This window comes from Mycobacterium sp. GA-1285 (assembly GCF_001499905.1).
Taxonomy (GTDB): Bacteria; Actinomycetota; Actinomycetes; order Mycobacteriales; family Mycobacteriaceae; genus Mycobacterium.
The window spans coordinates 1-56282 of the sequence record NZ_LQIS01000009.1; the positions used below are offsets into that span (position 1 = coordinate 1).

57 protein-coding genes and 2 pseudogenes are annotated in these 56282 nt (G+C 67.4%); 19 read left to right on the top strand and 40 right to left on the bottom strand.

Annotation, left to right across the window (positions count from 1 at the left end; genetic code table 11):
• Nucleotides 1-143: 143 nt before the first annotated feature.
• Genes AU193_RS06955 through AU193_RS06965 form a run of 3 tightly spaced genes read right to left on the bottom strand, consistent with a single transcriptional unit; the run spans nt 144 to nt 2094 of the window.
• Nucleotides 144-1154, bottom strand: coding sequence for an NAD-dependent epimerase/dehydratase family protein (locus tag AU193_RS06955; RefSeq protein ID WP_064421641.1), 1011 nt, complete (start codon nt 1152-1154; stop codon nt 144-146).
• Nucleotides 1151-1657, bottom strand: a complete 507-nt coding sequence (locus AU193_RS06960) for a nuclear transport factor 2 family protein (protein WP_064421642.1) — start codon at nt 1655-1657, stop codon at nt 1151-1153. The genes AU193_RS06955 and AU193_RS06960 overlap by 4 nt, the downstream gene beginning before the upstream one ends.
• Nucleotides 1658-1695: 38 nt before the next feature.
• On the bottom strand, nt 1696-2094 hold the full coding sequence (locus tag AU193_RS06965) for a hypothetical protein (RefSeq protein WP_064421643.1): 399 nt from the start codon (nt 2092-2094) through the stop codon (nt 1696-1698).
• Between the two features lie 59 nt (nt 2095-2153).
• Here AU193_RS06965 and msrB point away from each other — a divergent pair, with 59 nt between their 5' ends.
• Nucleotides 2154-2615, top strand: a complete 462-nt coding sequence (gene msrB / locus AU193_RS06970; RefSeq protein WP_064421644.1) for a peptide-methionine (R)-S-oxide reductase MsrB — start codon at nt 2154-2156, stop codon at nt 2613-2615.
• The gene (msrA, locus tag AU193_RS06975; protein WP_064421645.1) at nt 2612-3124 is read left to right on the top strand and encodes a peptide-methionine (S)-S-oxide reductase MsrA; all 513 of its coding nucleotides are present in this window, start codon (nt 2612-2614) and stop codon (nt 3122-3124) included. The genes msrB and msrA overlap by 4 nt, the downstream gene beginning before the upstream one ends.
• Nucleotides 3125-3128: 4 nt before the next feature.
• Here msrA and AU193_RS06980 read toward each other — a convergent pair whose 3' ends face one another.
• Nucleotides 3129-4460, bottom strand: coding sequence for a cytochrome P450 (locus AU193_RS06980; RefSeq protein WP_064421756.1), 1332 nt, complete (start codon nt 4458-4460; stop codon nt 3129-3131).
• A gap of 8 nt (nt 4461-4468) precedes the next feature.
• Nucleotides 4469-5836, bottom strand: a complete 1368-nt coding sequence (locus AU193_RS06985) for a cytochrome P450 (RefSeq protein ID WP_064421646.1) — start codon at nt 5834-5836, stop codon at nt 4469-4471.
• Nucleotides 5837-5936: 100 nt separating this feature from the next.
• Here AU193_RS06985 and AU193_RS06990 point away from each other — a divergent pair, with 100 nt between their 5' ends.
• Nucleotides 5937-6542: a TetR/AcrR family transcriptional regulator gene (locus AU193_RS06990; protein ID WP_064421647.1), complete on the top strand. Its 606-nt coding sequence runs from the start codon at nt 5937-5939 to the stop codon at nt 6540-6542.
• 3 nt (nt 6543-6545) lie between these two features.
• On the opposite strand, the gene AU193_RS06995 is transcribed toward AU193_RS06990, so the two are convergent.
• Nucleotides 6546-7115 (bottom strand): TetR/AcrR family transcriptional regulator, encoded by a 570-nt coding sequence (locus tag AU193_RS06995; protein WP_064421648.1) that lies wholly within the window; start codon nt 7113-7115, stop codon nt 6546-6548.
• Between the two features lie 65 nt (nt 7116-7180).
• Between AU193_RS06995 and AU193_RS07000 the strand changes: the two genes are divergently transcribed.
• On the top strand, nt 7181-7828 hold the full coding sequence (locus AU193_RS07000) for a class I SAM-dependent methyltransferase (protein ID WP_064421649.1): 648 nt from the start codon (nt 7181-7183) through the stop codon (nt 7826-7828).
• Here the strand turns inward: AU193_RS07000 and AU193_RS07005 are convergent, their stop codons facing one another.
• Genes AU193_RS07005 through AU193_RS07015 form a run of 3 tightly spaced genes read right to left on the bottom strand, consistent with a single transcriptional unit; the run spans nt 7829 to nt 10855 of the window.
• Nucleotides 7829-8908, bottom strand: coding sequence for a prenyltransferase (locus AU193_RS07005; RefSeq protein WP_156425146.1), 1080 nt, complete (start codon nt 8906-8908; stop codon nt 7829-7831).
• Nucleotides 8895-9626 carry a class I SAM-dependent methyltransferase gene (locus AU193_RS07010; protein ID WP_064421650.1) on the bottom strand — a complete coding sequence of 244 codons (732 nt, stop codon included), beginning with the start codon at nt 9624-9626 and terminating at the stop codon, nt 8895-8897. Before AU193_RS07010 ends, AU193_RS07005 begins: the two co-directional genes overlap by 14 nt.
• A complete protein-coding gene (locus AU193_RS07015) occupies nt 9620-10855 on the bottom strand; it encodes a glycosyltransferase family 4 protein (protein WP_064421651.1) in 1236 nt (411 codons plus the stop codon). Before AU193_RS07015 ends, AU193_RS07010 begins: the two co-directional genes overlap by 7 nt.
• Before the next feature lie 221 nt (nt 10856-11076).
• Between AU193_RS07015 and AU193_RS07020 the strand changes: the two genes are divergently transcribed.
• The 5 genes from AU193_RS07020 to AU193_RS07040 all read left to right on the top strand — a co-directional run bounded on the left by AU193_RS07020 (nt 11077) and on the right by AU193_RS07040 (nt 16422).
• Nucleotides 11077-11478, top strand: a complete 402-nt coding sequence (locus tag AU193_RS07020; protein WP_064421758.1) for a DUF3224 domain-containing protein — start codon at nt 11077-11079, stop codon at nt 11476-11478.
• Between the two features lie 246 nt (nt 11479-11724).
• Nucleotides 11725-13074, top strand: coding sequence for a type VII secretion-associated serine protease mycosin (mycP, locus tag AU193_RS07025; protein WP_064421759.1), 1350 nt, complete (start codon nt 11725-11727; stop codon nt 13072-13074).
• On the top strand, nt 13071-14468 hold the full coding sequence (eccE, locus tag AU193_RS07030) for a type VII secretion protein EccE (protein WP_064421652.1): 1398 nt from the start codon (nt 13071-13073) through the stop codon (nt 14466-14468). The genes mycP and eccE overlap by 4 nt, the downstream gene beginning before the upstream one ends.
• A 26-nt stretch (nt 14469-14494) precedes the next feature.
• A complete protein-coding gene (locus AU193_RS07035; RefSeq protein ID WP_064421653.1) occupies nt 14495-16096 on the top strand; it encodes a hypothetical protein in 1602 nt (533 codons plus the stop codon).
• Nucleotides 16093-16422: a YbaB/EbfC family nucleoid-associated protein gene (locus AU193_RS07040; protein WP_253867671.1), complete on the top strand. Its 330-nt coding sequence runs from the start codon at nt 16093-16095 to the stop codon at nt 16420-16422. Before AU193_RS07035 ends, AU193_RS07040 begins: the two co-directional genes overlap by 4 nt.
• Here the strand turns inward: AU193_RS07040 and AU193_RS07045 are convergent.
• From AU193_RS07045 to AU193_RS07060, 4 genes are read right to left on the bottom strand one after another with little or no spacing between them, the layout of a single operon-like run.
• Complete coding sequence (locus tag AU193_RS07045) at nt 16419-16916, bottom strand: TIGR04338 family metallohydrolase (protein ID WP_064421654.1); 498 nt, start codon at nt 16914-16916, stop codon at nt 16419-16421. The genes AU193_RS07040 and AU193_RS07045 overlap by 4 nt on opposite strands.
• On the bottom strand, nt 16913-17689 hold the full coding sequence (locus tag AU193_RS07050) for a DUF2786 domain-containing protein (RefSeq protein ID WP_064421655.1): 777 nt from the start codon (nt 17687-17689) through the stop codon (nt 16913-16915). The genes AU193_RS07045 and AU193_RS07050 overlap by 4 nt, the downstream gene beginning before the upstream one ends.
• A 44-nt stretch (nt 17690-17733) precedes the next feature.
• Nucleotides 17734-18726, bottom strand: coding sequence for a hypothetical protein (locus AU193_RS07055; RefSeq protein WP_064421656.1), 993 nt, complete (start codon nt 18724-18726; stop codon nt 17734-17736).
• A complete protein-coding gene (locus AU193_RS07060; protein ID WP_064421657.1) occupies nt 18723-19562 on the bottom strand; it encodes an alpha/beta hydrolase in 840 nt (279 codons plus the stop codon). The genes AU193_RS07055 and AU193_RS07060 overlap by 4 nt, the downstream gene beginning before the upstream one ends.
• A 16-nt stretch (nt 19563-19578) precedes the next feature.
• Between AU193_RS07060 and AU193_RS07065 the strand changes: the two genes are divergently transcribed.
• Nucleotides 19579-20613 (top strand): sigma-70 family RNA polymerase sigma factor, encoded by a 1035-nt coding sequence (locus tag AU193_RS07065; RefSeq protein ID WP_064421658.1) that lies wholly within the window; start codon nt 19579-19581, stop codon nt 20611-20613.
• A 1-nt stretch (nt 20614) separates the two neighbouring features.
• On the opposite strand, the gene AU193_RS07070 is transcribed toward AU193_RS07065, so the two are convergent.
• Nucleotides 20615-21535: a DUF4436 family protein gene (locus AU193_RS07070; protein ID WP_064421659.1), complete on the bottom strand. Its 921-nt coding sequence runs from the start codon at nt 21533-21535 to the stop codon at nt 20615-20617.
• A gap of 153 nt (nt 21536-21688) precedes the next feature.
• On the opposite strand from AU193_RS07070, the gene AU193_RS07075 reads away from it, so the two are divergent.
• The 3 genes from AU193_RS07075 (at nt 21689) to AU193_RS07085 (ending at nt 24942) form a co-directional block, all read left to right on the top strand.
• On the top strand, nt 21689-22813 hold the full coding sequence (locus tag AU193_RS07075; RefSeq protein WP_064421660.1) for an NDMA-dependent alcohol dehydrogenase: 1125 nt from the start codon (nt 21689-21691) through the stop codon (nt 22811-22813).
• Between the two features lie 85 nt (nt 22814-22898).
• A complete protein-coding gene (locus tag AU193_RS07080) occupies nt 22899-23660 on the top strand; it encodes a pirin-like bicupin family protein (RefSeq protein WP_064421661.1) in 762 nt (253 codons plus the stop codon).
• Nucleotides 23638-24942, top strand: coding sequence for a sorbosone dehydrogenase family protein (locus AU193_RS07085; RefSeq protein WP_064421662.1), 1305 nt, complete (start codon nt 23638-23640; stop codon nt 24940-24942). Before AU193_RS07080 ends, AU193_RS07085 begins: the two co-directional genes overlap by 23 nt.
• Here the strand turns inward: AU193_RS07085 and AU193_RS07090 are convergent.
• Nucleotides 24939-25232 carry a GlsB/YeaQ/YmgE family stress response membrane protein gene (locus AU193_RS07090; RefSeq protein ID WP_064421663.1) on the bottom strand — a complete coding sequence of 98 codons (294 nt, stop codon included), beginning with the start codon at nt 25230-25232 and terminating at the stop codon, nt 24939-24941. The two genes, AU193_RS07085 and AU193_RS07090, sit on opposite strands and share 4 nt — an antisense overlap.
• Before the next feature lie 231 nt (nt 25233-25463).
• Between AU193_RS07090 and AU193_RS07095 the strand changes: the two genes are divergently transcribed.
• The gene (locus AU193_RS07095) at nt 25464-26480 is read left to right on the top strand and encodes a phosphodiester glycosidase family protein (protein WP_371259159.1); all 1017 of its coding nucleotides are present in this window, start codon (nt 25464-25466) and stop codon (nt 26478-26480) included.
• Here the strand turns inward: AU193_RS07095 and AU193_RS07100 are convergent.
• The 16 genes and pseudogenes from AU193_RS07100 to fadD5 form a co-directional block, all read right to left on the bottom strand.
• Entirely contained in the window at nt 26477-28819 is a 2343-nt protein-coding gene (locus AU193_RS07100) for a hypothetical protein (RefSeq protein ID WP_064421665.1), read from the bottom strand. The two genes, AU193_RS07095 and AU193_RS07100, sit on opposite strands and share 4 nt — an antisense overlap.
• A gap of 269 nt (nt 28820-29088) precedes the next feature.
• The gene (locus tag AU193_RS07105) at nt 29089-29856 is read right to left on the bottom strand and encodes a fructosamine kinase family protein (RefSeq protein WP_064421666.1); all 768 of its coding nucleotides are present in this window, start codon (nt 29854-29856) and stop codon (nt 29089-29091) included.
• 122 nt (nt 29857-29978) lie between these two features.
• The gene (locus tag AU193_RS07110) at nt 29979-30662 is read right to left on the bottom strand and encodes a YoaK family protein (RefSeq protein WP_064421667.1); all 684 of its coding nucleotides are present in this window, start codon (nt 30660-30662) and stop codon (nt 29979-29981) included.
• 18 nt (nt 30663-30680) lie between these two features.
• Nucleotides 30681-31526 carry a hypothetical protein gene (locus AU193_RS07115; RefSeq protein ID WP_064421668.1) on the bottom strand — a complete coding sequence of 282 codons (846 nt, stop codon included), beginning with the start codon at nt 31524-31526 and terminating at the stop codon, nt 30681-30683.
• The gene (locus tag AU193_RS07120) at nt 31493-32044 is read right to left on the bottom strand and encodes a hypothetical protein (RefSeq protein WP_064421669.1); all 552 of its coding nucleotides are present in this window, start codon (nt 32042-32044) and stop codon (nt 31493-31495) included. Before AU193_RS07120 ends, AU193_RS07115 begins: the two co-directional genes overlap by 34 nt.
• Entirely contained in the window at nt 32041-33015 is a 975-nt protein-coding gene (locus AU193_RS07125; protein ID WP_064421670.1) for an RDD family protein, read from the bottom strand. The genes AU193_RS07120 and AU193_RS07125 overlap by 4 nt, the downstream gene beginning before the upstream one ends.
• Nucleotides 33012-33665 carry a hypothetical protein gene (locus AU193_RS07130; protein ID WP_064421671.1) on the bottom strand — a complete coding sequence of 218 codons (654 nt, stop codon included), beginning with the start codon at nt 33663-33665 and terminating at the stop codon, nt 33012-33014. The genes AU193_RS07125 and AU193_RS07130 overlap by 4 nt, the downstream gene beginning before the upstream one ends.
• The gene (locus AU193_RS07135) at nt 33635-35200 is read right to left on the bottom strand and encodes an MCE family protein (RefSeq protein ID WP_064421672.1); all 1566 of its coding nucleotides are present in this window, start codon (nt 35198-35200) and stop codon (nt 33635-33637) included. The genes AU193_RS07130 and AU193_RS07135 overlap by 31 nt, the downstream gene beginning before the upstream one ends.
• A gap of 3 nt (nt 35201-35203) precedes the next feature.
• Nucleotides 35204-36355, bottom strand: coding sequence for an MCE family protein (locus AU193_RS07140; RefSeq protein WP_172798236.1), 1152 nt, complete (start codon nt 36353-36355; stop codon nt 35204-35206).
• Nucleotides 36355-37986 carry a virulence factor Mce family protein gene (locus AU193_RS07145; RefSeq protein ID WP_064421674.1) on the bottom strand — a complete coding sequence of 544 codons (1632 nt, stop codon included), beginning with the start codon at nt 37984-37986 and terminating at the stop codon, nt 36355-36357. Before AU193_RS07145 ends, AU193_RS07140 begins: the two co-directional genes overlap by 1 nt.
• A gap of 11 nt (nt 37987-37997) precedes the next feature.
• A complete protein-coding gene (locus AU193_RS07150; RefSeq protein ID WP_064421675.1) occupies nt 37998-39566 on the bottom strand; it encodes an MCE family protein in 1569 nt (522 codons plus the stop codon).
• Nucleotides 39563-40594, bottom strand: coding sequence for a virulence factor Mce family protein (locus tag AU193_RS07155; RefSeq protein ID WP_064421676.1), 1032 nt, complete (start codon nt 40592-40594; stop codon nt 39563-39565). The genes AU193_RS07150 and AU193_RS07155 overlap by 4 nt, the downstream gene beginning before the upstream one ends.
• A complete protein-coding gene (locus AU193_RS07160) occupies nt 40591-41802 on the bottom strand; it encodes an MCE family protein (protein WP_064421677.1) in 1212 nt (403 codons plus the stop codon). Before AU193_RS07160 ends, AU193_RS07155 begins: the two co-directional genes overlap by 4 nt.
• Nucleotides 41803-41806: 4 nt before the next feature.
• On the bottom strand, nt 41807-42676 hold the full coding sequence (locus AU193_RS07165) for an ABC transporter permease (protein WP_064421678.1): 870 nt from the start codon (nt 42674-42676) through the stop codon (nt 41807-41809).
• 1 nt (nt 42677) lies between these two features.
• Nucleotides 42678-43475 carry an ABC transporter permease gene (locus AU193_RS07170; protein WP_064421679.1) on the bottom strand — a complete coding sequence of 266 codons (798 nt, stop codon included), beginning with the start codon at nt 43473-43475 and terminating at the stop codon, nt 42678-42680.
• 212 nt (nt 43476-43687) lie between these two features.
• Nucleotides 43688-45366 (bottom strand): annotated as a pseudogene (gene fadD5 / locus AU193_RS07175) (fatty-acid--CoA ligase FadD5).
• A 124-nt stretch (nt 45367-45490) separates the two neighbouring features.
• Here fadD5 and AU193_RS07180 point away from each other — a divergent pair.
• Both AU193_RS07180 and AU193_RS07185 read left to right on the top strand, forming a co-directional pair.
• A complete protein-coding gene (locus AU193_RS07180; RefSeq protein WP_253867675.1) occupies nt 45491-46183 on the top strand; it encodes a GntR family transcriptional regulator in 693 nt (230 codons plus the stop codon).
• A gap of 209 nt (nt 46184-46392) precedes the next feature.
• Nucleotides 46393-46599, top strand: coding sequence for a hypothetical protein (locus tag AU193_RS07185; protein ID WP_064421680.1), 207 nt, complete (start codon nt 46393-46395; stop codon nt 46597-46599).
• Between the two features lie 10 nt (nt 46600-46609).
• Here the strand turns inward: AU193_RS07185 and AU193_RS07190 are convergent, their stop codons facing one another.
• Both AU193_RS07190 and AU193_RS07195 read right to left on the bottom strand, forming a co-directional pair.
• Nucleotides 46610-47050, bottom strand: coding sequence for an SRPBCC family protein (locus AU193_RS07190; RefSeq protein ID WP_064421681.1), 441 nt, complete (start codon nt 47048-47050; stop codon nt 46610-46612).
• A gap of 16 nt (nt 47051-47066) precedes the next feature.
• Nucleotides 47067-47504, bottom strand: coding sequence for a thioesterase family protein (locus AU193_RS07195; RefSeq protein WP_064421682.1), 438 nt, complete (start codon nt 47502-47504; stop codon nt 47067-47069).
• 34 nt (nt 47505-47538) lie between these two features.
• Here AU193_RS07195 and AU193_RS07200 point away from each other — a divergent pair, with 34 nt between their 5' ends.
• Nucleotides 47539-48645, top strand: a complete 1107-nt coding sequence (locus tag AU193_RS07200; protein WP_064421683.1) for an alcohol dehydrogenase catalytic domain-containing protein — start codon at nt 47539-47541, stop codon at nt 48643-48645.
• A gap of 3 nt (nt 48646-48648) precedes the next feature.
• Here AU193_RS07200 and AU193_RS07205 read toward each other — a convergent pair whose 3' ends face one another.
• From AU193_RS07205 to AU193_RS07215, 3 genes are all read right to left on the bottom strand, one after another.
• Nucleotides 48649-50457, bottom strand: coding sequence for an acyl-CoA dehydrogenase (locus AU193_RS07205; protein ID WP_064421684.1), 1809 nt, complete (start codon nt 50455-50457; stop codon nt 48649-48651).
• An 89-nt stretch (nt 50458-50546) separates the two neighbouring features.
• Complete coding sequence (locus AU193_RS07210; RefSeq protein WP_064421685.1) at nt 50547-50762, bottom strand: hypothetical protein; 216 nt, start codon at nt 50760-50762, stop codon at nt 50547-50549.
• Between the two features lie 70 nt (nt 50763-50832).
• Nucleotides 50833-51516: a TetR/AcrR family transcriptional regulator gene (locus tag AU193_RS07215; protein WP_064421686.1), complete on the bottom strand. Its 684-nt coding sequence runs from the start codon at nt 51514-51516 to the stop codon at nt 50833-50835.
• 134 nt (nt 51517-51650) lie between these two features.
• On the opposite strand from AU193_RS07215, the pseudogene AU193_RS23420 reads away from it, so the two are divergent.
• A pseudogene (locus AU193_RS23420) lies at nt 51651-51764 on the top strand (CAP domain-containing protein); the annotation flags it as partial.
• Here the strand turns inward: AU193_RS23420 and AU193_RS07220 are convergent.
• From AU193_RS07220 to AU193_RS07235, 4 genes are read right to left on the bottom strand one after another with little or no spacing between them, the layout of a single operon-like run.
• Nucleotides 51761-52288, bottom strand: coding sequence for a DUF2231 domain-containing protein (locus AU193_RS07220; RefSeq protein ID WP_064421687.1), 528 nt, complete (start codon nt 52286-52288; stop codon nt 51761-51763). The pseudogene AU193_RS23420 and the gene AU193_RS07220 overlap by 4 nt on opposite strands.
• Before the next feature lie 55 nt (nt 52289-52343).
• Nucleotides 52344-53777, bottom strand: a complete 1434-nt coding sequence (locus tag AU193_RS07225; RefSeq protein ID WP_064421688.1) for an NAD(P)(+) transhydrogenase (Re/Si-specific) subunit beta — start codon at nt 53775-53777, stop codon at nt 52344-52346.
• Nucleotides 53774-54112 (bottom strand): NAD(P) transhydrogenase subunit alpha, encoded by a 339-nt coding sequence (locus tag AU193_RS07230; protein ID WP_064421689.1) that lies wholly within the window; start codon nt 54110-54112, stop codon nt 53774-53776. The genes AU193_RS07225 and AU193_RS07230 overlap by 4 nt, the downstream gene beginning before the upstream one ends.
• Nucleotides 54112-55227 carry a Re/Si-specific NAD(P)(+) transhydrogenase subunit alpha gene (locus tag AU193_RS07235; protein WP_064421690.1) on the bottom strand — a complete coding sequence of 372 codons (1116 nt, stop codon included), beginning with the start codon at nt 55225-55227 and terminating at the stop codon, nt 54112-54114. The genes AU193_RS07230 and AU193_RS07235 overlap by 1 nt, the downstream gene beginning before the upstream one ends.
• A gap of 114 nt (nt 55228-55341) precedes the next feature.
• Here AU193_RS07235 and AU193_RS07240 point away from each other — a divergent pair, with 114 nt between their 5' ends.
• Nucleotides 55342-56238 (top strand): DUF4436 domain-containing protein, encoded by an 897-nt coding sequence (locus tag AU193_RS07240; protein WP_216637270.1) that lies wholly within the window; start codon nt 55342-55344, stop codon nt 56236-56238.
• Nucleotides 56239-56282: the final 44 nt, after the last annotated feature.

Below are 56282 nucleotides of genomic sequence, written 5' to 3' on the forward strand. Positions count from 1 at the left end.
TCTGGACCAAAACCGCCGACCAAATCCTAGCCAGCATCGGCAACTACTGCTCACAAATTAATGACTCAGGACACTAGCCGCCAGCCGCTAGCCGCCGAAACTGAACTTCTGCACGAGAAGTCGCGAATTTTTCGTGCATATCTTCAGTTTCGCGCGCGACTGCTCGTGCGGCGCGCATCCCGCAGGCCGGCCCAGAACCGAGCCGCCTCACGGATCGACTCCTCGACAGGCCTTGGCCGCCAACCCAATTCGCGGTGGGCCTTGCTGCAATCGACCGGCGCTTCCGCGCGCATCAGGCGCAGCGAGCCGAGCGAGAACTTCTGGTCCTTTCCGGTCATCCGCGCCTTGACGGTGCCAAGCGCGGCCATTGCGTACGAGACCGGCAGCGGGATCGACCTCGTCGGCGCAGGCATTCCCGCGGCCTCGGCCGCGATGCGCACCACTTCGGCGTTGCTGATCATCTTCTCCGAGATCAGGTACCGCTCCCCGACCCGGCCGTGCTCCGCGGCGAGAATCATCGCGCGGGCCGCGTCGTCGACACCGACCGCCTCGAGTTCGATAGCGCTCATCACGAAGGGCAACTTGCCGAACGCCGCCCCGGCGATGATCGCGCCGTGCGGGGTGCGGCCCCAGTCACCGCCGCCGTAGGTGGTCGACACGCACATCGCCACCGCGGGCAGGCCGTGCTCGCGCGCATACCGCAGCACGAGCGTCTCGGCCTGCACCCGTGAGCGCACATACGGCGTCAGACCCTTGTCGACGATCACGTCGTCCTCGGTCGCCACGTGCCCGCGCCTTCGCCCGACCGTCACGTAGCTGCTGGTGTAGACGAACCGCCGCAGATGCATGTCCTTGGCCACCTCGAGCACGTTGCGGGTGCCCTCGACGTTCGTATAGAAGAGCGGCGTGGGGTCCTTGAGCCAACCGCGCGTGTCGACGACGCAGTAGTACACGTCGTCGACTCCGGTCATGGCCGCGCGCAGCGTGTCGTTGTACCAGATGTCGCCGAGGAAACGCTGCACGGGCAGATCGTCGATGCTCGTGGTGTTCGCATTCGGGCGGACCATGACGCGCACGTCATGGCCGGCGGCCACCAGCTGCCGGGTGACGTGCGATCCGAGGAAACCGTTGGCCCCGATGACCAGCTTGCTCACTTGCTGCCCCCGTACTGCTTCATCCACTCCTCGGCCTCGGGCGGCAGCGTGCCGAGTTCGGCGGCCTTGCGGCACCACTTCACCGTCGCCTTGACGAACCGCAGCGGGTTGTAGATGTCCTCCTGCCGACGCCACAGCCCGTCGCCGGCATAGGTGACGATCGAGATGTTGGTGGCGCTGATGACGGTGCCGTCACCGGGATCGCGCATCGGGTTGTCGAGCTCGCAGATGATCCGGCCCGTCGCCTCGTCGATCACGGTCCACAGCGACGGGAACGACGTCATGTAGCTCCCGGGAAACGACTCCATCGTCTTCCAGATCCAGGGGCGCACCTGTTCGCGGCCGCGCATGGTGCCTGCCGCGTGCTCGACGTAGACGACGTCGTCGGTGTACTGGTCGACCCAGGGATCCCAGTCGCGGGTCTGCGCGGCGCGGTCGACCGTCGCCTCGAACTGCTGAAACGCCGCGGCGAGTTCGTCGCGGCTGAAGGTGCTGCCCGTCACACCAGAACTAGAACACGTTCTAACGAGCTTGTCGAGGGTCAGAACGCGGTGAGCACCGGACGGCTGCCCAGTGGATCCTGCAGCGGAACGTCGAGGATCCCCGACACCGCGATCATGATGCACGGGCGGTCCACGGCTTCGGGCAGCGTGCCGCCGAGGAGCTCGACGGTGACGGTTTCGGGAGTCTCCTGGACCGTCGCGTGCACTCCGTAGCACTGCGGGGTGCCGGTGGTGAAGTGCACCCCGACGGCGCGGTCGCCGGCGACGCGGTTGAACGACTCGGCTCGCATCGGATGCGCGTCGACGATCGCGGGGTTGTCGACGAACACCAGGCCTGGATAGCCGGGCCGCTCCGGCAGCACCGCTGTCTCCGCCGACGCCGCCGGGGCCATCCAAACGGCCAGTACCGCGGCCATGAGGGCGAGGAACGTGCGCATCACACAACCGTAATCCGCGGCCGGAACACGGCGGTCGGTTCGACGGTTATACAGGCACTATGACACGGCAATACAACAAGAACCCCGCCGCGGTGAACGCGCTCTCGCCGGAGCAGTACCGCGTCACGCAGCGCAACGGCACCGAGCGGCCGTTCACCGGCGAGTACTGGGACAACCACGAGCCGGGTGTCTACGTCGACGTGGTCTCCGGCGAGCCGCTGTTCGCCTCGGTCGACAAGTTCGACAGCGGGACAGGCTGGCCCAGTTTCACCCGTCCGATTGAAGCGGCCAACGTCGTCGAGAAGCGCGACTTCTCGCACCTGATGATCCGCACGGAGGTGCGCTCGGCGCACGGCGACAGCCACCTCGGCCACGTCTTCACCGACGGGCCCCGCTCGGAGGGCGGGTTGCGCTACTGCATCAACTCCGCTTCGCTGAGGTTCGTCCACCTCGAGGACCTCGAAGCCGAGGGTTACGGCGAGTACAGGAAGCTGTTCGTGAACGAGGAGGCGCAGAAATGAGCTACAGAAAAGCGATCCTGGCGGGCGGTTGCTTTTGGGGCATGCAGGATCTGATCCGCCGCCAGCCGGGCGTGGTGTCCACGCGCGTCGGCTACACCGGCGGCGAGAACGCCAATCCCACCTACCGCAATCATCCCGGCCACGCCGAGGCCATCGAGATCGTCTACGACCCCGCGCAGACCGACTACCGCGCGCTGCTCGAGTTCTTCTTCCAGATCCACGATCCGACCACGAAGAACCGTCAGGGCAACGACGTCGGCACCAGCTACCGGTCGGCGATCTTCTACCTCGACGACGAGCAGAAGCGCGTCGCGCTGGACACCATCGCCGACGTCGACGCGTCGGGGCTGTGGCCGGGCAAGGTCGTCACCGAGGTGACGCCGGCGAGCGACTTCTGGGAGGCCGAGCCCGAGCACCAGGATTACCTGGAGCGCTACCCGAACGGCTACACGTGCCATTTCCCGCGGCCGGGCTGGAAGCTGCCAAAGCGCGAAACGGCCAGCCAGTAGCGCGTCAGGTGCGGTGGCGCACCACGACGCGGCCACCGTCCTTCGGGGTGAACGCGATGCCGCGGAAGTGCACCTTCTCGTCGGGCGCGTCGTCGGTCTCGATCACCAAGTGGCGCAGCACCGTTCGCAGGACGACGTCCATCTCGACGTTCGCGAACGCGGCGCCGATGCACCGGCGGGTGCCCCCACCGAACGGCACCCAGGCCGCCGGCGGGCGCTTGCCGAGGAACCGGTCGGGATCGAAGCGTTCGGGGTCGGGAAACACGTCCGGGTTGGTGTGCATGTTCGCCAGCGAGACCAGCACGGTGTAACCGTGCGGGATCCGCCACTGCCCGACGTCGAAATGCGGTGCGAGGACGTGGCGGCCCGAGAAGTCGATGACGGTCCGATTGCGCTGCAACTCGTTGATGAAGGCCTGCCGGTACTCGTTTCCGCCGGCGTCGTTCTCCTCGACCAGCCTGGCCAGCACCGCGGGATGGCGGCGCAAGCGTTCGAACGCCCACCCGAGCGTCGACGCGGTCGTCTCATGGCCCGCGCCGAGAAGGGTGAGCAGCTCGTCGGAGATGTCCTGGTGCGACATCGGGGTGCCGTCCTCGTAGGTGCTGCCGAGTAGCAGCGCCAGGATGTCGGTGCGCTGCTCGCGGGCGGGATCGGCCTGCGCTTTGTCGATCAGCGCGAAGACCGTGCGGTCGAAGTCGCGCCGGAACCTCTCCAGGCGACCCCACGGCGTGTAGGGCCCGGTCTTGAACGGCGGCTCGGGCAGCGTCGCCATGCGGGAACCGAGCTTGGCCCACGGCGGGATGATCTCGCGCAGATAGTCGAGTTCGGCGCCGTCGGCCCCGAACACGGTGCGCAGGATGACGTTCAGCGTGATCCGGTTCATCGGTTCGAGGGTGGGAAACTCGACACCCTCGGGCCAGGCCGTGATCTCGCGGAGCGTCTCCTCCTCGATGATCTTCTCGTAGTTCTTGATGCTCTGGCCGTGGAACGGCGGTGCGAGCAGCTTGCGACGCTTGCGGTGCTCGACCCCGTCGAGCGCGAACACCGAACCGGGGCCGAAGATCCGGCTGAGGTTCGGTTGGACGTTGATCAGGTCGTCGGTGCTGGCCAGATAGACTGTCCGAATCAGCGCGGGGTCGGCGATCACCACCGTGCGGCCGAAGAACGGCACATTGATCGCGAACACCGGACCGTATCGCTCGAGCGCCTTGCCCAGATACCAGCGGCGGAATCCCGCCATCAACACCATCTGAACGGCCTTGGGCAGCGGTACCGCCGGCGGCATCTTGCCGGGCGTGACCACGGCCTGCTGGGCGGCGGCGGTTGCGTTGGTCATCGGTTCGTTCACTCCTCCTGCGCGAGCGGTCTTCCACGGCGGTGCACGACGATGCGCCCGCCGTTTTTCGGGGTGTAAGCCACACCGCGCGAGTGCATCTTCTCCGCAGGCGCGGTAGTGGTGTCGATCACGAGGTGGCGCAACACGGTTCGTAGCACCACGTCCATCTCGACGTTGGCGAAGACGGCGCCGACACACCTGCGGGTGCCCCCGCCGAACGGGATGAAGCTGAACGTGGGCGGCCGCTCCCCGAGGAAGCGCTGCGGGTCGAAACGCTCGGGCTCGGGAAACTCGGCTGCCCTGTCGTGCATCAGCGATATGCTTGCCAGCATCGTATAGTCTTGCGGGACAATCCATTCGCCCAACTCGAAAGTCGGGGAGTAGACGTGTCTCCCTGCGAAGTCGATCACGGTGCGCGACCGTTGCACCTCTGCGATGACGGCCTGGCGGTAGTCGTTGCCGTCGGTCTGCGCCTCGGACACTAGCCTGGCCAGCACATCGGGGTGGCGGATGATCCGCTCGAACGCCCAGGCCAGAGTGGAGGCGGTGGTCTCGTGTCCGGCAGCGAGAAGGGTCAGCAGTTCGTCGCCGATGTCCTTGCGGGACATGGCGGTACCGTCCTCGTGGGTGCTGCGCAGCAACAGCGCCAGAACGTCTGTCCTCTCGGTCAAGCCGGGATCGTCCGTCACCCGGTCGATCAGCTTGTCGATGACCTCGTCGTATTGTCTGCGGTACTCGGCCAGCCGTCCCCACGGAGTGAAGCGGCCGTAGGTGCGTGAGGGCGCGGGCAACGCCGCCAGCCGCGAACCGAGCGTCACCCACGGGGGGATGATCCGCCGCAGATCGTCCAACTGCTCACCATCGGCGCCGAACACCGCGCGCAGGATCGCGTTGAGGGTGATCCGCATCATCGGCTCCAGAGTCGGAAACGCCTGACCCTCCGGCCAGTTCGCCGATTCGCGCAGCGTCTCCTCTTCGAAGATCTTCTCGTAGTTGCGAACGCTCTTGCCGTGGAACGGCGGTGTCAGCAACCGGCGCCGACGCCGGTGTTCGGCCCCGTCGAGCGCGAACACCGAACCGGGGCCGAGCACCCGCGACAGGTTCGGCTGGATGTTGCCGACGTCGTCGGTGTCGGCCATGAACAGTTGCTTGGCCAGCTGCGGCTCGCCGACGACGACCGTGCGGCCGAAGACAGGGACATTCAGTGTGAAGACCGGGCCGTAGCGGCGGGCGATCCGCGCGGCGGTCCAACGCCGGGAGATCGAGAATGCGATACCCAGCAGAGGCTTGGGGATCGGCGGCTTGGGCGGGAGGTTGATCGCGGCAGGCGACGACGACGCAGCAGATGTGGGCGTATCGCTCAAAGCTTCGCTCATGACGCTCCCCGCAACTTCCCTCGGTACTACGGTGTACCGCAGGATTGTGTAGTACGGTACCGCTTGGTACCAGCAGACGCAAGGGTGTCGAGGAGGCGGTATGACCACTGCGCTGGACAGCGGCGCGCATACCGCGGCCGACGGCGCGTTCCGGGACCGCTTGCTCGACGGCATCGCCGCCTCGATCGCTGAACGCGGCTACCGCGACACCACCGTCGCCGACATCGTGCGGCATGCGCGAACCTCCAAGCGCACGTTCTACGAACAGTTCGCGAGCAAAGAGGAATGCCTTATCGAACTGCTGCGCCGCAACAACGAGACGATGATCGCCAGCATCCGCGCGGCGGCGGAGCCCGAGGCCGACTGGCGCGATCAGATCCGCTTGGCGGTGACGGCCTATGTCGACCACATCGCCTCGCGACCGGCGATCACCTTGGCCTGGATTCGTGAGGCGCCCGCGCTGGGGACGGCAGCGCAACCGCTGCACCGGCACGCCATGGATCACCTGACCGACATGCTCGTCGGAATCAGCAGCACTCCCGGCTTCGAACGCGCAGACCTGGCTCCGATATCGCGTCCCCTGGCCCTCATCATCCTCGGCGGCCTGCGGGAGTTGACCGCGCTCTTCGTCGAGGACGGGCGCGATCTGCGCGGCATCATCGAACCGGCGATCACCGCGTCGGTGGCGATCCTCGGCTCGCGCTGACGATCAGCCGAGGATCAGCCGCGCCGATTTCTCCAGTCGCTCCGCGATTTCGGCGTAAGAGGCGTATCCCATGCCCGCGCGCACCAGCGCACCCGAGTACAGCATCTCCAGCGTGTCGACGACGTCGGGAGCGGTGTCGGCGCCCACGGCCGCGGCGAGGCGATCGCGGATCTCCCGGCCGATGCGCAACCGCAGCACCTCGACGTCGGGATCGCGTCCCAGCAGCGCCGTCGTCACCGCACCGGCGAATGCGGGTTCGTCGGCGACCAGCAACGCGATGTGCCGCAGCACCTCGGTGACCCGGGTGGCGCGGTCGTCGGACGCGTGCGCCGCCGGTGGAGACGCCGCGAGCCTGCGCCAGAACACCTCGGCGACAAGGTGTTCCTTGGAGGAGAAGTAAGTGTAGGCGGTGGCAGCGCCGACGCCGGCGTCGGCGGCCACCCGTCGTACCGTCAGACCGGCGAAGCCCTCGCGGCTGAGGAGTTCGACCGCGGCGCGGCCCAGGCGGTCGACGGTGTCCGCCTGTTTGGCGGTCAGACGGCGCCGAGTCGACTCCAGGGCCGTGTCGGACACATGTCCGGACGCTACTACAACGCCCCTGCACCAGCAACGATTCGCTCCGAGTAGGTTCGATACCGATGCGCACCACAGACGAACTCTTCGCCCTGGCCGAGCAGGTCACCGGATTCATGCCCCCTGACGAGGGCAGGGCCTTGTTCGAGGCAGCCGTGAAGTACCTCGGCGACGGCATCGGCGTCGAGATCGGCACGTACTGCGGCAAGTCGACCGTGTTGCTCGGGGCCGCCGCGCAACAGACCGGCGGCGTGATCTACACCGTCGACCACCACCACGGCTCCGAAGAACACCAACCGGGGTGGGAGTACCACGACGAGTCGATGGTCGATGCGGTCACCGGATTGTTCGACACGTTGCCGACGGCGCGGCACACGCTCGACGCCGCGGGCCTGGACGACCACGTCGTCGCGATCGTCGGCCGCTCACCCGTCGTGGCGCGGGGATGGCGAACCCCGTTGCGCCTGTTGTTCATCGACGGTGGCCACACCGAGGAAGCCGCGCAGCGCGACTTCGACGGCTGGACCCCGTGGGTGCAGGTGGGCGGCGCACTCGTCATCCATGACGTGTTCCCCAACCCCGACGAGGGCGGCCAGGCGCCGTTCCACATCTATCGGCGAGCGTTGGACACCAACTGTTTTCGCGAGATCTCCGCGACCGGATCCATGCGGGTGCTGGAGCGGACGGACGGGGTGGCCGGCGAGCCGCTGTGACTAGCGGTCGCTCGTCGCGCACTCGCAGTCGTACTCGCCTTCGAGCCCGCGCGGAAGGTCTGCTCCGCGGAAGATCCCGCTGGCGGTCGAGGTCGACGACAGCGCGTCGGCGGCCAGAATCATCGCCGCGCCGGTCCACGTCGTACGCTCCTCCGGCCAGCGCTTGCCGTCGGCGAACACCAGACCCGTCCAGTAGGAGCCGTCGTCCTCACGCAGATGGTGCATCGCGGCGAACTGCTCCCGAGCACGCATCGTGTCGCCCATCGCATCCAAAGCCAGCACCAGCTCACAGGTTTCGGCCCCGGTCACCCACGGCCGGTCGTCGACGCACCGGATACCCAGTCCGGGAACCACGAAGTCATGCCAGCGCTCGTCGATCCGCAGCCTGGCCGCCGCGCCCCGCACCGCGCCGGTCAGCACCGGGTAGTACCACTCCATCGACCAGCGGTCCTTCACCGTGAACGCCTCGGGATGGTGGGCGATGGCATGGCCGAGCCGGCCCACCGCGACCTCCCATTCCGGCTGCGGGTCGTCGAAATAGTCCGCGAGCGCCAGCGCACACCGGATGCTGTGGTAAATACTCGCGCACCCCGTCAGCAGGGCATCGGGTTCGATGCTGGAAGTGCTTCTCGCCCAAGCGATCTCACCGCCACCGAGCTGCATACCGAGCACGAAGTCAATCGCCTTGGTGACCACCGGCCACATCGTCTCCGCAAAGCGCCGGTCGCCGGTGATCAGCACATGGTGCCAGACGCCGGTGGCGATGTAGGCGCAGAAGTTGCTGTCACTGTTGGCGTCTTCGATGACGCCGTTGCGCAACTGGATGGGCCACGATCCGTCGGGACGCTGGTTCGCGCGCGACCACTCGAACGCCGCGCGTGCCGGCTCGAGCAGTCCGGCGACAGTCAACGCCATCGCGTTCTCGATGTGATCCCACGGATCGGTGTGGCCACCATCGAACCACGGCAGCGCGCCCGACGACTCCTGGGTAGCAGCAATGGATTTGGCGGTCTGTCGGCACTGTTCGGGTGTCAGCACCCCGGGGACGCCCGGGATGCCGTCGAGCTCAGGCGTCAGCACCGGCGCCCACCGGTTTGGTGAAGTACAACGCGACGCTCTTACCGATCAGCGGGTTGAGCAGCGACTCGGCCGACCTGGTCAGCCACGGGCGGCTCATCATGTCCCACACCAGCATCCGGTGGTACGCCTTCACCGCGAGGTGATCCGAATTCTCGGTTCCCACCGCGCATTTCAACCACCAGTACGGGGAGTGCAGAGCGTGCGCATGATGTGTGTGCTCGAGCCGCAGGCCGTGGGCGAGCACCTTGTCGCGCAGCCGGTCGGCGTGATAGATCCGCACGTGCCCGCCCTCGTTGGCGTGGTAGGAGTCCGAGAGCACCCAGCAGAGCTTCTCGGGGAGCCACCGCGGCACCGTGACGGCAAGCGTTCCGCCGGGCCTGAGCACCCGGACCAACTCGGCGATCACCTTCTCGTCCTCGGGCACGTGTTCGAGGATCTCCGAGGCAATCACGCAGTCGAAAGTGGCGTCGGCATAAGGCAGATCGAGCGCGTCGCCCTTGACCGTCTCGGCCTTGGCCGTCGGTGGCGCCTCACCCTGTTCGCGCATGGCGGTCAAGATCTCGTCGACGTCGTTGAGGTCGGCGGCGTTGTGGTCGAACGCGACGACGTCCGCGCCGCGCCGGTAGGCCTCGAAGCTGTGGCGGCCCGCGCCGCATCCGACGTCGATCACCTTCATGCCCGCGCCGACACCGAGCCGATCGAAGTCGACCGTCAGCATGCGCCGACCCGTTCGCGCGCCTTCTCGTAGACCGCGACCGTCTGCGCGGCGACCGATTGCCAGCTGAACACCTCCAGCGCGCGCCTGCGGCCGTTCGCGCCGAGGCGGGCCAGTTCACGCGGCGAGTCGAGCAGTTCGCCCAGCACCGCGGTCAATTCGTCGACGTCGGCGGGCGTGACCAGCCGTGCACAATCGCCGTCGGCCCCGACCACTTCGGGCAGCGCACCGGCGCGGCTGGCCACGATGGGCGTGCCGCTGGCCATGGCCTCGACGGCCGGCAACGAGAACCCCTCGTAAAGCGAAGGGATGCAGGCGATTTCAGCCGAGGCCAGCAGATCGGCCAGCTGGCTGTCGGACAACCCGCTGGAGCTGTGCACGATGTCGGAGATGCCGAGTTCGGCGATGAGTTTCTCGGTCGGGCCGTTCGGTTCGAGCTTGGCGACCAGCTGCAGTTCGAGGTCGCGTTCGACGCGTAGCCGGGCCACCGCGTGCAGGAGGTGCCGGACACCTTTGAGTGGGACATCGGCGCTGGCGATCGCGATGATGCGGTTGCGCACCCGTCGCTCGGCGGGCTTGAACATCGCGGTGTCCACCCCCAGCGGCACGACGTGCAGCTGGCTGGGCGCGACACCGAAGTCCTCGGCGATGTCGGCCGCCGACGTCGACGACACGGTGAGCAGTTCGGGGATCTCGCAGGCGACCTGCTTCTGCATCTCGGCGAAGCCGTACCACCGCCGCACGAGCGGTTTGCGCCACCACCTGGCGGCGGCGACGTCGACCACCTTGTCGCGGGTGATCGGGTGGTGCACGGTGGCGACCACCGGAAGGCCGAGGCCGGCGATCTTGCGCAGCCCGGTGCCCAGGCACTGGTTGTCGTGCACGACGTCGAACTCGTCGGCACGCTCGGCGAGCATCCGCGCGGCGCGCAGGCTGAATGTGCGCGGTTCGGGAAAGCCCGCCGTCCAGGTGGTCAGCAGCTCGAGCAGGTCGATCGACGTCTTGATCTCGTTCGGCCACGGGATCCGGAACGGATCGGGTTCCCGGTAGAGGTCGAGGCTGGGCACCTGGGTCAGCCGCACGCGGGGATCGAGTTCCTCCGGATAGGGCTGGCCCGAGAACACCTCGACGTCGTGGCCCAGCTCCGCGAGCCCGCGGGAGAGGTAGCGGACGTAGACGCCTTGCCCACCGCAGTGGGTCTTGCTCCGGTACGACAACAGGGCGATGCGCATGTTCAACTCAAGACGATGCGCACAAGCGGGCGAATCCAGGGCCGGTGAGCTGGACAAATCGTGTCACGCAACAACTCCGAACCTTCTGGACATGTGTCCAGACTATAGTTTGACCTGCTAGCGGACGCAACGCGACCGTGATGCCTTGACTATCACAGTGGCCGGGAGTGCTGCCGGTCGGCTCTCGGTTCTGCGCTCCGGCGACCGGGTATCCGCCCGTCATGAGCAGACACATCGAGGCGACCTTCCAGATCGCCAGCTGGGACGAGACGCCGTTCGAGGACGGCGACGAGGCCACCAAGCTCACCGAGGCCCTCGTCACGAAACGCTACGAGGGCGACATCCAGGGCACGTCGACGACCAAGTGGTTGTTGGCCTACGCGCCGGACAAGAGCGCGTTGTTCGTCGGCATCGAGCACGTCACCGGAACCATCGTGGGCGCCACCGGCGGCCTGGTGCTGTTGCACGACGGCGCCTACCGCGACGGCGTGGCCACCGCGGAGGTCCGGATCGCTTCGGGCACCGGCGGGCTGGCCGAGGCGGCGGGCAGCGGGAAGTTCCGCGCCGACCCGGCCGGGGCGCTCACCCTCGACGTCGACGGCCTGGACATCGCTGTTACTTAGTGCCTGGACGGTCACCTAGGAAAAAGCCGCCGGTGGCGACGGGGCGAACCTTGGTGACGGGCGTGCGGCATCAGATAGTGGGCTGAGTCCCCCGAGCGGCCCCTTAAGATTGGCTGCGTGCAATCGGCCCGTCGGCGTGACGTGAGAGTTTGCCCTGCGCAGCGGGCGGATTCGAGTTTGCTGCGCGCATCCCAGCACACCGCCGACCAGTCCGGCCGTCGGGGAGGTGTGTAGCGCGTGCGGCGCATGACCGAACGCGTCGGCGTGCTGACGGCGGTGCTGCTGCTGGCATTGGTCGCCGCCCCTCCTGCGACGGCGATCGAGCCGCCGGCGATCGATCCCGCGGCGGTGCCGCCGGATGAGACCGGGCCGGACCAGCCGATGGAGCAGCGCCGGGTCTGCTCGACTCCGACGGTGTTTCCCGGCGCCAACTTCGCCGACCGACCGTGGGCGAACGACTACCTGCGGTTGTCCGACGCGCAGAAGTTCGCGACGGGCTCGGGCGTCACCGTCGCGGTGATCGACACCGGTGTCGTCGGCTCACCGCGGGTGCCTGCCGAACCGGGTGGAGACTTCGTCGACCAGGCCGGCAAGGGCATGTCGGACTGCGATGCGCACGGCACGTTGACCGCGTCGATCATCGCGGGCAGGGGCGCGCCGAACGACGGCTTCGTCGGCGTCGCTCCCGACGCCCGCATCCTGTCGCTGCGGCAGACCTCCGAGGCGTTCCAGACGGTGGGTGCGCGCCAGGACCCCAACGACCCCAACGCCACGCAGACCGCCGGATCGCTGCGCAGCCTCGCGCGCGCCGTGGTGCACGCGGTCAACCTCGGCGCGCAGGTCATCAACATCAGCGAGGCGGCCTGCTACAAGGTCACCCGCCCGATCAACGAGACCAGCCTGGGCGCCGCCATCAACTACGCGGTCAACGTCAAAGGTGCGGTCATCGTCGTCGCCGCAGGCAACACCGGCCAGGATTGCGCGCAGAACCCGCCCGCCGACCCCGCGGTTCCGACCGATCCGCGCGGCTGGAAGCAGGTACAAACGATCGTCAGCCCGGCCTGGTATTCACCACTCGTGCTGACGGTCGGCGGGATCGCCCCCAACGGCCAGCCGAGCACGTTCTCGATGTCCGGCCCTTGGTTGGGCGCCGCGGCGCCTGCCGAGAACCTCGTCGCGCTGGGCTACGACGGCAATCCGGTCAACGCGCTGCAGGGCCAGGACGGTCCGATTCCGATCAGCGGGACGTCGTTCGCCGCGGCCTACGTCTCGGGGCTGGCGGCCTTGCTCAAGCAGCGCTTTCCCGCGCTCACGCCCGCCCAGATCATGAACCGGATCACCGCGACGGCGCGGCACCCGGGTGGTGGCGTCGACAACTACGTCGGCGCAGGCGCCGTCGACCCCGTCGCCGCGCTGACGTGGGACGTGCCCGCCGGTCCGGAGCAGGCGCAGTACCGGGTGAAGGAGCTGCCGCCCCCGGTGTTCACCCCGCCGCCGGATCGGGGGCCGATCACCGCGGTGGTCATCGCCGGGGTCGGGCTCGCGGCCGCACTCGGGCTCGGAGCGCTGGCCCGTCGCGCGTTGAGGCGCCGATGAACAGGATCCTCGGCATGTTCGGCCTGCGCTTCACGACGGGCCATGCGATCTGGGCCGCTGCGCTGATCCCCGCGGCCATCCTGGTGTTCGCCGAGCTGAACATGTCGTGGCTCGGGATCGCGCTCGCCGTGCTGATCGCGCTCGGCTCGGTGGTGACCATCCGCGGGCTGCGGATCACCGGTTGGATGGCGGCGTTGTTCGCGTGGCGGCGCAGGCATCGCGATGTTCCGCAGCGGCCGTCCGAACCCGCGGTGGGCGCCACCGTGATGCCGGGCGATCACGTCGCCGTGCGATGGCAGGACGACCACCTGGTGGCGGCCGTCGAGCTGGTGCCGCGTCCGTTCACCCCGACGGTGATCGTCAACGGTGCGGCGTTCACCGACGATGTCGTCGACACCCGGCTCGTCGAACAACTCGTGGCCGCACACTGCCCGGATCTCGAGGCCGACGTGGTGTCATCGGGGTATCGCGTGGGCAAAACCGCTCCCGCGGCGCTGATTTCGCTCTACGAACAGGTGGTCGGCCCGTATCCGGCCCCGGCGAACCGGCGCACCTGGATCGTGGTGCGCGCCGACCCCGAGTCCACGCGCAAGTCGTCGCAGCGTCGCGAGTCCGGAGTCGCCGGGCTGGCCCGGTACCTGGTGGCATCGGCGACACGGATCGCGGATCAACTGGCCGGCCACGGAATCGATGCCCGCCCCGCTCGCAGCTTCGACGATCTCGACCGGACAACCGAGATCAGCTTCGAGCGTGAGACGTGGTCGGCGATCAAGGGCCGCAGCACGTTCACCGCCGCCTACACCGCGCCGGGCGGACCGGACGTGTGGTGGTCGGCGCGCGCCGACCATACGATCACCAGGGTCCGCATCCGGCCCGGTGAGGCTCCGCGCTCGACGGTGCTATTGACCACCCTGGCGAATCCCACCACACCGCGCGGCTTTTCGTCTCTGTTCGGCGGGCAGCGGGCGGCTTTGCACGGCATCAGCCCGGTCGGTGACCGCCACTACGAACTGCCGATCGGGTCGGCGGGGGTCCTGATCGGTGAGACCGCCGACCGGTACCCCGTCTACATGCCGTTCGACGACGTCGACGTCAGCGTCAACCTCGGCGACTCCCGACTGTTCACACAGTTCATCGTGCGGTCCGCGGCGGCGGGCGCGGTCGTCACCCTGACGCCACAGTTCACCGAGTTCGCCGGATACGTCGACGCCAGGATCGGGGACGAGGCCAAGGTGGCCTGGCCGCGGGCGACGACGTACCTGAGCCCGCATCCAGGCATCGGTCGGGTGATATTGCGCGACAACCACATCGAGACCCCCCGGCATCGCCGGCTACCGATACGGCTGATCAATCCGCGTGAGGAAAGCCGCTACCAGATGGTCCTCGAGGGCTGAGCCGACATGCGGGCGCAGGGGTAGCGATGGGCGAGATCCAGCGGGTCGAACCGGCGGAGCTCACCAAGCAGTCCGTCGAGATGCGCGGGACGCAGTGGCACAACCCCGTCGCAGAAGCGGTGGTGCCCCCGGACGCGCTGCCGTCCTCGGCCGCCGCGGTCGCCAATCTGAACGCGAACGCGCAGTCGCTGCTGGAGTTTCAGCGGTGGGCCGAGGCGGAGAACGAGCGCATCGCCGAGATGCTGCAGATCGCCGCCGACGCTTACACGAAGGTCGACGAGGCCTGCGGGCGGGCCATCGAGAACCCCACGCGCCAAGCGGCGATCGAGGCGATCGCGGTGCCCGCCCCGGCGACGCCGCCGCCCACACCTCCTCATCCTGTCGGGGCTCCGCGGCCACTCGATGCGGCCGGTTACAGCGACGTGCACCAGACGCAGGCCGACCTGGTCGCCGGTGACAACGGCGCGTCGCTGAAGACGGCGATGCTGCAGTGGGCTCTGGCCGGCACCCGGGTCAGGGACCACGCGCCGCGGCCGCCCACCGGCGACTGGGAGGGCCGGGCCGCCGACGCCGCCTACGCCAGGATGGCCGAGTTCGGCGGCTGGCTGGAACAGCTCGCCGAGGGGTGGCACGACCTCGCGGAGGCGGCGGCGAAAATCGTTGCCGCACATGACTCCGCGAAAGCCGAGCACGCGGGCGTCCACACCGAGTATGTGGCGTTGGAGGCGCAGCTGCGTGAGCTCGCGGCGCAGACGACCGTGGGCAACGCCGCCGCGGCTTCCAATGAGATAGCGAAGATCCAGACGCGGATGCAGGAGCTGCAGCAGCGGTCCGACGAAGTGCGCCAGGACTATGCGAGCAGCGCGACGTTCTCACCTGTCCGACCCGCGATGCCGTCCGGCCCGGACGCCGACAGTGCCGCCTTCGTCGGTGGGCCCGGAGGCACCGGCGCGCAACCGGGCGGTCAGCTCTCGGGCCTGCCGTCGTACGGTGCACAGCAGTCCGGGACGGCGAACGGGGCCGACCCTGGGGCGCGCTCGGGTGGTGCTCCGGCTCGTGGTGCTCGAGCCGGCGGTGGTGCTCAAGCCGGCGGTGGCGCGCCGTCGGGCGCAGGTGCGCCGGTCGGCGGTGGTGTCCCGCCCGGCGGCGGTGCTTCTTCGGGAGGGAGCGGCAGCCCGGGTGGTGCTGCGGCGCCGGGGCCGAAGTCGCCGACCGATCCACGGTTACGTCCAGCCGCGGCGGCCGGCGGTGCCGGGGCGAGCGGCGGGAAGGGCAGCGGCGCCGGAGGCGGTGGGAAAGGCAGTGGCGCCGGAGGCGGTGGCATGCCACCGTCGCCGATGTCCGCGCCGGTGACGGCGGAGACGGTCGCGCCGGCGCCGACCGTGCCGGCCGCGGCGGGTGCCGCACCGGGACCGGCTTCCGACGGGCGCGCGGGTGCGGCGATGGGCGGCGGCATGGCCCCGATGGCACACGGTGCGGGCGCCCAGCCGGGTAAGGAGAAACGGCGCGACCCCCGGCTGGCGCCCGACGAGGATCTTTACACCGAGGACCGGCCGTGGACCGAGGCGGTCGTCGGCAATCGCAGGCGCAGACCGGTCACCGACGGTGAGAGTCGAGAAGCCACGTGACCGACGAGATGCATCCCGACGTCGCCGCCGTCCTACGGCAGGCGCAGCAGTTGCAGTCGGTCATGGACGAGCAGTTGCACCGGATGAACTCTAAAACCTTCACCGGCACAGACGAACTCGACACCGTGCGGGTGACGCTGGATGGTCACCACCGCGTGACCGGCGCCGTCATCGAGGACGGGCTGCTCGGCCTCGGTGTCGAGGAGGTCCAGAAGCGGCTCAACGAGGCCCTCGAGAATGCGAGTGCCGCGGCGACCGCGTCGTTCGAGGCCGACCGCGACCGGATCGATGCCGCCGTCGCCGACATCACCGACCGAAACCGCTAGCGCACACCCTCTTTCGCGTACACCACGCGTAACACGTGGGCTACCTCCGGCCCCATCACCGCGTCGGCGAGTTCACAAAAGGTGGTCACGAACTCCGGTCCATGCGGCGGCGCCGCCTCGCACAGGTGATGCGCGATCTCGTGCAGCACGACCAATTCGCGTAGTGCCCAGCGGGTTCGGGACCGCGGGACCGCGATCACCGCATCGCCGTCGTCGTCGACCTCGTAGTGGGCGGCGGCGGCTCCCCGCCTGGGACGCACACCGAGCGGAGCCACCTGCGCCCACCGCCGCCGCACGGCCGGCAACGCCAGCACGTCGTCGACATAGCGCTGCACCGACTCCAGCGACGCGAACCGCGCCTCGGGAGGCAGCGTCAACGAGGTTCCGAAGAACTCGACGCCACGGTTACCGTGCTCGGCGGCCCTGTCGAACAAGGTCCGGACGAACTCCTCGGCGGCGTACACCTTCGCCCGTTGGGTGTCGCGCGGGGTCACGACTCCCCGGAGGCGCGGCGTCCGTTGCCGGGCAGCGCCGAGCGCGCACTCGCCAGTTCCGGGCTGGGCCCGAGCCTGGCGTTGCGACCAGCACGGTCGCCCGCGCGGCGAGCGGCCGAGGAGTAGCCGGCCGTCGCGCTGGTCGCCCGCCACGTCCCCCGTGCCTCGGACGTCTGGCGATAGAAGTCGCGCAGCTCGAGGTCCTTGTCGCGCAACGCGATCGCCGTGCCCGGTGGGCTGTCGCGGCTGCTCGTGGCCTCCCGCCGTGCCTCCTCGCGCGCCTCGATCAGCCGCCGGCCGATACGGGCGCCGAACGCCAACTGGAAGTTGATCCGCGCGGTGATGGTGGGAGTGGGGCGGTGGGCACCGGAGGCGATGTAGGCCTGCGAGGCTTTGACCATCTGCATGACCAGGCTCGCGTAGAGCGCATGGCTGGCGTCGATGTCCTCGGGAAAGCCGTACGCGTAGACGAATGTCGAGTTCGATGCCACATCGCATTTCACATCGTTGGCATGTGCGATCACGGTGAACAGCTGCACATACGTCCGCAGCCCGCGGGTGCCTGCATTGCCGATGGTGATCGTGCGCTGCACCGGCATCTGCGCCTTCGTGCGCTGATCGGAGTGCGATCGCGCGACCGCCAGGTCGATGGACGTGGCTGTGGCCAATCGTTGCGCAGCGGCCATGAACGCGTCCGACTCGTGCGGGTTGTCGGTGCCCTCGGCCTGGCGCAGCAGGGCGGCGATGCGCGCCAGCATCTTGTCGTCACTCATGCGCGATCCACTTCGCTTCTCGCTTCCACGTCATGGCGCAAAGATTAGGGTTTCCCGGCGACAAAACGGTCCAGCGCTTCGACAACCTGTGGAGAAAGTGGGTCTTGGGAGGCGTAATTGGCGACGTTGTCACTCGGGTCGTCGCGCAGCACGTGGTTGACGCCCTTGAGCTCGACGACCGTCAGCGCGGTGTGCCGCAGCGCGTCGGCGAGGGGCCGGGTCGAGTCGCACGACGCCTGTGCGTCGGAGTCCGAACAGGTCATCAGGACCGGCGTGCCTGCGGGCACCCTGGCCGCCAGCGTCAGCGGATCGATCTTGTCGGCCGCCACGACCGCATTGACGTTGCCCGGGTTCAACATCGCGCCGAGGCCCTCGGGCAGGTTCGCCGGCACCGTCCCCGTGGTGCGGACCTGCTCGACGGCCACCAGCCACGAGGTCAAGGTCTGCGGGGTGGCGTTGGCGCGAACCCGGTCGGTGATGATGTCGAGGTAGCGGCCGGACAGGGGCGCAAAAAGGCCTAGCGAGTGGATCCTCGGGGCGCCGGGGCCGGTGTCGCCGGCCAGCGTCATCGCGTGGATGGTGCCTTCGCCGACCGCGTAGACGGAGATGCGGGAGTCGTCGGTCCGCGACTGGTCGGCCAGGTAGCGCACCGCGGCTTTCGCGCCCGAGGTGTAGACCGCGCTCACCACCTCGGTGGGCCGCTGGGCGTACGGTCCGAGCCCGGTCTGGCCGGTGCCGACCTTGTCGTAGCGCAGGCTGGCCACGTCGAGGTCGGACAGCAGTTCGGCGAGTTGGCGCATGTTGCCGACCGGCCCGACGACGTGGTTGTCGCCGTTGCGGTCGGTGGCCCCGCTCTCGGAGATCAGCAGTGCGGCGGGCCTGGCCGCCTCATGGGTCTCGTACCGGTACGTGCCGTGGATGGTCAACCCGTCTGCGGTGAAGGTGACGTTCTGGTCGACCCATCCCATGTCGTCGGCCGAAGAGCACGCCGACAGCACGACTATCACCGAAAGCGCCGCGGCGACAACCGCTTTCAAAGCTTGGCCTCGATCCAGGAGGTGACGTCGTCGAGCACGAGGTCGCGCTCGGGCTCGTTGAACACCTCGTGGTAGAGCTCGGGATAGACCTTCAGGTGCGCGTCGGTCGATGCGACGCACGACAGGAGGTAGTGGCTGCCGGCGACGGGGATCAGCTTGTCCTGTTCGCCGTGCACGACCAGCAGCGGCGCGGTGAGGGCGGATGCCCGTTGCGGCATGGTCTCGCCGACCTTGATCAGCGCCTTGGCTACCCCGGCGGGGAGCTTGCCGTGGTGCACCATCGGGTCGGCCATGTACGCGGCCACCACCTCGGGGTCCCGCGACACCGCTTCGGTGGGCAGTTGTTCGACGGGCAGCCCCGGCAGGACGCTGCCGAGGGCCTTGGCGACCGCGATCATGACCGGTGACACCGCGTCGTGTGCGTAGACGGCGGGTCCGGACAGCACCATCGCGGTGTAGTCGTCGGGGTGCTCGACGCCGTAGGTGAAGACGATGCCACCGCCCATGCTGTGGCCCACGACGATGCGTGGCAGCCGGGGGTGCTCTTCGGTCGCGATCGTCACCAGGGTGTGGAAGTCGCCGGTGTACTCCCCGATGTTGCGCAGATAGACCCGTTTGCCACCGGAGCGGCCGTGGCCGCGCAGGTCGAGCGCGTAGGTGATCAAACCGGCCTCGCCGAACCGCTCTGCGACGTGGTCGTAGCGGCGGGCGTGCTCGGCGTATCCGTGGCACAGGACGACCACGCCACGCGGATCTCCCTCGGGAGTCCAGACGTCGTAGACGATGCGCACACCGCCGATACCGTCGAAGCTGCGTTCGCTGCGGGTCGTGGCCACGCAGCGAGACTATCCGTTGTCGGACCCACTGATTAAGCTCGGCGGCGTGACGGTCCTGGCCCACGATGTCGACGACGAGGCTCATGACAGCGGCGCTGAAGATGCCTTCCTGGCCGACGCCCAGCGGTATCGCCGGGAACTGATCGCGCACTGCTACCGGATGACCGGCTCAGTGCACGACGCCGAGGATCTGGTGCAGGAGACCTACCTGCGTGCGTGGAAGTCGTACAAAGGATTCGAAGGCAAATCGTCGGTGCGCACGTGGCTGTACCGGATCGCGACCAACACCTGCCTGACGGCGCTGGAGAGCAGGCAGCGCCGGCCGCTGCCGACGGGTCTGGGGGCCCCGAGTTCGGATCCGCTCGACGACATCGTCGCGCGCGATGAGGTGCCGTGGCTCGAGCCTCTGCCGGACCAAGCCGACGACCCGGCCGACCCCTCCGTCATCGTGGGCTCCCGCGAATCGGTGCGGCTGGCGTTCGTCGCGGCGCTGCAGCACCTCCCGCCGCGGCAGCGTGCCGTCCTGCTGATGCGCGACGTGCTGCAGTGGAAGGCGTCCGAGGTCGCCGATGCGGTGGGCGCGTCGACGGCGGCGGTGAACAGCCTGTTGCAACGTGCGCGCGCACAACTGGACGCCGTCGGTCCGAGTGAGGACGACGAGCTGCGGCCGCCGGAGTCGCCCGAGGCCCAGGACCTACTGGCGCGCTATATCGCCGCGTTCGAGAGCTACGACATCGACAAGCTGGTCGAGTTGTTCACCGCCGATGCCGTGTGGGAGATGCCGCCGTTCGACGGCTGGTACCAGGGCCCCGAGAACATCGTGCTGTTGAGCAAGACGCACTGCCCGGCCGAGGGTGCCGGCGACATGCGGTTCGTCCGGACCACCGCCAACGGTCAGCCGGCCGCGGCGCTTTACATGCTCAACCGGGAGACCGGCGTTCACGAGGCGTTTCAACTGCACGTGCTCGAGGTGACGTCGCACGGCATCGCGCATGTCGTGGCCTTCCACGCCACGACCTTCGCCGCCTTCGGGCTCGCCGATACGGCCTGATCTACGGTTTGCGGCCCAACGTGTACTCGTCGATGGTCAACCCCACCTTGGCGGCTTCGGCGCGCTCATAGGCGATGTCGTGCCGGTAGCCGAGCACGACGCTGGTGATCAACGCGATCGAGATGACGCCCTCGGCGATGAAGAACGCCGCGAAGTCGATGAGCGAGCCGATCGGCGGGCCGCCCGGGACGGCGTTCCGAAAAGGGATCAATGCGAACAGGATCGCCGCCATCATCGAGCAGGCCGGCAGCACCAGACCCCTGCGCCACCGCAGTGCGTAATAGGACGCCGTGACGGCCGCCGCGGCCAACCCCAACATCAGAACCATGACGAACACCGCGAACACCAGGGTCGGCGTGCTGCGCTGCATGAAGAGATCCGCGTCGACGCCGTCGCCGTCGACATCGGGGTCCTTCGCCAGCGCGACCCGGAAGAAGGCGTCGTTGTTGAACACGGTGATCGTCGTGGGCAGCACGGTGCCGTCGTCGGCGACGACGTTGAGCGCCATGAAGGCGCTGTAGCGATCGAAGGGGTAGTCGGTCGGAATCCCGGCCAGGCCGAATTTCTGCTCGATGACGGAGACGGCCTCTCCGCTGGGCAGGGCGACCGAGGGGTTGGTGAAGGAGTTGCTCTCCAGCCTGGTGGCCAGATCCAGATGTCCGTCCGCGTCGGCGTACGTCCCGTTGGGCACGATGTCGGTGACCGTCGCCGTCGCGGTCAATGTCGCGGTGTCGACCCGATTCACCCACAGCGTCAGGTCGACGCGGTCGGGCTTGTCGAAGTCGCCCAGTTGCAGACCGTCCTCGGCCCAGTGCCTGCTGGACGCGTACAGCGCCAGGCTGCCCGCCATCAGCACCGCCAACGCCACCAGGGAGATGGCGAGCGCCCGCACGGTGCGCCATCTCGGCGAAGGTGTGCTCATCGCGGGCAGCGTATTACGCCGTGACGCCGGAAGCCGGGGTCGACACCGCGGGACGGTCGGCTGGATCTGGTCCGCGACGGCCCGAAGCGCCTGTCTGCGCTGTTCAAGACCGGATTAGCACCCCTTCTGAAACGTGTTCTATAGTCGGCGGCCATGAAGACCAAGGGCGCGCTCCTGTGGGAGCTCAACTCGCCGTTCCGCATCGACGAGATCGAGATCGGTGACCCCGTCGCCGACGAGGTGCAGATTCGCCTGCACGCCGCGGGCATGTGCCATTCGGACTACCACCTGACCACCGGCGCCACCCCGATCGGGCTGCCTGCCCTCGGCGGACACGAGGGCGCCGGCGTCGTCACCAAGGTCGGCCGCAACGTCACCGGCCTGGAGGAGGGCGACCACGTCATCCTCGCGTTCATCCCGGCGTGCGGCGAATGCGCACCGTGCCTCAAGGGTCACCGCTCGCTGTGTGACCGCGGCGCGGTGCTGCTGGGCGGCAAGGCGATCGCCGACGGCACCTCACGGGTGCACGCCGGCGGCACCGAGGTCTCGCCGATGAACCTGCTGGGCACCTTCGCGCCGTACATGACCGTGCACAAGGACTCCGTCGTCAAGATCGACAACGACATCCCGTTCGAGTCGGCGGCGCTGCTGGGTTGCGCGGTGCCGACGGGCTTCGGGTCGGCCACCAACGTCGCCGACGTCCAACCCGGCGAGACCGTCGTGATCGTCGGGGTCGGCGGCATCGGCATGAGCGCACTGCAGGGCGCGGTGATCTCCGGCGCCCGCAACGTCGTCGCGATCGACCCGAACGCATGGAAGCGCGACCAGGCGATCAAGTTCGGCGCCACGCACGCCTACCCGTCGATGGCCGAGGCGATCGCCCCGATCATCGACCTCACCCACGGCGTCATGGCCGACAAGACGATCATCGCGGTGGGCGAGATGAAGGGTGAGTACATCGAAGAAGCCATGACGCTGACGACCAAGACCGGCACCTGCGTCGTGACGGGCATGGGTTCGATGATGGACGTCGACGTCAAACTCAACCTGTTCCTGTTCACGATGTTGCAGAAGACGTTGAAGGGCAACATCTTCGGCGGCGGCAGCTCGCACATCGAGACTCCCAAGCTGATCGGCCTGTACAAGTCCGGTCTGCTGAACATCGACGACATGGTCACCAGGACCTACCGCCTCGAGGACATCAACTCCGGCTATCAGGACATGCTCGAGGGCCGCAACATCCGCGGCGTCGTCATCTACGACGAGGCGGACTGGTAACCAACCGCTGCCGTGCCGCTCGATCAGCTATGTTGTCGCCTCCGGCAGCCCCCACCTAGGCTGGGCGCCGAGCGAGAGGTAAGCCGTGACCGCCCCCACCGTCGACATCCGCCGCGCCGACGACCGCGCGAAGACCACGATCTCCTGGCTGGACTCCAGGCATTCGTTCTCCTTCGGCAGCCACTACGAGCCGGAGAACACCCATCACGGTCTGCTGCTGGTCAACAACGACGACATCGTGAAGCCGGGTGCTGGGTTTGACACGCACCCGCACCGGGACATGGAAATCGTCACCTGGGTATTGCGCGGATCGCTGGTACACCAGGACTCCACCGGACACTCCGGGGTGATCTATCCGGGCCTGGCCCAACGGATGTCAGCCGGCCGCGGCATTCTGCACTCGGAGAAGAACGACTCGTGGACGCTGACCGGCACCGAAACCCACAGCGAGCCGGTGCATTTCGTCCAGATGTGGGTGGTCCCCGACGAATCGGGGATCGACCCCGGCTACCAGCAGCTCGAAATCGATGACGAACTTTTGCGCGGCGGTCTGATCACGATCGCCAGCGGTATGCCCGAGCATCGCGACCAGACCGCGATCTTCATCCGCAACTCCTACGCCGCCCTGCACGGCGCGCGCATGCAAGCCGGCGACAGCGTCGAACTGCCGCACGCCCCGTATCTGCACCTGTTCGTGCCCCGCGGCGAGGTCGCGTTGGAGGGCGCGGGCGCCCTGGGTGAGGGTGACGCCGTTCGTTTCACCGGTACGGGGGGCCAGCGCGTCACCGCCACCACGCCCGCCGAGATTCTGGTCTGGGAGATGCATGCGAGTTTGGCTGCGGCATAAGGCGATTGCGTGCGTCGCCGGTGTGATGCTGGCGGCGGGCTGCTCCTCGGATCCCCAGACCGCTCCGGCGCCGGACGGGACCACGGGTGAGTCCCCGACGAGCGCCGAAGCGACCGATGACCTGGCCGCGGTGACCGTCGCGGTCGACCCGGGCCTGGCACAGGCGCCGTTCGACGAGCCGCGCCGTGCGCTTGTTCCCGCCGGGTGGTCGATGTCCGTGTGGGCGCGAATCCCGAAGGCGAGGCTGGCCGCCTGGGCGCCCGACGGCGTGCTATTGGTGTCACAGCCGAGTACCGGCGAGGTGTTGCGGCTGCAGCCCACCGATGGGCAACCGCGCCAATCGACACTGCTCGCTGGACTCGACCAACCGCACGGGCTGGCGTTCGCAGGTGACACGCTCTACGTCGCCGAAAGCGACCAGGTCGATGCCTACACCTACGCCGACGGCGCGGCGACGGGGCGGCGCACCGTCGCGGGGAACCTGCCCGACGCGAAGAGTCCGGACCTGCAGGGCGCATATGCCCACGCACTCAAGTCCGTCGCGATCGGCCCCGACGGCAGCGTCTACTTCTCGATCGGCTCGACGGGCAACATCTCCGCCGAGGACCGCGACGCCGATCCACCGCGCGCCACGATCATGCGGGTCCCCCCGGGAGGTGGGCCCGCCGAGCCGTTCGCGACCGGTGTACGAAACGGAACCGGCCTGGCCATCGCCCCGGACGGGGCGGTGTGGACCGCCGTAAACAACCGCGACAACGTCGCCGACCCGCAGACCGGTGAAGTCCGCCAGGATTACGTCAGCCTGCATCCCCCGGAATCGGTTGCGCGACTGACGCCCGGCCGCGAATTAGGCTGGCCCTTCTGCAATCCCGACGGCGGTCCGGCGCTCCTGCCGTTGATCCGCGACGTGCAGACCAATGCCGACGGCAGCCGCCTGGACTGTGCGGCGCTCCCACCCATCGAACAGAGCCTCGACGCACACGCCGCTCCGCTGGGCATGGCCTTCACCGACGGCGTGTTGCCTGACCCGTATTCCCGCGGTGCGCTCATCGGGGTACACGGGTCGTGGAACCGCGAACCACCGCTCGCCCCGGAGGTGGCTTTCTTCGGCTGGCACAACGGCGAACTCGCCGACCAGCAGACGCTGGTCGGCGGGTTCCAAAATGATGCCGGCGCGCGGTGGGGCCGCCCGGTGGCCGCGGTGGTCGGGCCTGACGGTGCGGTCTACATCACCGACGACTACGCCGACGCGGTGTACCGGTTGGCCCCGCCGGGGCGTTAGCGGACGGTGGTTCCGCGGGTCGTACCGGAGCGTCGGCCGGTGATGCCGACGTAGATCGCGATCAGCACGATCGCGACGATGATGCCCACGAGGAACGGAATGATCTCCCAGCCGCCATTGGAATTGGAGTAACCGAGCTGGTAGGTCAACCAGGACCCGATGAACGAGCCGAGGGCGCCCAGAACGATCGTCATGATCACGCCGATGTTCTGCTTGCCCGGCATGATGAGCCGCGCGAGCGCGCCCACGATGAGACCGACGACGAGCGCGCTGAGGATGGTTCCGATCATTTCTGCTCCCTGTCTTGTTGACTGTCGCTGAGCGGATTACCCGTTCACCCGATATACCACGCGCCGACACGATGAAATCTGATCGTGATCGCTTTGTGACGCAAGTGGGTGCTGTTGACGGTGTGATGGATGGTGTCCTGTTTCAGCGTCTTCCCAGGGGTCCCGTTGTCGGCAGCATCGGCAAGCATCCGGCGCTTCGCGGTCTCGGTCGCGGCGCTGCTGACGTGCGCCATGGTGTCGACGACCGCGGCCGCCCCCGCCGCGAAGGCGGCGGACGCACGCGAGATGCTCGCCAACGCCATCGCCAACACCCGCGGTTCCTACCTCGTCTACAACTTCGGCGATGGCCATCCCGCCCCGATGCTCAACGCCGGCGGCAGCTGGTACGAGGGCGCCAACGGCGGGCGTCTGATGATCATCAAGTCGGCGTCCACACGTCTCGCGCCGCGCCTGCTGGTCGACTCGCACACCGGCTATCAGGCCCGCTGCGAACGCGACCCCCGCGCGCGCACCGGCGAGGGACTGTGGCAGGCGTCGGAGATCTTCACTCCGCTGCAGGCCTGGCAGGCGCTCGGACAGCCGACGATCGCGATCAACGCCAACTTCTTCGACGTGCGCGGTCAACGAGGCGGCTCGTGGAAGTCGACCGGATGCAGTTCACCGCTGGGCGCCTACGTCGACAACACTCGTGGCCAGGGACGCGCGAACATGGCGGTGACCGGCACCATCGCCTATGCGGGTAAGCAGGGGTTGTCCGGCGGCAACGAGGACTGGAAAGCGTTGTCCACCATGATTCTTCCGGTAGGCGGAGCGCCGTACGTGGTGCTGCCTGCCAGTCCCGACGATTACGACGCGGCGTCACCGGTGATTCAACGGCTGGTGGACGAGGGCGTGCGGTTCGTCGCCGTCGCCGGCATCGGCCTGCTCGCGCCCGGCGAGACCGGTCAGCTCAACGGCGGCGGACCGAGCGCGGCGCGCACCGCGCTCGCATACGCCAGGGACAAGGACGAGATGTACGTCTTTCAGGGCGGGAGCTACACCCCTGACCAGATCCAGGATCTGTTCCGCGGGTTGGGCAGTGACACCGCCATACTGCTCGACGGCGGCGGTTCGTCGTCGATCGTGCTGCGCCGCGACACCGGCGGCATGTGGACCGGCGCGGGCGCGCCCCGCGGATCCTGCGACACACGGCAGGTGCTGTGCGATTCGCGTGAACGAGGAGTGCCTAGCTGGCTCGCGTTCAACTAGGCGGCGGCGTCGGACCCCGCGCCGGATGAGCCGCTGTCCGCGTCGCCGGTGCTCGTGCCGGCGGAGTCTTTGTCCGGCTTGGCATGTCGGGGTGACGATCCCGGGATCGCCCTGACCGGCTCGCCGTTGTCGGGCTTGGCATGCCGCGGGCCGGGCTTGGCGCCCGTGTTGGGGCTGAACTTGTTGCCCGGCTTGTAGCCCGTCGTCGGCGAAGCCGTGTCACCGTCCCGGGCGTCGCCGGTCCTGGTTTCGCCGGTCTTGGTTTCGCCGGTCTTGGTTTCGCCGGTCCTGGCCTCGCCGGTCTTCACGTCCTCGCTGGCGGGCTCCTCGGTGGCCACCGCTTGCACGGCGACTTCGTCTGCGGGCTTCTGCACGACGACTTTCTCGATGAGGTCCGGGCGGGTTTCGTCGGTGGGCTCCTCGGCACCCTCCGGTTGGTCCGTGACGAGGCTGAGCATCCGCGAGGTCGAGTCGGGCAGCTCCGTCGGCGACGGGAGTTCGCTGTTCTCCCGCGTGGTGCCCGGGACGACATCGCCGGCGGCCTGCTCCAAAGCATCCTCGACGATTTCGGCCACCGCAGTGACAGGCGTTGTCTCCCATAGGGATCCGCCGGTGAGGAACCTGAGCAGACTGGTCAGGGCGTTCGGCGTGCCTACAGTCGGGTCGCCGCTGAAGAACTCCTTGACGATGCCCTGGACCAATTGGTTGAGAATGACGCCCGGTACCTGGCCCCAGTCGACACTCGGGAACGACATGAACGGCGTGGGGTCGCCGGCCTCGGTGAGGGTCCGCTCGTAACCGCCCGTCTGCGGGTTGTAGTACACGTCGGTGTAGCCGAGGTTTACCAGGCTGGTCAACGCCGGGGCGAGCGCGTTGGCCACCATGCTGAACGGATTGGAGCGCGCGACCGCTCCGAGTGTGACGAGGTTGAGCACGTCTGCGGCGAGGTACAGCGGCTCGAGCAGCGGCAGGGTCGCCGAGCGCAGCGTCAGATAGAGGTTGACCGCGAGCGGATCGCCGTTTGCGATGCGCTCCGCGAGGTCGTCCAGCTGCGCCAGCTGCTCGGGGTCCAGCGTGACGCCACGAAGCATGTACGTCGGGAGCAGTCCGGCAAAGAGGTTGTTGGCCAACGAGAAAGGGTTCGGCCATGCGGCGAAGTCGCTCAGCAGGTCGTACTGGACCGTCGCGTCGACCTTGATGGGGATGAGGTTCGCGCCGCCGATGGATAGGCCGGTGTCCAACAGCGGGATACCCCCGCTGTGTGAGGCTTCCGTTTCCGGGGTGACCGTCTTGATACCCGCCAGCCCGAACAGGGGATAGAAGCGGGCAAACATGCCGCCGTTGGCGCGCCCGGGATTTCGCAGCAGGATCATCGGGAGAATGGTGATGCTGCCCAGGAGCGGATGCTCGGCGGCGTTCTCCCCGCCTGGTTGATTCACCAGATCCCCGACGATCCGCTCGTATGCCGCTCCGGCGGAGAAGGCGCCGAGCCCTATGCCCAGTACCACCGGCACCCGGACCTCGACGGCGTCGATATCGGGGATCGTGATACCGATCAAGTCCAGCACCGGGTCGAGGATCTCGAGCTCACGCAGCAGGGACTGAAGGCTGACTTCCGCGTCGAGGTACGGGGTCTTGTTGACCGCGTCGGCGATGGCGTTCGGCAGGCCCGGCACCCACCCGAGATCGACACCCAACAGCTTGAGCACGGTGAAAACGGGACCCGCGGTGATCAGGTTGACCGGACCGGGGAGGTCGGAGAGATCGAACGGGTTGCTGAGGTCGACACCGACCAGTTCGAGCAGGCCGCCGAGCGTACCGGGCAGCGAGCCGGCCAGCAGGTTGCTGATCTGCTCTTCTACGCCGGGGGTGACGATTCCGAGGGGGTCGACGAGGGCACCGACCACTCCTGGGACATTGATCGGAATCGCGCCGACCACCTCCGCGAGCAAACCCGGCGGGATCTGCCCCAACACGCCGCCGAGCAGGTTGTCGAGCACGGTCTCCGGATCGGCGCCAGCCGCCTGTGCGAGTACGGCGAGGTTGAAGTTCTCGACTACGAGCCGGATGAGCACCTCGGCGGCGACCTGGCCGAGGTCGTACGCCGCCGGACCGAGGCCGAACGTGAGGTCGGGGATCTCGTCGGGTCCGGGCCACTGATTCACCGCCGCGGCCAGTCTGACGTCGGTGTCTACCACCGTCTTCGAATCGTCCCGCGGCTCGGGCAGGGGGGCGGCGCCGATGGTGATTGCCGTGGCTGTCGCGGTGGCCGCACCGATCGCGGTGATTTTCTTCGGGCTTCGGTTGCGCTTGCGGTGCCTGCCGTGTCTACCAGCCACTGATCCGGTCCTTTCGAACGAAACAGCTATTTACGTGACCGTAACAGGCACACTCTCACGTGGGCGCTGATTGAGCAAACTCTTTGGCTTGACAAATAAGCAGACTTATCGGATTGCGAGTGGCTGCTGGCACGGCTGCGGATCGTTGGGTTCGAACGGCGGCCGAACCTTTGCCGATATTCGCGCTCGGTTGCCCTGAAATTGCGGTTCGCGCTTCTGGATGAACGCACCGACGACCCTCGGCCGCCACAGCGGGTCTGGCTGATGGCCTAAAGCGCGAGGGCGCTCTGAGCGGCCGCCGCCGTTTGCCGGGCGTATCCTCCGCCGAACAGCACGACGTGAGCCAGCAGCGGATAAAGCTGGTGCAATCCGGCCCGGCCGCGCCATCCGGGCCGCAGCGCCCGCACGGACTGGTAGCCGTCGACCACCTCGTCGAAATTGGGGCAGCCGAACAGCGCAAGCATCGCTAGATCCGTCTCGCGGTGACCACCGTGTGCGGCGGGGTCGATCAGCACCACGCCGTCCGGAGTCCACATCACGTTGCCGCTCCACAGATCGCCGTGCAGGCGCGCGGGCGGGTCGTCGTCGTCGAAAGCCCCTTCCCCGCACCGCGCCATCACCATGTCGATCGCTGCACGGCATTGCGCGTCGAGTCGGTCGGCCGCCTCTCGTGCCATGGGCGCCAGCCTCTCGCGTGCGTAGAAGGCGCCCCACCGCTGATGCCCCCGCAACGACATCGGCAACGGTTCGTGCATCGGCCCGAAGAACCCCGGCCCTTCCCACCCGTCCGGCGGTGCTCCGAACGCCGCCGCTCCGGCGTCGTGGGTGCGCGCGAGTCGGCACCCGAACTCACGCGCCGCTGACCGGCTGGGTGCAACACGCCGCAGCCGTTCCAGTGTGAGACTGGTGTCGTCGTAACCGAGTACGGTCGCGCACGGCACCCCTCCGTCGACCGCCGAAAGCCATTGCAGCCCAGCGGCTTCGCAGGCGAAGAAGCCCTGCGGCGCGGAGGGGTTACGCTTGACGAACTCCCCCATCGGTCAGGGTTGGCCGGACGCCCGGCGTAACACGGCGTCGGTGATGTTCAGAATCACCACCGAGATGTACTGCCGATTCCGCGTGATGCGCCGGTGACGAGTACCGAAGGCATACGACAAGACTAGCCTCGGCCCCGCTTCTCGCCGACCCAGAACAAGGCGCCGCTGATCGCCACCAGCACAGCCGCGAGTCCGATGATCGGCGCGACGGTGAAGCGGGTCATCGTCGCACCCAGAGCAGCCCCACCGCACATCGCCAACACCACGCTGTAGCGCAGCTTCTCCCGTTCGCCGGTGCCACCGGCCAACCGGCTGTCGAATCCGATCCGCACGATCGTCGTCGTCAGCACCGTGGTCGACAGCTCCTGGATACCGAACTGCTGGGCGGTGGAATTCTGGACGCCGAACGTCACGGCGAGGCCGGCGATGAGAAGCAGTTTCGTGTTGTCTTGATAGTCGAGCACGCCGGTTCCCGCGAGCACCGACAGGACGGTGAGCGTCGCCACCTCGAACGCCAGGGTGATCGCCAGCCAGCGGCGGACAGGTGTCCCGAGGTGGCGGGTGAACCGGCCACTGAGCACCGCGCCCGCGACGAAGCCGGCGAACGCGACGAGCGCGGCGGTCACGTCGACACCCGAATGCGGCACCAGCCAAAATCCGAGGAAGATCACGTTCCCGGTCATGTTGGCCACGAAGACGTGGCCGAGCTCGAGGACGCTGACCGCATCGACCAGGCCTGTCGCAAACGTGAGCAGCAGTAGACAGGTGATCGTCAACCGTTGCGAGACAGGGGATTCGACCGCCACGCGTCGTCAGCTTCCCGACTACAGCTGCGGCGTAAGATCCAGCGACGTGATGGTCGACATGCGGGTGATCAGCCACTTGGCATCCCGGCGCTCCATGGTCAACCGGTAGGACAGGTAACGCAGCGAAGGGATGTTCTTGCTCATCGGGCTGGTCGCCACCGAATTGGTGTAGACGATCGCGGTGGCCTCGTCGGGAGTCAGCGTCTCCACCGCCGCGCCCAGCACCTGTGTGGTGTTGGTGACCTGCGCTTGTTTGTTCGTTGCGACGATCGCGTCGATGTATTTGCGGTATTCGTAGGCGAAGTCGCCACCGAGAAACGCCTCCGACCGGTCCGGCAACGTCTCCATGTTGTCGGGCGTGTAGGTCCACAGCGTGGAGATCGCGCTGGCCGCAGTACGGGCGACGTCGAGTTTGGTGTCGATCTCGGCTCGTTCTGACAAGTAGGGCTGCAGGGTCGACGCGGCGAACGCGGCGGCACCGACGAACAGCACGCCGGCCGCTACCATCGCCGCGACGAGCCTCTTGCCGGCGGGTTGGTGCGCCACGAATCGCACTTCGTGTGGCACGACCGCGGATTCGTCGGGGGCGGGTGTCTCCTGGGTCGCGGTGTCGACGGCCTTGTCGTCCGCGTCCTCGACGCGTGTGCTGCCGCGGCGCTTCGCCTTGCCGACCGGTCGCGGGGCGGGCGCATCCGCTGCGGGTGTCGGCTCCTGCGTCTCCGCGGCGTCGGAATCCGGTGTTGCCACAACCGTTTCCGCCTGTCGGCGACGAAGGGAGAACCACCGGCGTCGACGCGGTGCCGGGGTGGATTCCGCCGAGGGCTCGGTGGTCAGATCACCTGGATCAGCTGGCTGATCTTCCACTGCTGTCCTTCCTTGATAGTCGTTGCGATCCAACGACTTCCACTCTCGACTGTCGATTTGCCGTCGGGCCCTTTCGTGGAGATCTTGGTCGCGACAAGGATGTCGGCGCTGCCGTTGTCGTTCCAACGCTGCACACCCGCGGCCAGCACGGCGCCGTTGGTGGGCTCTGCCTGCGCGACCTGGATCAGGATCTCGTTTTGTTTCTCCTTGAACATTTTCGCGAACTCACCCGTGCCCTGAGCCAGGATCCGGTCCACGTAGGCATTGGCGTCGAAGGGGTCCAGCGTCGTGTAGTCGGTCATGAACTCGCTGACGTAGACCAGCGCGGCCTGGTCGTTGGCGACGGTGCGGCGGTGGTCCTCATGGCTGACCAACATCAGCGAGCCCGCCGTGATAGCGGCCGCCATGAACAGCGACGCGACCGCGGCGATGATCGGCAGCCCCCAGCGCCGCGGTGGTTTCGGCTCCACCTCGAAGAAGTCCCGCTCGTCGGCGTCGACTCTGCGCCGCGGGCTCATTGGCCCTGCGGATTCATCTGCGGCCGCTTCAGCACGGTGAGGTCGGCGACGCGCCACTGACCATCGCCGGATTTCGTGAACTCGACCTGCACGGTGGCGGTGATGAACTTCAGCTCATCGGGGTTGTCGCCCCGCTGGCCCTGCAGCGCCAGCAGCATCTCCGCGGTGTCCGGCGTCGCTTTGAGCACCGCGCTGCTGACCGCCCAATACTCGTTGGAGCTGACACCGGCGTTCTGTCCGGACTTCTGCTGGTCGATCAACTGCTGCCGGTAACCGTCGGTGGCCAGTGACTGTGCGCGCGCGAAGTCCTCCTGCATGGTGTCGCGCTGGAAGCTCAGCATCTGCTCGACGACGCGCGGGCCCTGTTCGGCGATCTGTTGTCTGGTCTGCTCGACCGCGCGCTCGTGTCGGTACACCACCCAGTAGTTCACCGCGACTGCTGCCGCACAGGCCAGCGCCGCGACGATCAGCACGACGGCGGTTAACTTGCGGACGTTGCGCTGCGGGGGTGGCACCGGACGCACCTCGGTGCGCAGCAGCAGGTCTGCGAAGGTGCGGCCGCGCCGGTCCCATCGCGGCCACAACCATCCGATGAACAAGGCGGCGGTGTCGAGCAGGTGCGCGACGTCGCGCAGGAGCAGTCGCCACACTCCCGGCGGCGAACCGTCGCGCTTTTTGACCGCGATACCGCAGAGCGCACGCCCCAGCGAGAAACCCACGGCTGTCGGCAGCACGAGGCGATTGACCGCCATCGCCAGCACCACCAGGCCCATCGCCACCAGATATCCCCACCACAGCGGACTGCGCTGCGGTGCGGTCAGCGACACCAGCGCCAGCGTCGCCACCACCGCGAGCCCGGTCAGGACGTCGACGGCGAACGCGCCGGCCCTGGCCGACCATGACGCCACCGGTTCGTCGACGGCCAGGTCGGTGGCAGCCGAGTCGGGAGGCGCTTCGGTCAACGACGTCACGAGGTGACCTGGTCGAGTTTGGCGATCTTGTAGTCGCCTTCGTCGTCGGGCGCCATCTTCACCCGGAGTCGATATCCCTGCTCCTGATCGGCGACGTCGGAGTTGGTCACCTTCACTCGCACCGCGACGAGGACGTCGAATGTTCCGTCGTCGTTGTGCTTCTCGACGGCTGCACGCATATCCGACACCTGCACCTGGACCTGAGCTGCCTGGTAGGCCTCCGCCAGCACCCCGGCATACAGCGAGGACTGTACGGCGAAATCACCCGTCGAGCACTCGATGATCTTGGACTGGGCCGCCGTCATCGTGGCCGTGTCGGGAGCATGCGTCGCGGACACACAGTCCTTCGCCGCCTGCACTGCGGCAGCCTCTGCACGGTCGGCGGCCGCGACCTTCTGGTCGTTTCTGAACAATAGGAATCCCGCGACGCCGCCCGCGGCGGCCAACAGCAGCAGCGCCGCACAGATGCCGGCAGCCAACCCGCGCCCGATCCTGGACGGGCGGCGAGGCGCGGCCTCACGTTCTACAGTGTCGGATTCCTGCGGGGGTGCCTGCGGGGGTGCGCTGTCTGCAGATCCTGCTAACGGCTCGTCTGGCGTCTCATCAGCATCGGTGGGGTTCAGCTGGCGGGTGCCAGCATCTCCTTCCATCCGTCGTCTCCTGGGTTGCTCGAGTTGCTGACGTTGTACCTCACGCCGTCGGGTCCGACCACCTGGCCGCTGGTCGGGCTGTACACCGCCGTGGAGCCGGGTGGCCCTGGTGCCGGAGTGTAGATGCACGGGTTGGGCTGTTGTCCACTGCAGGTCACGCTGCCCTGTCCCGGCGGGGTCAGCGGGTCGCTGATCGGCGCCGTGACCCGGGGCGGCGGCAGGTCGCTCGCCGGGGCGGGGTTCATGCCGTTGTTGACCGACGGGGCTTGGATGACGCCGCGGCCAGGATTGACGCCCTGGTCGCAGCGCGCCGCCGGCGCGGGGCACGACAAGACCTGGTTGGGGTCGCCGTACCACGGGTTGGTCCCCAGCGGGACATACGGTTCGTCGCTGCGGCATTCCATGGGAGTCGCCGCACGTTTTCCGGGGACGTCGGCGCACGGGTAGTTCCGGGCGCCGCGGACCACGTTGGCCTGATAGTCCTTCGGGATCTTGCAGTACGTGCCACGGGGCAGCGGCGCCATCGAGACATCGGCCGGGGAACGCCATTCGGACGCGGGCAGGAACCCGGTCAGGCAGGGCGGAGGCTGGTTGATCGACAGCGCGAGCGGCAACTGTCCGACATCCTCGAACAGCGTGCCCGCCTGCGCGGCCACCGAGCCCTGAGGGAGGATCACCAGCGTCTGTTCGAGTCCCTTGTTGTAGCGCTTGAGCATGTCGATGACGATCGCCAGGTTCGCCAATGTTTGAGGCAGCGAGTCACGGACCCCGCTGAACACCGCCGACACCTGGTCGAGAGTGGGCGGAGCCTGTTGTAGACCGCTACGCAGCGCGGCATCCTGCTCGGCCGCCTGCGCGGCGATCACGTTGAGGTTGCGCGACCACTGCTCGATGTTGTCGCCCGACTGGACCTGGCTGTCCAGGATCGGCGCGGCGTTCTCGATGATGTCGTTGACTTGGGGCAGATGCTCCTGGAAACCCTGCGCGATTTGAGTCGTCGAATCGACCAACCGCTGCAGCGCCGGGCCCAGACCCCCCACCGCCTCCGAGGTTTCGGTCAGCAGCTTGTCGATCTTCTCCTTGGGCAACACCGCCAAACCCCGGTTGGCCGCATCCAGCGCCGGACCCACCTCGCTGGGCACCGTGCTCTCGGTGATCGTCGATCCCGGTGCCAAATACTGATCCGGATTCCCCGTCGAGACGAGGTCCAGATACTGCTCACCGATCGCCGACACCGAATGCACGTTGGCCGTGGCATCGGCGGGGATCTTGTAGCGATCCTCGATCCTCATCACGGCCAACGCGCCGCGCTCGGTCGGCTCGACCGAGGTGACTTTGCCGATCTGCGTGCCGCGGTAGGTGACGTTGGCCGTCGCGTACAGACCACCCGACCGCGGAAGTTCGGCCTTCAGCTCGTACTGTCCGATGCCGACGAGACTCGGAATGCGCAGGTAGTACCAGCCCAGCACCACCACGGCGACGATCGTCAGGATGGTGAACAGCACCAACTGAATCTTGATGAACCTCGTCAACACAGCTCACTCACCCCGTTCCACCAGCGGGCCGTTCGGCGCGTTGTGTGCATTCGGCGTGAACCGCACATCCGGAATCATCGTGGCGGGGTCTCGTCCCCACGCCTGCTCGAGTGCGCGCAGCATGCCCGAGATGCCGGTGCCCGACAGGATGCCGTTGTCGACGGCTGACAGCGTCAGGTCGACGGTAAGCGACGCGTTGAGGAAGTCGCCGCGGACGACTTTCGGCACGTTCTCGATCGAGAACGGCGCCGTGAGCATCAGCTTCAGCGCCCCGATGAGGTAGGGCGATGCCCGTCCCAGCTGTTTGAGCGGCCGCTGCAGGTTCTGCAGGTTGGTGTGCAGGTCGTCGCTGACCGGCGCCAACGCATTGTCCGCGGCCCGGCTGATGCGTCCGAGTGCTTCAACGGCGTCGGCGAACAGATCGCGGGTGTCCGCGAAGTGCTTGATCAGTGGCGGGAACTCGGTCAGCACGCGGTCGAGTGTCTGGTTACGCTGCGCGACGATCGACAACAGGCGGTCGGTGGCATCGATCGCGCGTGTGATGTCCTGACGCTGCTGATTCAGTTCATCGGTGAACGTGTCGAGCTTGTTGAGGAACTCGCGGATCTGGTCGGCCCGACCGTTGAGAACGTTGAAGATCTCGGTCTGGATGACCTCGAGGTTCTGCACCCCGCCGCCCTGCAGGATGGACGCGATGCTGGCGAGCACGCGTTCGGTCGAGGGGTAGGCCGATGCGTTCGCGAGCGGGATGGTGTCGCCGTTGCGCAACGGCTCCGGTGACGGGTTCGGCGGAGGTTCCAACTCGACGTGCTGTGAACCCAGGAGGCTCGTCTGGCCGATGCGGGCCAGTGCGTTCTTGGGCAGCCGGACGTCGGATTGCAGATCGAGGGTCAACGTCGCGACCCAGTTCTTCAGCTCGATGGCGCGGACCCGGCCGACATAGACGTCGGCCACCCGGACGCGGCTGTTGACGTTGAGCGCCAGCGTGTCTGGCATCTGCACGTAGATCGTCGTCTTGTCCGGGCCGGTGCCCGGGCCGCCCGGCAGCGGCACGTTGGCAATGCCCTTCCAAGAACCGCACGAACTGAGCACCAGCGCGATCGCGGTCAGCGCGAGGGCGCGCTGCGCGGACGTTCTCCACTTGTGCGCGATCATCATCTACCTGCCTCTGCTGGTAGCGGTGGTCCCGCGGGCGCCGGGGCGGCGGGCGCAGGCGCGGGGCCTGCCAACGGCGATCCGCCCGGATCACCCGGGATCACGCCCGGCGCCGGCGGCGGCGGCGGGCCCGGCTGCGGGTACCACGGTGGCGGCAGCGGGTTGTTCTGGTCGAAGGCGTTCGGCGGGCCGGGCAGATTGCCGTCGCGGGTGGTGCCGAATGCGGGCGGTGCGGCCGGGATCGCGCAGTCGGGCCCGCCCAGCAGTTCCGCGAGGCACTCGGGGGTCATCATGTTGGCCGTGAACGGTTGCACGTCGACGCCCTGCATTCCCGGTGCGGCGACCCATCCGGGTTCGTGGTTGCCGTGCGAGAACAACGTGTCGCGCGACCAGATGCCGGGGACGGTGGTGTCCTTGTAACCCGGCGGCGGCTGCAGACGCGGCTCGGAGTACGCGATGTGCTTGGGCAGCGTCAGGGCCGAGGCGAACTGGTTCACGCCGAACGGCGGGAAATTGAACTTGATCGCGTCGAGGATGGGCGCGAGGTATTGGGCACACATCTCCGCCGATTCCTGGTATCCGAGCCTGCTCCCCGCCTGAATCGCGCTGCACACAAACTGAAGCGGGTTCGCGAAGTTGTTGATCACGGGGATGCCCATCACACCGCCGGTGACCGGCGAGATGATGTTCATCAGATTCGCGCCCAGCGTGGGGAACACGTGCAGCGCGGTTTCGAGGCCGTCGCGGGATTCTGGCTGCAGAATCGCCGTCGTCACCTGCTCTAAGTTGTTGATGTCGTGGGTCAGCACCTCGGCGTTCTCGTCGAGGAACGCCCGCGTGGTGGTCAACAGCTGGTTGAGGTCCTGCAGTGCGTTCGCGACCTCCCGGTCGGTGTTGGTGAACGCGTTGGTGAACTCGGCGAGGTCGTTGTTCAACGCGACGAACTGTTGATCGCTGCGGTACAGCGCGTTGACGAACAGCGCCAGACTCTTGACGATGCCGAAGAAGTCGTTCCGGCCCTCGTTCAGAGCGAACAGCGCCTCCGAGAGGTTGTTCAGCGTCGCGTTGAGTTGCTTGCCCTTCCCGGCGAAGCCGTCCGCGGCCGACTCGATGATGTCGCCGAACGGGCCCTTCGGCTGGTCCGGCGTCGGACCGAGGTCGGTCAGGATGCGGTTGATCGAGTCACGCAGTTCGTCGTACTCGACCGGCACCTGTGTGCGCTCGATCGGGATTACGGCGCCGTCCTCCATCACCGGCCCGCCGGTGTAGGGCGGCGCCAGCTGGATGTTGCGCGACGCCACCAGGCTGGGGTTCAGAATGGATGCCGTCGCATTGGCGGGCACCTTGAACTTGTTCTCGTAGTTGAAGGTGACCTTCATCCGGTCGCCGGCAGGCTGAATCGACTCGATCTGGCCGACCTGCACACCCATGATCTGCACCTTGTCGCCCGGATACAGCGCAAGGGTGTCGCTGAAGTAGGCGACGACGGTGTTCGTCGTCAACTTCTTGTACAGGTTGTAGCCGATGAAGGCCGCCACCAACGCCAGCACCACGATCAGCGCGCCGATGATGACGGCCGCGCGGGACACCGTGGGCAGCTTCAGGTTTCGGACGTTGAAGATCGTCGACATCTGCTAACCCCCTAACCCTGCTGCGATCCCGGCGGAAGGAACGGTGGATTCCCTGGTAGCGGCGGCTGACCTGCGGGGGCCAACTGCTGCCCGGGTCCCGGCACCGCAGGCGCGGGCAGCGCCGGTGGCAACGGGGCGATACCGGGCGTGAAGTCCGGCGGTTGCGGGGGCATCGGGCCGACGGGCACGGTGCGCGCGCCGGGCGGTGCGGGCGGAAGCTGGCCGTGCGCACCAGGCACGTTCGGCGGGATCTGGCCCGGAATGGCCGCGGCGGGCACACCCGGCGACGGCTGCGGACCGTGCACGTTCGGATCCGAGGTTGCGACGTTCGGCGGTCCGTACGGTGGTCCACCGAACGGACCCACGGACAGGTCCGCACACGGCAGCGGGTCGCCCGGCCGCGGAATACCGTCGGCAGGGGGCGTGTACGAGCACGGCGATCCCTTCAGCACACCGGGTCCCGGGTTCTCCGGGGTGCCCTCGATCACGGCGGGTCCGGGCGGCGGTGCGCCGTTGTCGAAGCCCTGCGCGTTCGGGTCCGGCCACCGCCAGGCGGGCAGGCCCGCGTCACGCCAGAACTTCTCCGGGTCGATCCCGCGCTTCTTGAAGGCGGCGTCCACGAATGGCTGCAGGATCTGGCCCGGCAGCAGGTTGACGAGCATGACCTTGAAGTACGGACCCGAAGCGACCGCTTCACCCAGCGACGCCACGAAGCTGGCGGTGGTGACGAGCGTGTCCATCAGGTCGAATCGCCGTTCCCGCAGCACGTCGCTGACGACGCGCAGCTGTTCGAGCACCCTGTTGAGGTTCGGGTTGTCGTCGATGAAGCCCTTGACCTGTTCGGAGAACGCACCGACCCGCTCGAGCAACATGCTGACCGCGTATTGGCGCTCGTTGATGGCGCCCAGCAGCGACTGGGCATTGACCAACAGACGGTTGATCTGTTCGCTGCGGGTACCGAGGATGCCCGCGATCTCGTTGGCGTTGCGCAACAGCTTCTTGATGTCCTCATCGCGCTTGCCGATGGTGTCGGAGAACCGGGCCACCCCGTCGAGCGCGGCGCTCAGGTGAGGGTAGGTCTGGTCGATGGTCTCGGAGAGCACGTTCAGCGATTCCCGCACCGTCCGGGTGTCCCACTCGGAGGCGGCCTTCGTGACGTCGAAGAACGCGTCGTAGATCTGATACGGCGTGGTGGTCTGGCCGAGCGGGAGAACACCGTTGGCGCGCAGCGGATCGGACCCCCGCGGCTCGATTTCGATGTTGCGGCGGCCGAGAATCGTGTCGGTGCGGATCGCCGCGCGGCTGGCGGTGCCGATCTGCGTGCCGGCGAGCGAGAAGCCGATCCTGACCCTGTCGCCCTGGATCTCCATGTTGCGCACCAGCCCGACGTCGACGCCCGCGATGCGCACCTTGTCGCCCTTGCCGATGCCGCCGGTGTCGGAGAACTCCGCGTAGTAGGTGGGTGTCGCGAAGAGCATCGGCACGCTGGCGAAGCTCTGCCCCACGCCGATGACGATGATCAGGATGACGATGCCCATCAACCCGTTTCGGACCCTGTTCGATCCCTCGAGCGTCCTCATTGCGGCGTGCACCTACCCGACGGCTGGGTCAACAGTTTGACGGTCCGAACTGGGCCACCCGGCTGGAGCCCGTTGAGGCGAAGCGAGATATCGCAGGCGTAGAAGTTGAAGAAGTCGCCGTAGATGCCGCCGGCCCGCCCGATGATCTTGAACGCCGTCGGCAGCCTGACGAGAATGTCGTTCAACTGCTCCCTCTGGTCCACCAGCGGTTGCTGGATCGTCTCGAGGTGACCGATGGTGCTCTGCAGCAGCGGCCGGTTGTCGGCGAGCAGATCGGCGACCGTGCCTGCGGCGTCGCTGATGTCGGCGACCGAGGAGGCGATCGGATCGGAGCGGTTCTTCAGTCCGGTGATCAGCTTCTCGAAATCCTGCACGGTCTGGTCGAACTCCGCCTGGTGCCTGACCGTCGTGTCCAGCACGGTGTTGAGGTTCCTGATGACCTCGCCGATGGCCTGGTCGCGGTCCGCCAGCGCTGCGGTCAGCGAGGCGGTCTGGTCGAGGATGTCGTTGATGGTGCCGCCCTGGCCCTGGAAGACGGTGATGATCGACTTGGCGATCTCGTTGACCTTGTCGGGATCCAGTGCCCGGAACACCGGCCGGAACCCGCCGATCAGCGCGTCGAGATCCAGCGCGGGGTGGGTGCGCTCGATCGGGATCGTGGCGCCGGCGGGCATCCGCTTGTCGCTGTCGCCCCGCTTGAGTTCGAGGTACCTGTCGCCGATCAGGTTCAGATAGCGGATCGAGGCGGTGGTGCCTTCGAACAGCGGCAGCGACCGGTCGACGTTGAACTCGACCTTCGCCTGCGTGCCGCCGTTGGTCAGCTCGACCTTGGACACCTTGCCGACCTCTACACCCGAGGCACGGACGAACTGTCCGGAGCGAAGGCCGCTGGCACTCGAGAAGATCGCGGTATAGCCGGTGGTGCGGTCGAAGCGCACCTGCCCGAACACCACCACGATGATCGCGGTGAACAGCAACAGCACCAGCGAGAAGGCGCCGAGCTTGATGGCGGTACCGGTGATTTTCATGGGTTGATCGTGTTCTCCCCGATTTGGCGACCCCAGACGTACTCGATCAGGATCGGTTGGCCCAACTCGAAGTGGTTGTACGGCGCGATCGACGCACCGGTGTCCATGACCAGATACGGCGCGGGCCACAGGTCGCGGGTCACCGGCTGCCAACAGCCGGGACGACCTTCAGGACCACCTCGCGCGTTCACTCGCGGCAGGTTGTCCGGATACACGTACGGGTTCGCCGCGCCCATCAGCTCCGACAGCGTCCGCAGCGAATAACCGTTGCCGCCGAGCGAGGCCGCCACCTTGGGCTCCACATCGTGGAAATTGCGGATCGTGCAGAACAGCCCTGGGCTGTACTCGTCGAGAAGCTCAGAGGTGATGACGAGGTCCTCTGCACCCCGCACCAGATACGGTCCGCTGCGCTCGAAGATGTCGGCACCGATGTTGCCGAAGCCGATCGACGCGACCAGGGCCTGATCCAGGTTGCCTTGCTGTTCGTTGAGCGTACGGGCGGTGGTGACCGCGTTCTCCAGCCCGTCGAACAGATCAGGCGCGGCGTTGGCGTACACCTCGCCGAGGTCGGCCAGCAGCCGGTTGTCCCGACGGAGTTCGGGCATCCTGGCGTTGACGTCGGTGAGGATCTCGTTGCCGTTGATGATCGACTGGCCGAAGCGATCGCCCAGCCCGTCGAGCGCTTCGGCCGTCGCGCTGAGTGTCTGGTTCAGCTTGATCGGGTCGACCTGCTCCGAAATCGACACGACCGTTTCGAACAAGGTGTTGAACTCTGTGGTCACCGTCGTCACGTCGATCACATCCGACGACGTGATGCGTTGCGGTGTCGGGTTTTTCGGGCTCGAGAAGTTGACGTACTTGTTGCCGAAGACGGTGGTCGCATCGATGCTGGCGTCGACGTTCTTCGGAATCAGCTCGAGGTACTTGGGGTCCACGTCGAGAATGATCTTGGCCCTGGGCTGGCCGCCGACGTCGACCGCTTCCACGTTCGCCACCCGGCCGATCTCGACACCGTTGTATGTCACCTTGGCGCCGGGATCCATGGACAGGCCCGACCGCGCGGAGATCATCGTCAACTGTTCGCGCGGCAGGAACTCGCCGCGGAACTGCATGTACACCAGCACCAGCCCGACGACGGCCAGCAGGGTCAGCACCAGCCCGGCCAGCTTGTACGGCGGGGTGCGGGGGTTGTTGAGTGGGGCGGTCATCGCGCTACACCGTCAGGTTGAAGTTCGGGTCGACGCCGTAGAGCGCCAACGAGGCGAACAGGACCACACAGACGATCGCCACCAGCGATGCGCGCATCGAGCGACCGACGGCCTCGCCGACGCCGACCGGGCCGCCGCTGGCGAAGTACCCGTAGTAGCAGTGGTTGAGCATCACGATGACCGAGATGATCACTGCCTGGATGAACGACCAGAAGACGTCGTCGGGACGCAGGAACGTCCGGAAGTAGTGCTCGTAGGTGCCGATCGACTGGCCGTAGAAGAACGTGGTGGTCACCTGAGCCGACAGGAAGCTCATGATGATCGCCATCGCGTACAGCGGGATGATCACGATGAAGCCCGCCATGATCCGGGTCGACACCAGGTACGAGATCGACTTGATGCCCATCACCTCGAGGGCGTCGATCTCCTCGCTGATGCGCATGGCGCCGAGCTCCGCGGTCGCGCCCGCTCCGACGGTGGCGGCCAGCGCCTGACCCGCGACGACCGGTGCGGCGATGCGCACGTTGATCAGCGCGGCGAAGAAGCCGGTGAACGCTTCGACACCGATGTTGCCGAGCGAGGCGAACCCCTGGATCGCGACCAGCGACGAACCGGACAGCGTCACGAAGCCGACGATCGCGACCGTACCGCCGATCACGGCCATCGCTCCCGTGCCCATGCCGATCTCGGCGATCAGGCGCAGCGTCTCCTTGCGGTAGTAGCGCAGTGCGTGGCCGATCGACCCGACCGCGGTGATGACGAACCACGCGACGTGCCCAACGCTGTCGAGGAACCGCCCGGGCGCACTGGCGAGGTTCTGCGCACGGCTGAACCCCCGCGGAAACCGAGAACGCAGGACGGTTGTCGTCGACACGTCAGCTCCCTGTTCCGAACCGGACACCGATCGTGGTCAGGACCACGTTGACCGCGAACAGCGCGATGACGCAGAGCACCAGGGTCTCGTTGACCGCGGTCCCCACACCCTTCGCGCCGCCGGCGACGGTCAGGCCGCGATAGCAGCCGACCAGGCCGGCGATCAGGCCGAACGTCATGGCTTTAATGATCGAGATGACGACCTCGGGCAGACCGGTGATCAGGGTCAGCGTCGAGACGTACGCGCCGGCGGAGACGTTTTGCAGGTAGACGCCGAAGATGAAGCCGCCGACCAGGCCGACCGTGATCACCGCGCCGTTGAGCAGCAGGGCGACGAAGGTGGAGGCGACGACGCGGGGCACCACCAGCCGGTGGATCGGGTCGATCCCGAGGACCTCGAGCGCGTCGATCTCCTCGCGGATGGTGCGTGCGCCCAGGTCTGCGCAGATGGCGGTCGAGCCCGCCCCGGCGACCACGAGCACCGTCACCAGTGGACCGAGCTGCGTGACGGCGCCGATCGCGGCGCCCGCACCGGAGACGTCCGCGGCGCCGAACTCCGCCAGCAGGATGTTGAGCGTGAAGATGAGCAGCACGGTCAACGGGATGGAGACCGCGAGCGTCGGCAGGAACGCGACCCGCATGAGAAACCAGCTCTGGAGGATGAACTCGCGCCACTGGAACGGCGGCTTGAGCAGTGCCTTACCGACGAGAACGCACATGCGCACGAAGCCGCCGACCGCTTCCAGGCCGGGTCTGACCTGATCGCGTACGTAACCGACAACGCCGGTCGACGCCGTCACCAGTGTGCTCCCGTGGCGCAACGGCGACTGTCGCGGTGCACCGGCAGCCCCTGTCGCACGACCCCTCCTTGCCCCGACCTGATTGTTGTTGTCCCCGTCTCGCTACCGGTCGGTAGTAAGACAGACCACAGGAATGTACCCGATGCGATTCCCGCCGTGCAGGGCATCGGGCGGATTGTGCCTGTAACCGTTAGCAAATCCGATTCCGTTCTCTAATTCGTCTGTGGCGCAGCAGAAACCGTTCGCCCGGAAGCACTTTCGGCGGCGTCAACCGGCTTCGTTGCCCCAAACCGTGCCCGCAGTTCGGTTTTCAGGACTTTGCCGGCGGGGTTGCGGGGCAACGCATCGACAACCTCGACGGCCTTCGGGTGCTTGTACCGGGCGAGCCGTTCGTCGAGGAACGCGTCGAGCTCACGCAGGTCGAGATCCGTTCGATCGGGCGCGCCGAGGGCCACGACTGCGACAGGTACCTCGCCCCACCTCTCATCCGGGCGGCCGATGACGGCGACCTCCGCGATCGCCGGGTGGGCGGAGAGCGCGTTCTCGACCTCGGCGCAGTAGATGTTTTCCCCGCCGGAGATGATCATGTCCTTCTTGCGATCGACCACCCAGACGTAGCCCTCCTCGTCCTGACGGACGAGATCGCCGGAGTGGAACCAGCCGCCGGCGAACGCCTCCGCGGTGGCCTGGGGATTGTTCCAGTAACCGGCCATGAGCGTCGGTGCGCGGTAGACGATCTCGCCGACCTGACCGACCGGAACGTCGTTCATGTCGTCGTCGACGACACGCGCCGTCACCGTGGGGATCACCTTGCCCACCGATCCGAGCTTGCGGATCGCATCGTCGCCCAACAGCATGCAGGTCACCGGCGACATCTCGGTCTGGCCGAAGGCGGCCAGGATCTGGGTGCCGGGGAAGGTCTCGGCCATCTGGCGCAGCAGGGTGTCCGACGCGGGCGCGGCGCCCCAGGACAGCACCCGCAGCCGCAGCTGACGGGGCCGGGCCTGTTGTGCGGTGCACACCGCCTGCCACTGGGCGGGCACCAGGAAGATCCCGGTCACCTGTTCGGCCTCGAGGACGTCGAGCAACTCGTCGGGGTTGAAGGCGCCCAGCGGATAGATGACCGTCGGCCGGCCCAGCAGCAGGCCGGGGATCATGTTGCCGATGCCGGCGATGTGGAACATCGGCACGCCGATGAACCCGACGTCGTTGTTGATGTCGGCGCCGTTGGTGAACAGGAACGTCAGCGCCTGGCCGGCGATGTTGGTGTGTGTGAGCACCGCGCCCTTGGGCCGGCCCGTGGTGCCGGAGGTGTACATGATCAGCGCGGGGAGTCGTTGGGGATGTCGATGACCGCTGCGGGGTCGCCCGCCTCGGCGATCAGGTCGTCGTAGCCGATCACATCGTTGTCAGTGGCGCCTCCTGCGACGACGACGGTGGTCAGCGTCGCCGAAACATCGGGGATGTCACGCACCGCGGTGGCCACGTTGGCCAACACCGCCTCGGTGATGACGACTTTGGCCTGGCAGTCGCTGACCAGAAACGCGATCTCCGGCGGGGTCATGCGGAAGTTGACCGGGACCGCGATCGCACCGAGCTTGTTGACCGCGAGGAAGGATTCGACGTATTCGGTGCGGTTGAGCATCAGGATCAGCACCCGGTCGCCGAAGGCCACTCCGCGGCGGCTCAATGCGCCGGCCAGCGCGTTCACCCGTTCGTCGAGTTCACGCCAGGTCGTCGTCTTGCCGAGGTAGCGCAGAGCCGTGGCGTCCGGCTGCATCAACGCGTGGCGTGCCAGCTGATTGGTCCAGTTCTGTCGGCGAGCGAGGTACGGCTGTGCGGTGGGGTCGGGTTCCGGGGGTGTCGGGGAAGTCAACTGCTGCTGCTCCATCGGATTTCGGGGTTGCGAGCGTTTGACATTTGATCAAACATGGTGTTGCCCCGGTCACACTATGGCCTCGGCCGCTCGGGTACAAGCCCTCGTCAACGATGGCCAGATCGCACCGGAGACCACAGTGAACGCACCGACCGCACGGCTTCCGAGGCCGCGTCGGGGGGTACGGCGTGAACAACTGTCCGACGAGGTCGCTGGGCGTCTGCGCGCCGACATCATGACCGGCGTGCTGCGGCCGGGCACCTTCATCAGGCTCGACGAGACCGCCGCCGCGCTCGGGGTGAGCATCACGCCGGTGCGCGAGGCGCTGCGCACCCTGCGCGGTGAGGGCATGGTCGAGCTCGAACCGCACCGCGGCCACGTGGTGGTGCCGATGACGCGCGCCGACGTCGAGGACATCTTCTGGCTGCAGGCGACGATCGCGCGGGAGCTTGCGGCCACGGCCGCTGCCCGGATCACCGACGACGAGATCGACGAGTTGGACCGGCTCAACGACGAGTTGGCGTTCACTGTCTCGCATCACAACGTCGAGGAGATCGCCGCCGCGGAGTTCGAGTTCCACCGCGCGCTCAACCGGTCGACCGGCCGGATCAAGCTGGCCTGGTTCCTTCTCCACGTCGCGCGGTATCTGCCCGGGCAGATCTACGCGGGCGACCCGGGATGGGGGATCTCCGCGGTGGCGACCCACCGAGAACTCACCGCGGCGCTGCGCCGGCGCGACGTCGACACCGTCGTCGCGCTGACCGCCGGCGAGTTCACCGACGGGGCTCGGCGGCTGATCGCTCGGCTCGACGAGACGGGGTTGTGGAGCTGAGGCTCCCGGACGAGACGGGCAGGCGATCCGTCCGCCAAGATCGACACGGCACCATTCCCGCTAGTGCCCACCTAACAGCGAATTATTCGCTGGCAGCGAGTTTTTCGCTGCAAGCCGGGCACCATCGCAAATGGTCGGTGGAGATACGCCTGGGGATGATGTGACGCGGTCGGCCGGAACTGTCGGTCGCTCGCGGCACATTCGTGGCCATGCCCAGCAAGCGGCACATCTACGGCGTCGAACTTCAACATGTCCTGACGTTCTATCTGACCCAGAACGGCCCGACGACGCCCTCGACTACTACAACTTCGCACTACCCGGACCGGATTCACAAGCGAGTGATCGACCTGCGGGCGGAAGCCGACATGCTCGCCGGCCGCGACTTCGAGAAGTGGCTGGATGCCCTGCCCGACTGACAGACCGGCCCTACGTGGAGGCCAGCTGTTCGGCGCGGGCCTTGAGGTTGTCGGCCAGGTAGTCCAGCGTGTCCCCGATCGCCTTCTTCACCATCTGCTTCGGGATGGCCAGCTTGGTCTCGACGTCGAGGTCGACGGTCAGCAGCGACGTCGCCCCAATTGGCACGACGGAGAACTTCTGCTCCTGCTTCTCGAAGTGATCGCCCTGCTGCAGAACCGTGAAGATCTGGTTGTCCCCCGGGTAGTAGACCGCGGTGATGAAGGTGCCCGCCTGTCCCTGCACGACGACGTCGAGGCGCAACTGGCTGGGCCGGCCGTCGTTGTACCGGGCCAGCACCCAGCACCCTTTGATCTCTTCGTTCCACCGGGGGTAGGCCTCGAAGTCCGCGACGATCCCCATGATCGCCTCGGCGGAGGCCGCTACCTCGACGGTTTTGCTCACGAGCACCACCCGACGAGCATATCGACTACTCGACCCGGGCCTTTTCCAGCAGCTCGCGGATCGGCCCCGGGATCGGTACCGGCCGCCGGCGGGCTCGGTCGACATAGACATGCACCCAGTGCCCCACCGCGGCGGTGGGGCCGTCGCGTTGCCAAAGCCCCAATCGGTAGGTGACGCTGCTGGTGCCCAGCCGGGTGACCGCAAGGCCGACCGTGAGCGGTTCCGGGAAGCGCAGCTCGGCCAGGTACCTGCACCCCGACTCGGCCACCACGCCCAGCCACGGCACGGTCAGCGGATCGAGCCCGAGGGTGGTGTTGATCCAGCCGTTGATCGCCGAGTCGAACAACGCGTAGTACACCGCGTTGTTGAGATGTCCGAACATGTCGTTGTCGGCCCATCTGGTGGTCGCCGGCCAGTGCACCGGGAAGTCGGCGGCCTCAGGTGTCTGCGCGTGCTCGGTCATGGCAGCAGTGTGGCAGCGAGGGCAGTCTGGTCCCATGAGGATCCGCGGTGCCGTGTTGGAAGAGATCGGCCGCGCCCGGCCGTACGCCGAGTCCCGACCCTTGACCGTCGGCGAGCTCGACCTGGCCGCACCCGGCTCCGGTGAACTGCTGGTGCGGGTGGAGGCCGCGGGTCTGTGCCACTCCGATCTGTCCGTGGTCGACGGCAGCCGCGTGCGGCCGGTGCCGATGCTGCTCGGCCACGAGGCGGCCGGCGTCGTAGAGGAAACCGGCCCCGGCGGCTCCGACGTTCCGGTCGGCGCACGCGTCGTGATGACCTTCCTGCCCCGGTGCGGCGCCTGTCCGGCCTGCGCGACCGACGGGGTCACCCCGTGCGAGCCGGGCACCGCCGCCAACGGGGCCGGCACGCTGATGACGGGTGGCCGCCGGTTGTCGAGAGACGGCCAGCCGGTCCACCACCACGTCGGTGTCTCCGGTTTCGCGACCCACGCGGTCGTCGACCGCCGATCGGTCGTGCCGGTGCCCGACGACGTCCCCGCGGTGGTGGCGTCGCTGCTCGGCTGCGCGGTGCTGACCGGTGGCGGTGCGGTGCTCAACGCCGGCCGGCCTCGCCCCGGCGACACCGTGGCCGTCGTGGGTCTGGGCGGTGTCGGGATGGCCGCGGCGCTGACCGGTCTTGCTACCGAGGACGTCCGCGTGGTCGGTATCGACCAGCTACCCGACAAACTCGAGCGGGCCCGCGAACTCGGAGTGCACGACGCGTACACCCCGGAACAGGCGCGGGACAGCGGGTTCAAAGCCGCCGTCGTGATCGAGGCCGTCGGCCATCCTCGCGCGTTGGAAACCGCAGTCGACCTCACTGGCGCGGGGGGCCGCACGGTGACCGTCGGCCTCCCTCCCCCTGATGCGCGAGTCTCGCTGTCTCCGTTGGGTTTTGTGGCCGAGGGACGCTCGCTGATCGGCAGCTACCTCGGTTCGGCGGTGCCATCCCGCGAGATCCCGTACTTCGTCGAGTTGTGGCGCGCGGGACGGTTGCCGGTCGAGTCGCTGGTGTCGTCGACGATCGCGCTCGACGATGTCAACTCCGGCATGGACGAATTGGCCGACGGCCGAGCCGTGCGTCAGGTCATCCGCTTCGGCTAGCCGTCAGAACCAGCTGTCCCGCATATCCATCGTCGTGCGGTCCAGGCTGGCGAGCAGGTCGAGTTCCGGTGCGGTCCTGGGCAGTTCGTACCGGAAGAAGTAGCGGGCCGCGTGACGCTTGCCGTCGTAGAAGTCCCCGTCGCGACCGTGCGCGGTGATCTCCTGCTGCAGCCATATCCAGGCGACGACGATGTGCCCGAACGCCTCGAGGTAGATCACGCTGTTGGCCATCGCGGCCTCGACGTCACCGGAGCCGAACATCTGGGCGGTGACGGCGGTGAGGCGTTGCCAAGCCACGTCCAGCAGACTTCCGTGTTCGGCGATCCGGCCGCCGAGCCCGGCCGCCTCGGCGACTGTCCGCCCGACGGCGTCACCGAGCGCTGCCAGTCCCGCACCACCATGCGCAGGGACCTTGCGGCCCAACAGATCCAGGCTCTGGATGCCGTGCGTTCCTTCGTGGATCGGGTTGAGCCGGTTGTCGCGGTAGTGCTGCTCGACGTCGTATTCGCGGGTGTAGCCGTATCCGCCGTGCACCTGAATGGCCAGGGCGTTGGCCTCCAGACACCATTGCGACGGCCAACTCTTGCCGACCGGCGTCAGCATCTCGAGCAGCAAGGTGGTGCGGTCGCGCTCCTCGTCGGAGACCGCGCTGTGTTGGAGGTCGACGAGCCTGGCGCAGTACAGCAGCAACGCCATCCCGCCTTCGGCATACGCCTTCTGCGCCAACAACATTCGCTTGACATCGGCGTGCTCGATGATCGGCACCTGCGGCGTGGAGGGGTCTTTGGCGCTGATCGGACGTCCCTGCGGGCGTTCGCGGGCGTACTGCACCGACTTGAGATATCCGGTGTAACCGAGCGCCACCGCACCCATTCCGACTCCGAGGCGCGCCTCGTTCATCATCGTGAACATGTAGGCGATCCCACGGTGCGGTTCACCGACGAGGTATCCGACCGCACCCGGTTTCCCGCCGGGTGTGTACGCGCCCTCGCCGAGGTTCAGAACCGTGTTCGTGATGCCACGTTGGCCCATCTTGTGGTTCAACCCGGCCAGTACGACGTCGTTGCGCTCACCGACGGCGCCGTCGGCGCCGAGCAGGAACTTGGGCACGATGAACAACGAGATGCCCTTGGTTCCCGGCGGTCCGCCGGGAATCTTGGCGAGCACCAGGTTGACGATGTTGTCGGTCAGTTCGTGTTCGGCGCCCGAAATCCACATCTTCGACCCGAACAACCGATAGGTGCCGGGCGCAGAATCGTCGTCCTGCGGTTCGGCGCGGGTGACGACGTCGGCAAGTGACGAACCCGCCTGGGTCTCCGACAACGCCATGGTGCCCGAGAATCGGCCGGCCAGCATGGGTTTGACGAAGCCCTCGATCTGCTCGTCGGTGCCGAAGCGGGCCAACAGGTTCGCGTTGGCCATCGTCAGCATGAGATAGCCGGTGGTGCTGAGATTGGCCGCCGAGAACCAGGCGAAGGCGGCCTGCGCCACGGTCGCGGGCAGCTGTGCGCCACCGAGACGGTGCTCCATCGACATCGCGATCAGATCGGCGGAGGCGAACGCGTCCCAGGCCTCCTTGACCTCGGGTATGACGGTCACCTTCTCGCCGTCGAAGGTGGGCTCATTGGCATCGCTCTTCTTGTTGTGCGGCGCGAAGTACCGCGTCGCCAGCTGCTCGCTGAGTTCCAGCACCGCGTCGAAGGTCTCGCGCGAATGCTCGGCGAACCGTTCGCGCTCGGTCAGCTCCTCGACCCGCAACCATTCGTAGAGCAGGAAATCGAGGTCGCGACGCGACAGCAGAAGGGACTTCACGGGTCCATCTTGGCAGCCGTCGGGCTAGGTGCGGGATGGAGATGAACGACCTGACGAAGCGGATACGCGGGCTCGGCGGCGCGCACCGCTCAGTTCTGCAGTCGGCGGAGGAAGTCGTGGCAGCGCTTGGCCCGCTCCGAGTCTTCCGCCATCACCTGCTCGAAGAACGACGCCACGTCGTCGAGTCCGGCGTTCTTCGCATCGCGGACGTATTGACCGTAGTCATGGCCGGCCTTCAGGGAGTGGTACTGCACCGAGATGAGATCGAATGTCACGTCGTCGAATCCGGTTTCACCGGTCGCCATTGTCGGCTCCTTTCGCTCGAGATTGCTCGTGGCTACCCCGCGATCGGTGGCCGAAACCGCACGCCCAGGCTTACGGTGCGGCGGCGGTATCCGGTTCGCCGGACAGCGCTTCGACCTCGATGCCCAACGGCGACCCCGCCCGCACCGACTCGTCGCGGATCAAACCGCGCAGCAGCGCCGTGCTGAACTCGACCGCGATCTCCTGTGCGGTGCGCCTGCCGTGGGGCCGCAGCCAGCGGTAGGCACCCAATGTCATGCCGATGTAGCCGAGCGCGAGGACGTGCGAATCGCAGTCGTAGAACTCGCCGCTGGCGATGCCGCGATCGATGACGTCGCGCACGTGTTCGTAGACCTGCGTCTCCTTCTCCCGGATGTAGGCCACCTGGTCCTCGGTGAACCACTCGCCGATGTACGGGCCCTCCTGGAAGTAGACGGCCGCACGCTCGATATCGCTGGCGATACCGACCAGGAGTCGGTGGGTGAAGTGGTAGATCGTCTCGCGGGCCGACGCTGACGGGTCATCGTGCAGCGCGTCGACGGTGAAGTCGGCGGCTCCCTTGTAGATGTCGTAGAGGATCAGCGACTTGCTGGCGTAATAGTGGTAGACGGTCGCCTTGTTCAGGCCCACCGCGTCGGCGACATCGTCCATCCTGGTGCCGTGGTAGCCGCGCGCGGCGAAGAGCTTGGTCGCGACGGCCAACAACTCGTCGCGACGGGTCCTCCCGTTCGGGGTGGCGGCGTCCGCAGAGGGCATGGCGACTCACTATATGCAGGCCGGAACCTCGTCCGGGGGTCAATCAACTGGTTGGCAGTGTAGGTGTTGGGGGTGTCGCCGGCGGCAGGGCCCGTCTAGACTTCGATCATTACCGGCCGCACTCGAGAGGTGACCCCATGGATCCGAACCCGGACTATGACGCGAGCGACGAGCTGGAGTACGGCATCAACTGGTTCGCCTGGATTCTCCGCGGTGTGTACCCGCCGCCCGCCTATCCGCCGGTCTAACCCGTCAACTGCCAGCGGTGCACTCCTGCGCCCTGCGCGTAGGACAGATGTCCGCCCAGCGCGCCGCCCACTGAGACCGCGGTCAGTCCCAGCACGCTGAACGTGCGTGCGGCACCGACCTTGCCGCGCTTGTACTTCCGATAGGCGACCCAGAACGAGATGGCGGCGACCGTGTTGCCCGCCGCGTGCAGGAGGCCCACCCGTCGCTGCCGGGCTCCCAGCGTCGGAAACTCCGCCAGCCCGGCCAGCACGGCGGGCGGCGTCGCCGCCAACCCGATCGCGATGAGTTGCCGGGCGGCGTCGCGGTCCTTGAACATCAGATCCAGCACCATCGACGACATCCACGCGCCGATCGGCAGCGTGACCATCAGCGGATGGGTGGGGTGCCCCAGCCACGAGCCGCGCAGTCCCTGTGCCAACGCGCCGTCGCCGAGGACCCGGTCGACCGCGTCGGCCGTCCGGTCCGCGACCGCGTCGAGAGAGCTGGCCGATTCGGGCATCTGAAGAAGGGCGTGCATGTCCATGCCGTCCGGTTACCCGACCGTCGCCGGCTGAACCGCCCCGCGGCTGGCCGCTCGACTAGAGCGCCTTGAGCTCCTCGATCACCGAGGTGACCGACTTCTTGGCGTCGCCGAACAGCATCGAGGTCTGGTCGAGGAAGAACAGCGGATTCTCGATGCCCGCATAGCCGGCGTTCATGGACCGCTTGAGCACGATCACCGACCGCGACTCGTCGACGTTGAGGATCGGCATCCCATGAATCGGGGAGCTCGGGTCGTTGCGCGCGGCCGGATTGGTGACGTCGTTGGCGCCGATCACCAAGGTGACGTCGGTGCGGTTGAATTCGCCGTTGATGTCGTCCATTTCCTTCATCGAGTCGTACTCGACGTCGGCCTCGGCCAGCAGCACGTTCATGTGACCCGGCATGCGGCCGGCGACGGGATGGATCGCGTACTTCACCTCGACGCCTTTGCTTTCCAGCAGATCGGCCATCTCCTTGACGGTGTGCTGCGCCTGCGCGACGGCCAGCCCGTAACCGGGGACGACGATCACCTGGTTGGCGTAGGCCATCTGGATCGCGGCGTCCGCGGCCGAGGTGGCCTTGACGGTGCCCTGGTCGCCCCCCGGGCCCACCACCGCCGCGGCGCCGGCACCGAAGGAACCGAAGACGATCGCCGGGATCGACCGGTTCATCGCCACGGCCATCAGGTTGGTCAGGATCGAACCCGACGCGCCGACGATCATGCCCGCGACGATCATCGCGGTGTTGTTCAACGCCAGACCCGCTGCGGCTGCCGACAATCCGGTCAGCGCGTTGAGCAAGGAGATGACGACCGGCATGTCCGCACCGCCGATGGGGAACACCACGAAAAGGCCCATCAGGCCGGCGAACACGAGCACCAGCCCGATCGTCCACGCGGGGCTGCCCGTCCCTGCGTTGAGGCCGATGTAGATCGCCGCGGCGGTCGCGCCGAGCAGCAGCACCACGTTGGCGGCCTGAAACAGCTTGGCCGAGGCGACAAGTCGCTTCTCGACGTTCTTGGGTATCGACTCCTGCAGTTTGAGGAACGCCACCAGCGAGCCCCAGAACGACACCGAGCCGATGATCGCGGCGAACAGTGAGCCGGCGACCAGGGCCACCGTCGGATGCTGATCGGGCGTGAAATGCGCGAAGCCATCGGTCTCGATGAACTCCGCCCACGCGATCAACGCCACGGTGCCACCACCGACACCGTTGAACAGCGCCACCAGCTGGGGCATCGCGGTCATCTTGGTCTTCTTGGCCGGTGGCACACCCAGAATCACGCCGAGGGCCAGTCCGGCAACGATCAGTACCCAGTTGATCGGCGCCGTATCGCGAACCTTGATCAGCGTCGCGATCACGGCGATGGCCATACCGGTGGCCGCGATCCAGTTGCCCCGCACCGCGGTCTTGGGCCCGGTCAGCCCCGACAAGCCGAGGATGAAAAGCGAGAACGCGACGATATAGAGAACGGTGACGAGATAGTTCACTTGTCGGCCGCCGCTTCCGTCGTCTCGAGAGCTTTGGGTTCGGGCCTGCGCGACTTGAACATCCCCAGCATCCGATCGGTGACCAGGAAGCCGCCGATCACGTTGAGCGTGCCGAAGATCAGCGCCACGAAGGCGATCGTCCGCACCCCCCAGTGCGCGTCGGCGGGCAGATCGCCCAGCACGATCAGCGCACCGAGCACCACGATGCCGTGGATGGCGTTGGTGCCCGACATCAACGGTGTGTGCAAGGTGTTGGGCACCTTGGAGATGACGGCGAACCCGACGAACCCGGCAAGCACCAGGATCGCGAGATTGGCCAGCAGATTGTCGTACATCAGTTCTCTCCCCGGGTCACGCAGGAGGCCGCCACGACCTCGTCGTCGAAATCGGGCACGACCTTGCCGTCGCTGATCAGCAGCTCGAGCAGCGAGGTCACGTTCTTGGAATACAGCTCGCTGGCGTGTTCGGGCATGGTCGCCGGCAGGTTCAGCGGCGAGGCGATGGTGACGCCGTGGCGGACGACGGTCTTGCCCGGTTCGGTGAGCTCGCAGTTGCCGCCCGTCTCACCGGCGAGGTCGACGACCACACTGCCGGGCTTCATCCCCTCGACCGCGGCGGCGGTGACGAGTCGGGGCGCCGGCCGCCCGGGGACCAGCGCGGTGGTGATCACCACGTCGAAGCCGGTGATCGCCCGCTCCAGTTCCTTCTGCTGTTGTGCGCGTTCCTCTTCGGACAGTTCGCGGGCGTAACCGCCCTCACCGGCGGCCTCGATACCCAGCTCGAGCCATTGCGCGCCGACCGAGCGGACCTGGTCGGCCACCTCGGGACGCACGTCGTAGCCGGTGGTGCGCGCACCGAGCCGCTTGGCGGTCGCGAGCGCCTGCAGTCCGGCCACGCCGACGCCGAGCACGAGCACGGAAGCCGGTTTCACGGTGCCGGCTGCGGTGGTCAGCATGGGGAAGAACCGCGTCGACTCCGAGGCCGCCAGCAGCACGGCCTTGTAGCCCGCGACGTTGGCTTGCGACGACAGCGCATCCATCACCTGGGCGCGCGAGATGCGCGGGATCGCCTCGACGGCGAAGGCCTGCACGCCCGCGGCCTTGAGAGCGGCGATCTGGTTGTCGTCGTTGCGCGGGGCGAGGAAGCCGATCAGCGTCTGCCCGCTCTTCAGCTTGGCGACCTCCGCGGCGGTCGGCGGCGCGACCTTGACGACGACGTCGGCGGCCCACGCGTCTCCGATGGTCGCGCCCGCGCCGGTGTAGAGGTCGTCGGGCAGGAGGGCCCGCTCGCCGGCCCCGGATTCCACGACGACGGCGACGCCGCTGTTCACCAGCGAGGCGACCGCCTTGGGCACCAGCGCGACGCGGCGCTCGTCGTCTCCTGATTCGCGGACGACCCCGACCGTCGGGGCCGCCCCGGCGGCGACATCAGCATGCGTCTGCTCTGTCATGACGGAACACCTTAACCGCTACCGCGGGTCACATCTAAATCGGGACGGACCGTCGCGAATTTCCACCGGCACGGCGCACCGGAAACGGCTGCCGCGCGAACTAGCATCCCGTGCGTGCCGACCGATGAACCGGTGACATCCCGCAGTCGCAGACGTACACGGCTGAACGACATCGCGACGGTGCTGATCATCCTCGTCGTCTACGCCGCATCGCTGGTCGGCTATCACTACCTCTCCGGCGAGGCCAAAGCGTTGGGCCCGCCGGACCTCGGCAACAGCGAGGACAACATCGTGCAGGTCACGTTGTCGGAACTTCACACGGTCGCCAACCAGATCGACGTCAAAGTCGTCGTCTTCCCGGCCGACGACCACATGAACACCGACCTCAACGTGGCCAACACCGATATCGCGGTACGGCTGTTCATCAACGAGATCAACATCGACATCGACGATCTGCAGACGCCGAAGGGCCAATTGCCCGCCGAGACCAGCGCCACGCTCTCGGCGAAGGGGGATCCGGACAAGTGGCCGTTCGACTCGTACACGGTCGGCGCTCTGGGGGCCGATGTTCTCATCGGAAGCGGTGACGATCGGACGTTCGAACCGGCCCGGGTCGTGGTGACCGGTGGACTCGACGGGTGGGACATCACGAGCACGCGAAGCGGGCCGGCAACCCAGTCGGCGAAGGACGGCGACTACGAGACGGTGACGTTGAAGCGGTCGAAGGGCCCGCTCGCGTTCGATGTGGGCCTATGCCTGGTGTTGATCACGCTGCCCGCGCTGGCGCTGTTCGTATCGATCGAGATGCTGCGCGGACGGCGCAACTTCCTCCCGCCTTTCGGCACGTGGTACGCCGCGTCGCTGTTCGCCATCATCCCGATCCGGAACTTCATGCCCGGTGCGCCGCCGCCGGGAGCGTGGATCGACCAGGTCCTGGTGTTGTGGGTGCTGCTCGCGTTGACCGGGGCGATGGTGCTGTACTTCGCCGCCTGGTGGAGACGCAGCGACTGACGGCGAATCAGCCCTTTGAAGGGGCCCGCCTATCGTTGTGTCGA

Excerpts from the sequence above, each read along its gene's own strand:
- AU193_RS06965 (WP_064421643.1), bottom strand. The coding sequence starts at position 2,094 with ATGCGCACGTTCCTCGCCCTCATGGCCGCGGTACTGGCCGTTTGGATG.
- msrB (WP_064421644.1), top strand. The coding sequence starts at position 2,154 with ATGACACGGCAATACAACAAGAACCCCGCCGCGGTGAACGCGCTCTCG.
- msrA (WP_064421645.1), top strand. The coding sequence starts at position 2,612 with ATGAGCTACAGAAAAGCGATCCTGGCGGGCGGTTGCTTTTGGGGCATG.
- AU193_RS06980 (WP_064421756.1), bottom strand. The coding sequence starts at position 4,460 with ATGACCAACGCAACCGCCGCCGCCCAGCAGGCCGTGGTCACGCCCGGC.
- AU193_RS06985 (WP_064421646.1), bottom strand. The coding sequence starts at position 5,836 with ATGAGCGAAGCTTTGAGCGATACGCCCACATCTGCTGCGTCGTCGTCG.
- AU193_RS06990 (WP_064421647.1), top strand. The coding sequence starts at position 5,937 with ATGACCACTGCGCTGGACAGCGGCGCGCATACCGCGGCCGACGGCGCG.
- AU193_RS07000 (WP_064421649.1), top strand. The coding sequence starts at position 7,181 with ATGCGCACCACAGACGAACTCTTCGCCCTGGCCGAGCAGGTCACCGGA.
- AU193_RS07010 (WP_064421650.1), bottom strand. The coding sequence starts at position 9,626 with ATGCTGACGGTCGACTTCGATCGGCTCGGTGTCGGCGCGGGCATGAAG.
- AU193_RS07015 (WP_064421651.1), bottom strand. The coding sequence starts at position 10,855 with ATGCGCATCGCCCTGTTGTCGTACCGGAGCAAGACCCACTGCGGTGGG.
- AU193_RS07020 (WP_064421758.1), top strand. The coding sequence starts at position 11,077 with ATGAGCAGACACATCGAGGCGACCTTCCAGATCGCCAGCTGGGACGAG.
- mycP (WP_064421759.1), top strand. The coding sequence starts at position 11,725 with ATGACCGAACGCGTCGGCGTGCTGACGGCGGTGCTGCTGCTGGCATTG.
- eccE (WP_064421652.1), top strand. The coding sequence starts at position 13,071 with ATGAACAGGATCCTCGGCATGTTCGGCCTGCGCTTCACGACGGGCCAT.
- AU193_RS07035 (WP_064421653.1), top strand. The coding sequence starts at position 14,495 with ATGGGCGAGATCCAGCGGGTCGAACCGGCGGAGCTCACCAAGCAGTCC.
- AU193_RS07050 (WP_064421655.1), bottom strand. The coding sequence starts at position 17,689 with ATGAGTGACGACAAGATGCTGGCGCGCATCGCCGCCCTGCTGCGCCAG.
- AU193_RS07070 (WP_064421659.1), bottom strand. The coding sequence starts at position 21,535 with ATGAGCACACCTTCGCCGAGATGGCGCACCGTGCGGGCGCTCGCCATC.
- AU193_RS07075 (WP_064421660.1), top strand. The coding sequence starts at position 21,689 with ATGAAGACCAAGGGCGCGCTCCTGTGGGAGCTCAACTCGCCGTTCCGC.
- AU193_RS07085 (WP_064421662.1), top strand. The coding sequence starts at position 23,638 with ATGCGAGTTTGGCTGCGGCATAAGGCGATTGCGTGCGTCGCCGGTGTG.
- AU193_RS07090 (WP_064421663.1), bottom strand. The coding sequence starts at position 25,232 with ATGATCGGAACCATCCTCAGCGCGCTCGTCGTCGGTCTCATCGTGGGC.
- AU193_RS07095 (WP_371259159.1), top strand. The coding sequence starts at position 25,464 with ATGGTGTCGACGACCGCGGCCGCCCCCGCCGCGAAGGCGGCGGACGCA.
- AU193_RS07105 (WP_064421666.1), bottom strand. The coding sequence starts at position 29,856 with ATGGGGGAGTTCGTCAAGCGTAACCCCTCCGCGCCGCAGGGCTTCTTC.
- AU193_RS07120 (WP_064421669.1), bottom strand. The coding sequence starts at position 32,044 with ATGAGCCCGCGGCGCAGAGTCGACGCCGACGAGCGGGACTTCTTCGAG.
- AU193_RS07130 (WP_064421671.1), bottom strand. The coding sequence starts at position 33,665 with ATGGAAGGAGATGCTGGCACCCGCCAGCTGAACCCCACCGATGCTGAT.
- AU193_RS07140 (WP_172798236.1), bottom strand. The coding sequence starts at position 36,355 with ATGATCGCGCACAAGTGGAGAACGTCCGCGCAGCGCGCCCTCGCGCTG.
- AU193_RS07145 (WP_064421674.1), bottom strand. The coding sequence starts at position 37,986 with ATGTCGACGATCTTCAACGTCCGAAACCTGAAGCTGCCCACGGTGTCC.
- AU193_RS07150 (WP_064421675.1), bottom strand. The coding sequence starts at position 39,566 with ATGAGGACGCTCGAGGGATCGAACAGGGTCCGAAACGGGTTGATGGGC.
- AU193_RS07155 (WP_064421676.1), bottom strand. The coding sequence starts at position 40,594 with ATGAAAATCACCGGTACCGCCATCAAGCTCGGCGCCTTCTCGCTGGTG.
- AU193_RS07160 (WP_064421677.1), bottom strand. The coding sequence starts at position 41,802 with ATGACCGCCCCACTCAACAACCCCCGCACCCCGCCGTACAAGCTGGCC.
- AU193_RS07185 (WP_064421680.1), top strand. The coding sequence starts at position 46,393 with ATGCCCAGCAAGCGGCACATCTACGGCGTCGAACTTCAACATGTCCTG.
- AU193_RS07195 (WP_064421682.1), bottom strand. The coding sequence starts at position 47,504 with ATGACCGAGCACGCGCAGACACCTGAGGCCGCCGACTTCCCGGTGCAC.
- AU193_RS07200 (WP_064421683.1), top strand. The coding sequence starts at position 47,539 with ATGAGGATCCGCGGTGCCGTGTTGGAAGAGATCGGCCGCGCCCGGCCG.
- AU193_RS07210 (WP_064421685.1), bottom strand. The coding sequence starts at position 50,762 with ATGGCGACCGGTGAAACCGGATTCGACGACGTGACATTCGATCTCATC.
- AU193_RS07215 (WP_064421686.1), bottom strand. The coding sequence starts at position 51,516 with ATGCCCTCTGCGGACGCCGCCACCCCGAACGGGAGGACCCGTCGCGAC.
- AU193_RS07220 (WP_064421687.1), bottom strand. The coding sequence starts at position 52,288 with ATGGACATGCACGCCCTTCTTCAGATGCCCGAATCGGCCAGCTCTCTC.
- AU193_RS07230 (WP_064421689.1), bottom strand. The coding sequence starts at position 54,112 with ATGTACGACAATCTGCTGGCCAATCTCGCGATCCTGGTGCTTGCCGGG.
- AU193_RS07235 (WP_064421690.1), bottom strand. The coding sequence starts at position 55,227 with ATGACAGAGCAGACGCATGCTGATGTCGCCGCCGGGGCGGCCCCGACG.